Here is a 57,671-nt window from a genome sequence, read left to right as displayed (position 1 = left end):
CAGAGCAAGAATACTTCTTGGTAGATGCTCACTTTGCCCATAGTCGCCCCGATCTGCTGCTGGCTGGTAGAACCCTCTTTGGCAAACCGCCTGCCAAAGGACAACAGTTTGATGACCACTACTTTGGAGCCATTCCCGATCGCGTCCAGGTGTTCATGCAGGATGTAGAAGAGAAGATGTACAAGCTGGGCATTCCAGCCAAAACACGACACAACGAAGTAGCGCCGGGTCAGTTTGAGATTGCGCCCTTTTTTGAAGCGGCGAATGTAGCGAGCGATCACCAGCAGCTCACAATGACCATTCTCAAAAGCACTGCTAAAAAGCATGGCTTTGCTTGTCTGCTGCACGAGAAGCCGTTCGCTGGCATTAATGGTTCTGGCAAGCACGTTAATTGGTCGGTTGGCAATGCGACTCAAGGCAACTTGCTTGATCCAGGCGATACGCCTCACGCCAATATGCAGTTTTTACTCTTTTGCGGCGCGGTCATTCGGGGTCTGCACAAGTATGGTCCCTTGCTGCGGGCTGTGGTTGCTACTGCCAGTAATGATCATCGCCTGGGTGCAAATGAAGCTCCTCCAGCAATTATCTCTATGTATCTAGGGACGCAACTGGAGCAGGTGTTCAATCAAATTAGCCAGGGACAGCCCACCAGTTCTGCCCACGCTGGGGTCATGGAACTCGGCGTAGACACATTGCCGATCTTCCCTAAAGATCCGGGCGATCGCAACCGCACGTCACCCTTTGCTTTCACAGGCAATCGTTTTGAGTTCCGAGCCGTTGGTTCGGGGCAGTCGGTTTCGGGCCCGCTTGTCGCGATGAACACCATCCTGGCAGATTCCCTTACCTGGATTGGCGATGCCCTGGAGAACGAGATGGCAAAGGGTACGGAACTGAATGCTGCCGTTCATACTGTGCTGAAAGAGGTGATGGACAAGCATGGCGCTGTCGTCTTTGGTGGTAACGGCTATTGTGAAGAATGGCACAAAATGGCGGTCGAAGAACGTGGTCTACCGAATCTGCGGACGACTGCCGATGCACTACCCGTCTTAAAAGCCGATTACATTGAAGAACTGTTTGAGCGCGTTGGTGTGCTGACTCCGGTGGAACTCGAAAGCCGCTTCGATGTGTATGCTGAGCAATACATCCTGGCGATCGAGGTAGAAGCCAAGCTGGTAGTAAGTATCGCCAAAACGATGATCTATCCGGCTGCAATGCGATACCTTTCTGAACTATCTACCGCGATCGCCAACGCCAAGGCGATCGGCATCGAAATGGGCAAGGAAAGCGCCGAAAAGGTAGCAGCGCTCATTCAGCCCATGCTGGATAACGTCAGCAAACTCAGTGAGGCAATGACTAAGCATGATTTTGCTGCACCGGAAGAGCATATGCAGTATTCTGCCCAAATAATTCGTCCATTGATGGATAAAGTGCGGGAGTATGCTGATGCACTTGAAAGCGAAGTAGCCGACGATTTTTGGCCGCTACCGACCTATCAAGAAATGCTGTTTGTCAAATAAGCTGAGTTCGGGATAGTAAGCTCTTTGATTTCATCCCTGCTTCAAGGCTTCTCTAGCATTACGTTAGGGAAGCCTTGAAGTTTCAGGTCAGGATTTTCTGATAGAGTCTGGAGTTTGCCTCCCAATGGGGGGACATCGCCATCAGAGCCAATCAGCGAGCTGCAATCATCTTTACTGAGGCACTTGCTTTAGAGGAATTTCAATCAGGAACTCTGTACCTTCTCCAGTAGAGGACTGGCACTGCAACGAGCCACCATGCCGCTCTGTAATGATTTGGTAGCTGATGGATAAGCCCATGCCAGTGCCTTTGCCCACGGGCTTCGTGGTAAAGAAGGGATCAAACAGCTTTTGACGTACCGCTTCGGGGATGCCGGGTCCATTGTCTGCGATCGCAATCAGGACGCGATCGCCGTCGCAAACTTCGGTGCGAATGCGAATGACACTAGGATTTTGCTCCATCGTTGCAGCATCACGTCGGCTGTCACGCTCATCCAGGGCGTCGATCGCATTACTTAGCACGTTCATAAACACCTGATTAAGCTGCCCTGCATAGCATTCAACCAGGGGTAAATTGCCATATGCCTTCACGACTTCGATCGCGGGTCGGGCATATTCACATCCCTTTAGCCGCATCTGTTGTGCTTTGAGACGGCTTTGCAAAATCATCAGTGTGCTGTCAATGCCTTCGTGAATATTGACCGCTTTAAATTCGGCTTCATCCATGCGCGAAAAGGTTCGCAGAGACGCGACGATTTGCTGAATGCGGTCTGCACCGACTTTCATTGATGCCAGCAATTTGGGTAAATCTGTCATCACAAACTGAAGGTCGATCGCAGTAGCAACGGTCTGAATTTGTTTCGTTGGTGTTGGGTACTGCTCTTGATACAGGTTAATCAGTTGCAGCAGATCCTGAATGTATTCGTTGGCATACGTGAGGTTGCCGTAGATAAAGTTAACGGGATTGTTGATTTCATGCGCGACCCCTGCCACCAGTTGCCCCAGGCTAGACATCTTCTCGCTTTGCACCATTTGCGCCTGCGCCTCCTGAAGTTCTTGCAGCGCTTCCTCTAGCTGCTGTGTTTGCTGTTGCGCCGTGTTGGCAGCAATCACGCTCTGGTGATAAAGCTCTGCCTGGTTGATGGCGATCGCAAGTTGACTTGCTACGGCTTGCAGTAGCTCAATTTCTGATTCGCTCCACGGACGTATAGCGCTGTGATGACCGCAATGAATACCGCCCCGTCGCCCCGAAAGTATCTGTACCGGCAGCAGTAGCTCCGAGTGATAGTTGTAAAAACGCAGAATGTCGCGGGCTTCTGGCTTGAGATGTGGATCGGTCTCCACATCATCAACACGGTAAGGAGTCTGGCTTAAGAGGCTTTCGACAATGGGGTTATGGCGATCGGCTGGCTTACTCAGATCTTGTGGGTACGTGCCCAGAAAGCTGGGGAAGCCAGCACTCCGCGATTCGTGCGTAAATTCGAGGTTCGCAAGCTGCTCCGATTCGGGGTGATACCAGCAAAAGCTACAGCGATCGATTTGCAACAGGTTGCGGACTTCATGCACGGTCGTTTGCAGAATAGTATCCAAATCCAGCGAACTACGAATCTGGTTGGCAACACGATTGAGCAATTCTTCGCGCTGCGCTAACGCTCGCAGTTGTGCTCCATTTTGCTGCAAGGCAACTTCGGCTTGTTTGCGCTCGGTGATGTCTTCGGTGATCGCTAAAAGATACTGTGGGTTGCCGTCTTCATCAAAGACAGCCGTTTTTTTAGTGTGCAAGATGCGTGCCTCTCCCCCGTCGGCTGGCACCAACTCTTCGGGAAGATCCAGGATGTCTCTGGTCTGCAACACCTGGAGATCGTGAGCCATTACCACCTCAGCTTGCTCTAGAGGCAACAGGTCGTAAGCGTTCTTACCCATCACCTCTTTAGCAGTCGCACCGAGTACTGCCTCAGCCGCCGGGTTCCACAGTACGTAGCGCAGATCCTTTGCCTCTTTAGCAATTACTGCTACTGGCAGCGTCCGGAGTACAGACTCTAAAAATTTGCGGATGTATTGCAGCTTTGACTCCGCTTGATCCCGCTTGTGCAGCGCTGCTTGTCGTTCATGAACTTGTTGCTGAAGTTGCACAACGGTTTGCTGAAGTTCGACTGTGCGCGCCTCTACACGTATTTCTAGCTCTTCCTTAGACTGCTTGAGCGCGGCTTCTGCGGCTTTTAAGGCAGTAATGTCGCGCATCGTGCCAACCATAAATTTCTTGCCAGTGGCATCACGCAAGCAGGACTTTTTGGTGGAGAAGAGATGAGTCTGACCGTGCAGATTGGTCAGGCTTTCTTCGTCTTCTCGATCGCATTCCGTAGTCAGCACAATCTGATCAGTCTCACGAAAAAACTCGGCTTGTTCGCTATCAGGAAAGACCTCATGATCAGTCAACCCAATCACATCAGGGCGATGCCAACCCATAAACTGACAAAAGACATCGTTTAAGAGGATATAGCGATGCTGCTGATCTTTAACAAACAGAGGATCAGTCGTGGTGTTAATGATCGCGTTCAAAAAATCGCTGGAAAGGGGTGCGGTCGAGTGTTGTGTTGTGTCGCAAGCCTCTGTCAATACGGCTGTGGCGGGCGAGTCTACGCTTACGTGCACCAGGGAAAGCACGCCCGTCACTTGTTGCTGCCCATTCATTAGCGGTGCGTTGTGCCAGGTGTAGACAGCAGGCTTGCCATCCGGTGTCACCGTTTGATGAAGCGTGCGATCGCCGGGCGCTTGATTACGTGCGGTAGCCATCAGTCGGTGGCTCTGTTCTAGCGGCAGCAGATCGGTGACATGACGACCGATCGCGTCTTGCTTGCTGTAGCCTAAAAGCCTTTCAGCCGTAGGGTTCCAGTCAACGACCTCAAATATGGTGTTCCACTCAATGATAGCGATCGACGACTGCTGCAATGGCACTGAGAGCTTTTGATGCGACGCTTCCAGGGGCGGTTCAGCTTGCTGAAAGTGCAGCAACTGCTGACCCATCTGAGTCAGCATGAGGGCTTGTTCGGCTACACGCTGTCGTAAGTCAATTAACTCTTGGTGCAACGATTCAGACAGCATACTGTTCTAAGACCATTCTGAGGCTTCAGTGCGGAGAAGTGTTATCTATCAGTGCTATGGTTTAGGGCGGGTATAGGGGGAAGCTCTGGCTAGGAGAAATACACCCACTACTCCTTTAAGGCAAATGTTCTTAGCTCTTTTAAGATAGCGATGTAATCAGCGACGATCGCTCAACGTAGTACTGTAAAATTTCTGTCTATAGCGATTGGGGCAAGCATTCGCTAAGGTCGAGAGCAGAGATGCACGCTGCGCTCTAACGGGTGAGGTTGGTCTGGAGGTGATGTAGCACATCCTTCTCTTAAGTTATCTTAAGGCTCGTTGACTGTACCCAGCGTCAAATACCGCACTTCTGTCCAGTTAATTGATGAATTTTGGGTAAAGATTGCAGTTTTACTCTGCACATGCGCGGCTTTTTAGCTAGTCGTCCACTGGAGCTTCGCTGACTCGGTAAGTATTCTCAACATTTATCAGAGGGAGATATGAGCTGTGTTTGCAATTAGGGGGTTTCAGCCCCTTCACTGCTAAAACATCCTTGGGATTAAGCATTGAATTACCTGTAACGTTGACAACTTACAGGAGGTATAGCATTGCCATAACCCTACACAAAACCTGACTTTAGGAGATTTCTAGCAAACAAAATACCCGTAGGGGCAGGTTTGATACCAACGTGGTCGGTTATTCACAAAGCTTCTGGCAAAACCTGTCCCCTACAAGCGGTACATTCTTTCTCAGAAATCTCTTTACTTAATCTAAGCCTCACAGTTTAACTATGCCCAACAACTGAGAGGATGCTGCAATCAACGCACACTTTTACTCATGTAGTTGCCCCAAAGTTGGGCTGCTTCGCCGCTGCTGCCAGACGTAGGGGAATTGTTATCATTCCCTAACCAAACACCCGTGACCAAGCTACCGGGGATATAACCTACAAACCATAGGTCAACATTGTCATTAGTAGTGCCTGTTTTTCCGGCTTCGCCTTGCCCGATCGCCGCAGCGCGTCCCGTACCTCCACGCACGACACCTTGCATCAAACTGGTCATTGTCTCTGCAATGTCTGGGCTGAGAACGGGTTGCCTAAGCTGTGGATCTCGGTCGGCACTGTAGATAATGCGGCAGGTTTTGACATCTTTCGGAATTTTACAGTCACCACCATCTAGTATGCGTCGGATAGCGCGGGGTGGATTGCTAACGCCGCGATTGGCAAAAATGCTAAAGGCTCCTGTTAGCTCTAGCGGTGTCACTTCACTCTCGCCTAGTACCAGCCCAGGTGTGGCTTTGAGGGTAGAGCGGATACCCATGCGTTGAGCGGTGCGGATGGTGTTGTCTAGCCCTGCAGCTTGAGCTACTCGTAGCGCAATGACGTTCTCAGACTGTGCCAAGCCTGTAGATATATCGAGGCTACCGCCGCCAGTCCGACAGCCTGCAAACGATTGTCCCTGCCAGTCGAGCGGTGCGCACGAGTAGGCGGTGCCAGGTGAAATGCCTTGCTCAAATGCTGTTGTATAGGCAAAGACTTTGAACGTAGAGCCAGGTTGCCGTAGTGCCTGGGAGGCTCGATTGAACTGACTTTTTTTGTAGTCTACGCCGCCTACAAGCGCAAGTACTTCGCCGTTTTGAGAATCAATGGTGACGATCGCCCCCTGCGAGAAGCCTGCGCTAGCCCCAGCATTATTGACCGCCTCTTGTAGACTGGCTTCGGCTCGGGACTGTAGTTTGAGATCAAGCCCCGTTTCAATGATGAAGTTGCCTTCTTCGGCAAGCTCTGAACCTAAAAGCTGCTGAAGTTCAGTAAACACATAGCTGTAGTAGTAGGGCGCAAGCACGTTGTCTAGCTGCGCTTTGGCTTTGGGGTTGACATCAACGCGCGATCGCCGTGCCCGTTGGATTTCTTCGGCGCTGGCTAGATTTAGCTCTGCCATGCGCTGCAAGACCCCATCGCGGAGTTCGATCGCCTTGTTGTAGTCGCGCACAGGGTTAAAGCTATTGGGTGCAGGCAGAATGCCCACTAGAGTCGCGGCTTCTGATAACGTCAGGTCTTTGGCAGACTTACCCAGATAAAACTGCGCCGCATCTTCAAACCCATAAGCTTCGTTGCCCAGATAGACACGGTTGAGATAGGTCAGCATGAGAAAATCTTTGCTGTAAAACGTCTCCAGCTTTAGAGCAACTGCTGCTTCGCGCAGTTTGCGTCCGGCCGAATCCTGGGTGCCCACGTACTGCCGCAGCAGACTACGAGCAAGCTGTTGGGTCAGTGTACTGCCGCCCTCACGAATTTCGCCGCCTCGCACGTTGGCGACCAATGCCCGCAGCGTGCCGATCGGGTCAACGCCGAAATGCCAGTAAAAACGGGAGTCCTCAGAGGCGATCGCCGCCTTCGCAAGGTATGGCGAAAAGTCTGACAGGTTCTTAAACTCGGTATGGGTACGGTTTGTCACCGGACTAAGCGGCGTTTGCCCATCCCGCGCTAATACTACAAAGGGTCCCTGTACCGAGTCAGGCAATGGCTGTACCGAAAATTTTTGCCACTCCAGCAGCACCCCTGCCACTGCAAGGGCTGTCACGCCACCAACGCCATACATCCAGTAGCGAACGGCTTGCACATACCAGGGCGGCGGATCAATAAACTGAATGCGAACGGCAGCCGCTAGTTCTGGTGGACCGAGCGTATAAGCTGCTTTGTGTCGTAAGCGAGTCGATCGCACCCGTCGCTTGCCACGATAAATGCCGTTTGTAGAGTTTTCGTCTTTAAGAAAAAACGGCGGACGAAATAAGGTGCTTAAAAGGCTCTGCCGCTGGCTATCTCGATTAAGCGAGAGATGCACCTGGCTGACAACTGGATTCCGCACGACTATATCGCACGTTTTGGAGCTGCGCCCCAGCATATAGCGATCGCCTAGCAATGGATAGACCTCTGCCTGCTCGGCTCCTGCCTCCTGCACCCATAGTTCTGGCACCCGTGCGTTTGGCTTTAGCTTCAGCTTAGAAAAATTGATCTTTGCCTGAACAGTCTGCACTGCCTGGGTAATGGCACCGACAAGCGTTTGCGATCGACGGGGGGGCGGCGGGGTCATGAGGGTCTACGAGTAGAACTGCTGAGATCAGAATCACAACCGTATTTGCAAGTTCCGACCTACTTCAGACTCATTCTAGACAACCACCGCCATTTCTGAACTTTACTCATTGCCAGTTAAAGGGTTGGGCGATCAATTCAGTCGAGTCAGGCTAACATGCAAGGGAGAGATGTAGGGGAAATAGAGGAAGCCAGGCGAAGCCCTAATCCCCTTCACTTCTTCACTCCTTCACTCCTTCATCCCCCCACATGAATCCCCGGACGCTGCTCCGGATTAGGCTCTGCTCGACGAAGCACTTCACGGGTCACGACGGGAATATCGCCTTCACCAAAGAGGATGAAGCGCAGCAAATACTGAATGGGATTGCCCTCAATCCAGCCAAAGTAAGCGTGTGGAAGTTTGCCAGTTTGGTTGCGAAGCTCTAGCAAGATAGCGGCAATGGCATTCGGCACAGCCGCACTCTGAGCGCGTAGAATACGGTATTTACCCACTTCTACCCCTACGACCTGGATCTTATCAATAAACTCAGACGCATCAGCGACTTGAATTTCAAGAAACAAAACGGGATCAGTTGGGGGAATCAGGTTGTCCTCACGGACTTCTCGTTCTTTTAAGTAATACTCCTCTACATCGCCTGTATGGAGCCGATTGGCAATTAAGCGGATGGTGCCCTGACTTTCTTCTGCAATGAATTGACGTGCCGTGGCATCAAATTCAATGTGATCTGCTCGTAGCTCGGTCGATCGCCAAACTCGTGAGATGAGAGAGGTTGCCACGATCGCGCCGATAAAGAAGGCAGCAATTCTGATGCCCTCTGGGCGCTCGATAATATTAGTGACAGTGGTATAGAGAAACACGAGCGTAATGAGGCTAAAGGCAATCGTGCCCCGTTGCGATCGATGATGACGCGCTGCCAGAGCGACTGCAAAGGCACCAGAACTCATTAGCACCAGCACACCAGTGGCGTAGGCTCCACCCTGCGCTTCCACGTTTGCCTTAAAGAGAATCGTGACTACAAAGGCAATGAGCGTATAGACCACCACTAAGGGTCGTGCTGCCAATGTCCAATTCGGAGCCATACCATAACGAGGCAGATAGCGTGGCACAATGTTGAGCAGCCCTGCCATTGCCGATGCTCCTGCGAACCAGAGAATGGCGATCGTGCTCAGATCATAAATGGTACCGAAGGCATCACCCATATAGAAATGCGCCAGGTAGGCAAGGGCACGTCCGTTGGCTTTACCGCCTGCCTGAAATTCGGCAGTAGGAATGAGTAGTGTTGTCACCAAACTGCTGGTCAGCAGAAAGAAGCTCATGATGACTGCCGCTGCCGTGAGCAGTTTGCGGGTGTTGCGAATGCGCCCATGCGGAAACTCTTCAGTGTCCGTACTGCTTCCCTTTACTAACGGCATTACCACAACACCTGTCTCAAACCCAGACAGCCCCAGCGCTAACTTAGGAAAGAGCAGCAGCGCGACCCCCAGCATGGCAAACGGGTTTTGATGTCGGGTAAAGAGCGCAGTTTGCCAGTCTGCGATCGCCGATGGGTGTTGCCAAATCTGGTATGCACCCACACTAATGGTGATCAGGTTCAGCAGCAGATAGATACTTACCAGGAAAACAGCAAGCCCGATCGCTTCGCGGAACCCCCTCAGAAACACCGCACCCAGCAGTGCGATCAAGACCAGCGTAATGGCGATCGCCTGGTCATGTAGAAAGTCTGGCACCAGCGGATTTTCAATAACGTGTGCCGTCGCATCGGCTGCCGAAAGGGTAATAGTGATAATAAAGTCGGTCGCGACGAAGCCCAGCAAACACAGCACAAACAGCTTGCCCTGCCACCAAGGGAGCAGATGTTCGAGCATGGCGATCGATCCTTCACCATTAGGGCTTTTGGCAGCAATGCGCCGATAGATTGGCAAGGCACCAAATAACGTTAACAGCACCAAGATTAAAGTTGCTAGCGGCGAAAGTGCCCCTGCCGCCAGTGCCGCAATACCAGGCTGATAGCCCAGTGTCGAGAAATAATCGACACCCGTTAAACACATGACCTGCCACCAGGGATGCGTTGAGTGCGCTCCTCCCTTTTCGTGGCGGTTTTCTTGCAAAAACCAATTAATAAGCTGTTGGCGACGCTGTTCAATTGGATTAATCGATTGAGCCATCAACACTACTCCCATGCTGTGTCGCTACTGTTAGGTTATGGCAAGTTGCAGCAATGCTCAAAGTAAATTTCACTAAATCTATAGTCTGGTGAGCAGCGTTTCTGATAGACGGGGAAGGGGGGAAGGCAATGTGATTTTGTTCCACCCCTCTACCCTTGATGCCAGACGCATTGTTAGCCATCTTTCTCTTGATGAACCGATATGACACGGAAGAGCTTCAGAATATTGCTAGTGCTCAGTTGGCTACTTGTAATTGCCGGGGTTGTAACCTCTTTCGCAACCGAGAACTCCCTCCCCCCCGAGTTGCAAAGTTACCTCGCAAGAATAGAAAACGCTCCGCTTGCGAACGGCGAACTTGTTCTAGTCGTCGTGGATATGACATTTATTGTTTTTGCTGCCGTGCTTACCGTCGGGCTTTTCCGTTTCAGGCGATGGGCATTGACCCTCCTGCCAGTGAGCTACGTCCTCGGATTTGTTCTCATACCCGTTAATGGTCCTTATGTTGAATCAGGGTGGGTGAGCATCCTGTTCTATGTGGGTAGCTTGGTGGACGGCATCATTTTGGCTCTCGTTTACTTCACTCCCTTGAGAGAATCCTTCGAGACGAACGGTGCTGTCTAACCAACGGCAGGCGGCGGACGCGCAAATTAGCGACCACCTCAAGATGAAATTGAGCGCGCGTCGTTGAGGCCGGGTGTTAAGTGTTCATTCACCCTAAATGCCGCTTCAGGTGAAAATGAATGGATTTGCGTTCACAAGGGATAGATCATTGGCAGCTTACGCTATAAACTTTAAATGGAAAGCGATAGGTATTGTTGCTCACTCTTTTCTGATCATTTCTTTCTACCTTATCTAGTAGAGTAAGTTGAAGGTTTTGCAACGCCCTTACACCGTCTTCGCCACCCTTCTCCCTAAGGAGAGGGAGCCATATTGTAGAATTAACCATTTGAACTACGCGCTGCTTCATTGCATCACTGAACCCGATCGCTTGCCCCTGTCCGCCTGCCCACACCCACGCCGTTATTAAACTAAGAGAAGTCATGGCTGTCGCAACCACCCAAACCCTCGAACAACTTTGTATTAATTCCATTCGCTTTCTCGCGGTCGATGCCGTTGAAAAAGCCAAATCTGGTCATCCCGGCTTACCGATGGGTGCTGCGCCGATGGCATTCGTCCTTTGGGATCAGTTTCTGCGGTTTAATCCCAAGAATCCCAAATGGTTTAACCGCGATCGCTTTGTGCTGTCTGCGGGGCACGGCTGTATGTTGCAGTACGCTCTGCTGCATCTGACAGGCTACGACAGCGTGACGATCGACGACATCAAACAGTTCCGTCAGTGGGAGTCGAGAACACCCGGACATCCCGAAAACTTTGAGACGGCAGGCGTAGAAGTGACAACGGGTCCGCTAGGCCAGGGGATTGCAAACGCTGTTGGGTTAGCGATCGCCGAGGCTCATCTGGCAGCTAAGTTCAACCAGCCTGACCTGACTCTAGTTGATCACTACACCTACGTCATTTTGGGCGATGGCTGCAACATGGAAGGCGTATCGGGTGAAGCCTGCTCTCTTGCAGGGCACTTAGGGCTAGGCAAGCTGATCGCGCTCTATGACGACAACCACATTTCGATCGACGGCTCCACCGACATTGCCTTTACCGAAGATGTCTCCAAGCGCTTTGAGGCATATGGTTGGCACGTCCTGCATGTTGAAGATGGCAACACGGATTTGGAAGGATTAGCAAAGGCGATCGCGGAAGCAAAAGCCGTGACCGACAAGCCCACCATGATCAAGGTGACAACCACGATCGGCTACGGTTCTCCCAACAAGCAAGGCACCGCAGATGCGCACGGCTCGGTGCTTGGTCCCGATGAAATCCAACTCACTCGCGATAACCTGGGCTGGGAGTACGAACCCTTTGTTGTGCCCGATGATGCACTGGCACATCTTCGCAAAGCGATCGATCGTGGGGCTAGCCTCGAAGCCGAGTGGAATGAAACCTGGGCGCAGTACAAGACGAAATATGCCGAAAAAGCAGCGGCGTTCGATCGCCTTCTCAGCGGCAAGCTTCCCGACGGTTGGGAGAGCGTTTTGCCCACCTACAAGCCCGAAGACAAACAGCTTGCCACTCGCAAACACTCCGAAATCACCCTGAATGCGCTGGCGAAAGTGCTGCCGGAACTTATTGGCGGTTCCGCTGACCTCACCCACTCCAACCTCACCGAACTGAAAGGAACTGGCAACTTCCAGAAAGGGCAGTACGAAAACCGTAACGTTCACTTTGGCGTGCGCGAACACGGTATGGGAGCCATCTGTAACGGCATGGCGCTGCATGGGTCTGGGTTGATTCCCTATGGTGCGACCTTCCTTATCTTCACGGACTACATGCGGGGCGCGATTCGCCTGTCTGCACTGTCCCAAGCGGGCGTAATCTGGGTGATGACCCATGACTCGATTGCGCTGGGTGAAGATGGTCCTACCCACCAACCCGTAGAAACGATCGCCTCGCTGCGAGCCATTCCCGAACTCACGGTGCTACGTCCCGCTGATGGTACGGAAACTTCAGGAGCTTACAAAGTAGCGGTGCTAAATGCTAACCAGAACCGATCGACGTTGATTGCGTTCTCACGTCAGGCAGTGCCGAATCTAGCCGGTTCCTCGATCGATGGTGTGGCAAAAGGAGCCTACGCAGTCATCGACTCTGATGGTACACCTGATGTCATTTTGATTGGTACAGGCGCTGAAGTCGGTCTGTGCGTCAAAGCGGCTGAACAACTCACCAGCGAAGGCAAAAAGGTTCGCGTCATTTCCATGCCATCCTGGGAACTCTTTGAAGCGCAAGATGCCGCCTACAAAGAATCCGTGTTACCTAAAGCCGTAACCAAGCGCCTGGTTGTAGAAGCAGGCATCAGCATGGGCTGGCAGAAGTATGCTGGGGCTGAGGGCAATATTCTTGCAGTCGATCGCTTCGGTGTTTCGGCTCCTGGCGGCACGATTATGGAGAAGTTCGGCTTTACCGTTGAGAATGTAGTTGCGAAAGCAAAAGCATTGCTTGCGTAAGTTGTTGGTTGTCAGTGGTTGGTAAGCCAACGCTTTCGCCATGAACGATCGCCCAAAACCGCTTTAATGCCATGCCGAAGGCTCTCTGAAATTTCAGGGAGCCTTTTCGGCTTGTGCAACTAGGCGATCGATAATTGGCAAAAAGCGCTGAGTTTGAGCCGCATAAGACCAGCCCACACCGTCTGGATCGCGAGTTTGAGTCCAGTCGCTTAAGAGCGGCAAGTGCTTTTTGCGACTGATAGTTTTTGCTGCCACGCCCAACCGTTTGGCGAGTTCAGTTTGCGTTAGAGAGTTGGGCAGCGCTGCTACCCCAGTGTGGTCACCAGCGACAGTGTCAACTACTGGTATAGAGGCAGATGGTGATCGAGACAATTGCAGTGATGAGAAGACGTACACTACATCACTGTGCTCTGTCACTTCAAAGCGGGCTGCAAACTCTTTGGCACGGCTATCCAGATAATGACGAGCCGCGATCGCGGTTATCTCTGCTGTCATCGCAAAATCAAGGAGTGTAATCTGTCCGTGATGCTCTCGCAGCAGTTGGTAAAACGTTGTGTGTAAGTGCTTTTGTCGTCGTCTCTCCACTTTGCAATGGCGCTGCCAAAGCCACCAACCAACCAACCCCGGCACCAGCACTCGTAGTACTGGCAGTAGTTTATGCAGAGCAATCGAAGCTAGTCCAACTAGACACAAGGCACCCACAAAAAAGGCGACATAGTGCACCAGACCACTTCTACTCATACCGTCTGGTTTAGCCAAACGTGCCATCTTTCTCCTCCAGTAATGAGGTTCTCTGATATACGAGTTGACCCCAACCTTAAAGCGCTTAGTAAGACAGCAAAATTGGGATCAACCGCATACGCGATTGGTACTTAGCTACGGGCAAAAAGCAAATTAGTTTGACCCGCGAAAACAACCCCATTTTAGTACAAACGCACTGGAATGCAATCACTTTTGCGATCGCCAGCAGGTGCGGTTCTCCCCGAGCAACGATGCTGTTCTAAGCCTAAGTAAGAGGGCAACTGTCCTCCGTCCTTATCCCGCTAAGACTGCTGTAGCGCTGAAATGAAGCAGTGTCCGACTCATCATCCGTGCCTTTTTGCTCTTTTTGCTCTGTGCCTCTGGTCGGCTGACAGTTCTCTGGCAGCATTGCTTACACAGATCTCAAACTTTGCCCGATCGATGCCGTCCGTTCGCTGTAGTGCATGCATCCCTTAGCAAGCAATTGCAACACGCAAAAAAGCTGCGGTGAGACGCTTCTAGGCTTTAAGCCGCATAATCTATAGTTTATTTGCTTAAGGTAAGCCACAATCGATAAGCAAAACTTTACCTTTCGCATAGCAACTCTGTATAGCGGCTCTAATTGATCTTTCAAGCCTATACAGCTAAAGTATTTTCAAGATAGATTTTTAGCTATTAGCTTCTTGCTACGAATAGATTCTTATCTATGGTAAAGGCTAATAGTTTGATGCCTCTTGCCAGGTAGAAATTCATCTTTTGTTATTAACCAAGCACTGGTAGCAGGTTCACGTGAAGGACTGATGGGTTCATTCAGCATGAACCTGAAAATTTTGTAAACGATAAAACCCCGTTTGGACAGTGTGCCTTTTTGATTGCAGCCCCATCTTGGACTGTTAGGAGATTCTATGTCTGATTTTTCAAATGTTTCTCGTCGTCGGTTCATGACGATCGCCACGGCATCGGCTAGCGCAGTGTTTTTAAAAGGTTGTTTAGGTAATCCACCAGAAACAACCCAATTTACTCCAATTGCCACTCCAGTTGCCGATTTAAAGCCGGAAATGATACCGGAAGTCAAGACAATCAAACTAGGCTATATGCCTATTGTTGAAGCCGCTCCCTTAATTGTTGCAAAAGTGAAAGGGCTGTTTGCCAAGTATGGGATGCCCGATGTTTCAATTGATAAGCAAGCAAACTGGGGTTCTGCACGCGATAACGTGAAGATTGGTTCTGCTGGCGGTGGTATCGACGGTGGGCAATGGCAGATGCCGATGCCGTATCTGATTTCAGAAGGCATCATTACCGACAATACAAAAGTGCCCATGTATGTGTTGGCGCAGCTGAATACCCAAGGCAATGGGATTGCGATCGGCAACAAACACTTGGGTAAGGGACTATCCATTAAAATCACGGAACAAGTCGCCTTCTTCAACAAACTGAAGTCAGAAGGCTCGAAATTCAAAGCGGCGTATACCTTTCCTAAATCTAACCAGGAATTTTGGCTGCGCTATTGGCTGGCTGGAAATGGCATTGACCCCGATCAAGAGGTTGAGCTGTTGACAGTGCCAACCGCTCAAACGGTTGCTGATATGAAGCGGGGTGCAATGGATGCCTTTAGTACAGGCGATCCTTGGCCGCATCGGATTGTGGCAGATAAGATCGGTTTCATCCCAGTCCTCACTGCAGAACTTTGGAAGAATCATCCCGAAGAATACCTTGCCATTCGCAAAGACTGGGTAGACAAACATCCCAAGGCGACTAAAGCCATTCTCAAAGCGGTGATGGAAGCGCAGCAGTGGTGCGATAACTTCGACAACCGCAAAGAGCTAGCAAGCATTCTGGCTCAGCGCGAATACTTTGGTATGCCAGAGTCTGTGTTGCTAGAACCGCTGATGGGTAAATACAACCTGGGTGAGCGATCGATTGATGATAAATCGATGGCAGTACTGTACTGGAAAGACGAGAAAGGCAGTGTTTCTTACCCCTACCAGAGTCATGATTTGTGGTTCCTGACTGAAAGCGTGCGTTGGGGCTTTTTACCGAAGGATACGTTGGCTAAGGCAAACGATTTGATTAAACAGGTGAACCGTGAAGATCTTTGGCGGGAAGCTGCGAAGGAACTAGGAGTCGCTACGGCTGATATTCCCAAAAGTACCTCTCGTGGAGTTGAGACCTTCTTTGATGGCACTAAGTTTGACCCTGAGAACCCACAAGCGTATTTGGATAGTTTGAAAATTAAGCGAGTTTAGAAGCTGGCTTATCGCTCCATCAGCTTTAGCAATCTTCTCAACCCCATCCTACTTTCTGCCTCTACAGCTCTTGCCTGCACTGCAAACTTGTTGTGACTTCTTTGTAGGTTTCTGAGAACCGCTGCACCAGTTTTTCAAAGGTTGTTAGGTGGAAATTTGATCCACCAACAGGACGTTGATTATTCACCATTGCACTTAAAGGATAGACCTATGACGCTCGCTCGTAAGCAACCGACCCCAACCGTGTTTGACCTGCCCTTATTGGCTCGCTTTAAGGTGAAAGAACGACTAGGTGACTTAATACCACCGATCATCGCGATCGCCATTTTTCTTGCACTTTGGCAGCTTTTCTCATGGCTTCCAGGAGCCACACTCCCAGGTCCCATTCGGGTTGTCCAAGAGACGTGGACTTTGATCCTCTATCCCTTCTATGACAGAGGTGGTACTGATAAGGGCTTATTCTGGCAGATTTGGGCTAGTTTACAACGGGTTGCGATCGGCTATACCTTTGCTGCCCTGGTCGGCATCAGCGTAGGCATCTGGGTTGGATTGAACAAGACATTATCCAAAGCTCTCGACCCCCTCTTTCAACTGCTGCGAACTGTACCGCCATTAGCCTGGGTACCGATCGCACTTGCCGCATTACAACAAAACCAACCTGCTGCGTTGTTCGTCATCTTTATTACTGCTGTATGGCCCATTTTGATTAATACAGCCGTTGGTGTTAGACAAATTCCTCAGGATTACAACAACGTTGCTCGTGTATTGCGGCTATCGCGCAAAAAGTATTTCTTCAAAGTGCTTTTTCCGGCTGCCTTGCCCTATATCTTCACAGGCTTACGCATCTCGATCGGTCTAGCTTGGTTGGCTATTATTGCTGCTGAAATTGTCATGTCCGGCATCGTGGGCATCGGTTTCTTCATCTGGAATGCCTACCAAAATAGCCAAGTGAGCGAAATTATTCTGGCACTGGTGTACATCGGTTTTGTAGGACTGTTGCTGGATAAGTTCATGGCATGGTTGCAAACAAAAATTTTGCCAGAAGAACAACGGTGATATGAAAGTTTTGAGTTTTGAGTCGATTGCACGCTCAACGGTCAGCAATCAGTAGTCAGGGGCCAGAAAAAGTTTTGAGTTTTAGTCTAGGCAACGTTTATAAGACATACCCTAGACCGCTTCTCTCGCCCCTCTCTTTACAAATTAAAGCTCTCCCTCTGCCTCCTCTGCCCCTTGCTTCCTATTCCTCACTCCCCACTCCCTACTCCCATGACAACCTTTGTTGCTGTTGAAAAACTTGAGAAAACCTTTTCCCTAGCGAATGGCAATAGCTATGTAGCACTAAAAGGCATTGATTTAGAAATCCGTAAGGGTGAGTTTGTCTCACTCATTGGGCATTCGGGTTGTGGCAAATCAACCCTGCTGAATATGATTGCAGGGTTGGATTTACCGACCGACGGTATTGTTCTGCTCGATGGCGAAACCATCCAACGACCAGGACCTGACAAGATGGTGGTGTTTCAAAACTACTCACTGCTGCCCTGGCTCACCGTGCGTGAAAATATTGCACTGGCAGTGGATGAGGTTCTAGCGTATCTCTCTTCAAAAGAACGTTATGAGATTATTGAGCACCACATTGATTTAGTTGGCTTGCGTCATGCTGCTGATAAGCCTCCGGGTCAATTGTCGGGTGGTATGAAACAGCGAGTGGCGATCGCCCGTGCCCTTGCGATTCGTCCTAAACTGCTACTCCTAGATGAGCCGTTTGGCGCGTTAGACGCACTTACACGGGGCAATTTGCAGGAACGCTTAATGCAAATCTGTGAAGAGAGCCAAGTGACAGCGGTAATGGTCACTCATGACGTAGATGAGGCACTGCTGTTGAGCGATCGCATTGTCATGCTGACCAATGGACCGGAATCCAAAATTGGGCAACTGATGACGGTGGATATTCCTCGTCCCCGCAAACGACTAGAAGTGGTGAATCACCCCAGCTATTACTCAATGCGGAGTGAAATTATCTATTTTCTAAATCAGCAGAAGCGGATTAAACAATTGCGAGCGCGCAAAAAAGGAGCGGTTGCCCGTCATGGTTTGGAAAAAGTCAACCTGGAAATTGGCTTTGTCCCACTTACTGCTTGCGCTCCGCTTGCCATTGCCAAAGAGAAAGGTTTCTTCGCTCATCATGGTCTGGATGAGGTCAACCTGGTGCGTGAATCCAGTTGGCGTGGCATTCAGGATGGCATTGCGGGTAATTATCTTGATGCTGCCCAAATGCCGTCAGGAATGCCAATCTGGCTCACGCTGGGAGGTTTGGAGGGGCGCTCTTTGCCAACTGTCAGTGCCCTAACACTCACCCGTAATGGCAATGCCGTTACTCTCGACAAGCGCTTTTATGACCAGGGTGTTCATACTCTACAAGACCTGAAGCAGATGCTACTGGCTACTCAAGACAAACAGCATGTCTTTGGTGTGGTGCATCCAGCCTCTATGCATAATTTACTACTCCGCTATTGGTTAGCAGCCGTTGGCATCCATCCCGATCGTGATGTCCAACTCAACACCATCCCTCCAGCACAAATGATTGCCAACTTACAAGCTGGTAATATTGATGGCTTTTGCGTTGGTGAACCCTGGAATGTGCGGGCAGCAGTAGAAGGCATTGGTTACACGATCGCCACTGATCTAGAAGTGTGGGATGGGCATCCCGGTAAAGTTCTGGGTGTGCGAGAGGACTGGGCATTAGCCTACCCTAATACTCACATTGCTCTTGTGAAGGCTCTTTTAGAAGCGTGTCACTACTGTATGGACGAGGCAAACAGTGAAGAAATTCGTGAAATTCTGTCTCGTCATGAATACCTTGGCACTGACCTGCAATACATCTATTTGGGTGATCCCAATCCTCACGTGTGCAGTATTCACCCTTCGCCCAAGGAATACGCACATCATCAGTTCTATGGTCAGGGTGTATCGCGCCCCAGCCGGACAGAACATCTGTGGATGATGACGCAAATGGCGCGTTGGGGCGACGTTCCCTTTCCTCGCAATTGGGTGGAAATTTTAGAGCGCGTCTGTCGGGTCAGTGTGTTCAGTACAGCAGCACGGGAACTGGGGTTATCTGATATCACCTACAGTCGAGGGTCGATTCAACTGTTTGATGGCACAACCTTTAATGCCGACGACCCGATCGCCTATCTCAACAACTTAGAGGTCAAACATGACATTTACATGGCAGACGTGCCACTGAATAATGCACTCGCAATATCCTAAGCGACTAAGAAGCGCGATCAGCCGTCAGCGATCAGTTTTTCCTGGCTGCTGATCGCTGATAACCAATCCCAAACAGGTCTTAAAGGTCTTAACGAGCACATTTACCCGTTCTAACAATGCAAACTCTAACCACTCAAACTACCAGACAGGCTCATTCCAAACAGGAACCGTTTCTCGTCATTGACAATGTTTCTAAGGTCTATCCCACGCCGAAGGGCAACTATGTTGTACTTGACCAGGTCGATCTACAGGTTCAAGAAGGTGAATTTGTCTGCGTGATTGGTCATTCAGGCTGTGGCAAATCAACTTTATTGAATATGGTGTCAGGGTTCGCCACCCCAACGCATGGCTCGGTCACACTACACGGTAAACGCATTACGGAACCAGGACCCGATCGCATGGTCGTTTTTCAGGGCTATGCTCTGTTGCCCTGGCTCACTGCCTACGAAAATATTTATCTAGCAGTGGACTCTGTACATCCCAACAAATCTGAAGCCGAAAAGAAACAGATTGTACGAGAACACCTAGCGATGGTTGGGCTGTCAGAAGCTGCTCACAAGCAACCAGGGCAACTTTCGGGTGGGATGCGTCAACGAGTATCGATCGCCCGCGCCTTAGCCATTCGTCCAGAAGTCCTGATTCTTGATGAACCGTTTGGTGCACTCGATGCCATTACCAAAGAGGAACTACAGGTTGAATTGCTCAAGATTTGGAATGATCATCGCTGCACGGTGTTGATGATTACTCACGACATTGACGAGGCGCTGTTTTTAGCCGATCGTCTGGTCATGATGACCAATGGTCCCGCTGCCAAGATCGGCGAAATCTTAGAAATTCCCTTTCCAAGACCCCGCGATCGCGATCGCATCATGGAAGACCCTGAATTCTACAAAATGCGGAACTATATTCTTGACTATCTCTACAATCGTTTTGCACACGATGATGAGTAGCACGATCGCTTTTCGCGACCAAGCTCTTTTCGCGACCAAACGGAGGGGTGACTTGGTTGCCACAAACGAAAGCGATCAGAAGCAAAAGAGAGGCATTACGCCACCACTGAACTGTCTGCTTGGGGTACAGATCCGTGCCCCAGGCACTTTATTTCGCTCGGGCGAGCATCTTTACCGACAAAGCAAGCATCCCGGGGGGCTAATTAACACAACCAGGTAACGCCTCGGCTTTAGCCAAGTTAGCTTCCAGTTACCACTAAGTTTGAGCACGATCGCGCTGTTTAAGAAACGCGGTGCAACTCTTAAACAGAGTCATTGAACCACGGCGATCGCTCACGCAAGCGATCAGTAAGCTAACCTAGACCACATAACGGGTCATTGCATCGTGATATCGCAGCTCAACGCGAGAGGACGATGCTGTTTGTCGTCATCATTCTTGTACTTGCTCTAAGAATAATCCTGAGGTCATCAGAGGGTCATTGAAAAGGTGATTGATTGCTGCTAGCAATCAATCACCTGGTACTGCTATAAACGCAAAGCTACGCTTAGAATCAGTTATAAACTTAGGGAGCATCAGATCGCTTAGAAAGTTGGATTAACAACTTTGCTAACTATTATCTGAAGTGTAGTACACTCTGCCTGTCGCTTATCCTCGACCTACTCTTCCAGATGCCTGATCCTCTTTATAACCTTGTTGCTTTTCTGGCGTCCTCTTTAGTAGTTATCCTGACGACCCCGATCGTTAAGAAAATTGCCCTGAAGAGCGGACACTTTGACAAACCGGGCGGTAGAAAAATTCACAAACGTCCGATGGTTCGTCTTGGTGGCGTTTCCATTTTTCTTGGCACCCTTGCAGGGCTACTGCTTGTATGGTGGACGGGTGGCTTTGGCGTTCTGTCGCCGGAGAAAGAGTACGAGGTCTGGGGTGTCACGATCGGCGGTTTAGCCTTCTTTTTGATTGGGCTGGCGGATGATCTGTTTAACTTGTCTCCCGTTACCCGGTTGATTTTACAAGCGATCGTGGCAGGGCTTGCCTGGAAAGTCGGCGTTCAGATTGACTTTCTCACTATTCCCGCGATCGGTCTGGTGTCTTTGCCCGATTGGGTGAGCCTGCCGATTACGATCGTCTGGCTGGTGGGCATGGCAAACGCCATCAATTGGATTGATGGACTTGATGGTCTGGCTGCGGGTGTAAGCGGTATTGCTGCGGTTGTGATGTTCATCGTGTGCGTCTTTATGAAACAACCTGCCGCTGCGTTGATTGCTGCTGCATTGGCGGGTGGTGCCCTAGGGTTTCTCCGCTACAATTTCAACCCTGCCCAGATTTTTATGGGTGATGGTGGCGCTTACTTCATGGGCTTCTCACTAGCAGGCATTGGAATCATCGGTCTGGTTAAAGGTGTCACGACTGTAGCGTTGACGGTCGCCGTTGTTCTGCCTTATTTAATTCTGGCAGTCCCCATTCTCGATATGTCAGCCGTCATTTTCGATCGACTCAGGCGGGGTAAGTCGCCTTTTGTTGCAGATAAGCGTCATTTACACCATCGCTTGCTTCAGGCTGGTTTGTCTCAGCGGCTTACGGTGCTCTTTATTTACTCACTTACGCTTTGGGTGGGCACGCTAGCATTGGCAATATCTGGGATGCCGAGTGGTCTGGGTTATGCGATCGGGGCAACCGTGCTCTTAAGTTTCATTGGCTGGCAGGTGTGGAAAACAGCTCGTCAGTCGCAGGCTTAGGGAGCCGAACATTGAAACTGGCATTAAATTTAGGCTCGGCTTGAGGGTCAACCTTTTTACTCCAAAGCTTAAAACTCCCCTTGGTTCGACAATAGGGAGACCAAACCGCAAATCGTCCCCTATGCTTTAACGTGATGTCTGAGAGTGTGGAAAGCAAGAGCACGGACAAGAGTGCGGAGATTATCTGTGTTGGCACAGAACTGCTGCTAGGTGACATTCTCAACAGCAATGCCCAGTTCTTGGCACAGGCTCTGGCGCAGTTAGGGATTGCTCACTACTACCAGACTGTGGTGGGAGATAATCCGGCACGTATTAAAAGTGCGGTTAACCAGGCGGGCGATCGCTCCCAGCTTCTCATTTTTACAGGCGGTTTGGGCCCAACGCCTGATGACTTAACTCATGAGACACTGGCAGCCTGTTTCAACGTGCCCCTGATCGAGCATCCTGAAATTCTCGCAGACATTACTCATAAATTTGCTCAACGAGGGCGCGTCTTTACTGAAAACAACCGTAAGCAGGCGCTACTGCCCGAAGGTGCATTGGTGCTGACAAACGAATCAGGCAGTGCCCCCGGCATTATCTGGCAACCGCGACCTGGGCTGACTATTCTCACGTTTCCTGGGGTGCCAGCAGAGATGCAGCGAATGTGGCGCGATGTTGCCGTTCCCTATTTGCAAAGCCAGGGTTGGGGTCAAACGACAATCTACAGCCGGACGCTACGGTTTTGGGGTGTTTCTGAATCAGCACTGGCAGAGAAGGTGAATCCCTTCTTCGACCGCCAAAATCCGACTGTTGCTCCCTATGCCAATCATGGTGAGGTGAAACTGCGAATTTCTGCACGTGCTAGTTCAGAGGCAGAGGCGCAACAGTTAATTGCACCTGTAGAGCAGCAGTTGCGCGAACTTGGTGGCTTGGATTGCTATGGTGCAGACAACGATTCGCTTGCGTCGGTTGTGGGTGCACTGCTGAAGACAACCCAAACGACTCTTGCCGTTGCCGAATCCTGCACAGGTGGCGGTTTGGGCGCGATTATTACGTCAGTTCCAGGTAGCTCCAGCTATTTCTTGGGTGGTGTCATTTCCTACGACAACGCTATCAAAGTGCAGTTGCTGGATGTGAGTGAACACGACCTAAACGAGCATGGTGCCGTCAGTGATACGGTGGCAAAAAAAATGGCGGCTGGTGTGCGATCGCGCCTGGGCACTAGCTGGGGGCTTAGCATCACGGGTGTTGCTGGACCCGATGGCGGCACTGATAGCAAACCTGTTGGCCTGGTTTACATTGGTCTCGCTGGACCCACTGCGGTGCAAAGCTTTGAGTATCGGTTTGGGGCGTCGCGTGGGCGAGACTGGATTCGTCTACTGAGCACTGCTACTGCACTTGATTGTTTGCGACGGGAATTATTAATAAAATTGGATCAATAGCGCGATCGACTTGCTTATTTACAACGTTTGATTAAGACTTAGAAGATGCACTCATAATTTACAGGCTCTACACAGTTTCTTTCCGGACTGTTAACTAACTGATAAATTGGGTACAATTTGAAATAAGTGACCAGGCTACAGCCGTACTGCGATCATGTAACTGCAAGGCGTGAATGACGGCGAAGCTATAGAAAAGGAGCGATCTGTTCGATGGATTACCTTGATAAGGTGCTTGAGAAGGTGAAGGAATGGGCGCGTAGGCTCGTAGAGGCGATCTTGGGTCCCGAAGGGCAGCCAGAAGGTGAGCTGATTCCGATTCCCGTAAAAGATTCCCCACGTCGCTAATTATCAGCGCTGTCACTACTGCGTGGTAGGGTCTTTCATGTCTAGGCTGGCTGCGATGCCTGCTTGGAAACGTATGACTTGAGATAACCGCGCAAATGTATTTTTAAGAAACAATCAGCTTTGTGAGGAAAGAGGCTTCGATTGTTTAGTATTTTGGTGCTTCATGGACCAAACTTAAATTTATTGGGTCAACGAGAGCCAGGTATTTACGGTTCGTTGACGTTGGAAGCGATTGATCGACAGCTCGAAGAAGCTGCGGCAGTGCTTCAAGTAACGGTTTCATCGCTTCAGTCTAATCATGAGGGTATTTTGGTTGATGCCATTCATGATGCGCTTGAGCAATACCAGGGTATTTTAATCAACGCGGGCGCGTACACGCATACCAGCATCGCTCTGCGAGACGCGATCGCAGCAGTGGCACTCCCTACAGTTGAAGTGCATCTTAGCAACATCTATCGTCGCGAACCATTCCGTCATCACTCATATATTGCCCCTGTAGCGATCGGTCAGATTAGTGGCTTTGGTGCTGACAGTTATCGCTTGGGTTTGCACGCATTAGTGCATCATCTGAAACAGCTTGAGCTGTCAACCGGCTGAATTTAGTTCACGTATCACGGACGAAGAAGTCTTAGGTGGAGTATTAGAGTTGCATCGACCCTACGCGATGTGCAGCTAATTTACCCTCATCGCTAGACCCATCCCCTACATAGCTTAAAAAGCAGCATAGGGAGAACCAGGAACTTAGGAGCTTGCCAAAATTCTACGTGCTGGTGTTATTGATACAGCAAATATGGTTCAATCGGGGGACATTAGTTACGGCGGCTGATGCACGTATGAACCCGACTCGAATGAAAACAACAGTTGATCTTGCCGTAAACGGTACGCTCATGCGAGGGCTTGAACTAAGCGCCAATATGGCTCTTGTAGAAGCTGAGTTTGTGCGAGAAGCGTTTACAGAGTCCTCCTACCGTTTATGGTCAATTGACGATCGCCATCCTGCCATGCTGCGAGTTAGCACCGGTGGCGTAGCGATCGCGGTCGAAGTTTGGGCTGTGCCTGCCAGCAAGGTCGCCGTTTTGTTGCTGTTAGAGCCGCCCGGACTCTGCATCGGTAAAGTGCGACTGGCAGACGGCGAAGAAGTATTGGGCGTTATTGGTGAGCCAATTCTCTGTGAAGGTAAGCGGGAAATCACTGCATGGGGCGGCTGGCGTGCTTATATTGCTGATCTAGCTGGTCAAAAACAGGCGATCGCTGCGGAGGCAGTATGACTGAGCCATCACCTGACCCAGCCATGCTCGTCGACCAAATGGCAGCGTTGGTAGGATTATCGCTCCAGCCAGACCATCAACCTGGCGTGATCGAAAATTTTGTTCGCATCACGGCGATCGCGCAGCTCATTACTGAGTTTCCCTTGCCAGAGGAGATTGAAATTGCTCCCATTTTTGAACCATGAGCCAAGACTATCCAGATGCTACCAGCATTGCCGCCAGCGTGCGGAGCCAGGAAGTTTCGGCAAGGTCAGTTGTAACAGCAGCCCTAGCACGCATTGTTAACCAGAACCCTAGCCTCAATTGTTTTACCAGCATCCTTGCGGAGCAGGCATTGGCGGATGCGGAGGTGGTGGATCAGGCGATCACTCAGGGCAAAGACCCCGGACCATTGGCAGGTGTGCCCTTTGGGGTCAAAGATTTATTTGATATTGCAGGGTTAACGACTCTGGCTGGCTCCAAGATCAACGCTGAACGCCCGCCTGCAACACGGGATGCCACCCTGGTGACACGTTTGAAGCAAGCAGGCGCAATTTTGGTTGGCGCACAGAACATGGACGAGTATGCGTATGGCTTTGTCACCGAAAACAGCCACTATGGTGCCAGCCGCAATCCCCACGACTTGCAGCGTATGACGGGCGGCTCCTCTGGTGGCTCAGTGGCTTCCGTTGCAGCCGGATTGGTGCCCCTTAGCCTTGGGTCGGATACAAATGGTTCGATTCGCGTACCTGCCTCGCTATGTGGCATTTTTGGGCTAAAGCCAACTTATGGGCGGCTCTCTCGTGCAGGGACGTATCCGTTTGTCCACAGTCTGGATCATTTGGGTCCCTTCGCTCGATCGACCCGCGATCTAGCCCTTACGTTCGACCTGCTTCAGGGCACGGATGCGGATGACCCAGCCTGCACCAATCGCCCTCCCGTTGCAACATTACCTGAACTCACTAAAGGTATTGATGGACTGAGGATTGCAATTGCGGATGGCTACTTCACTAAAGGGGCAGAACCCCATGTGCTGGCTGCTGTAGAAGCCATCGCTACTGTGCTTGGTGCAACACGACAGATCACAATCCCCGAAGCCCATCGCGCCCGTGCCGCTGCCTTCATCATCACTGGTTCTGAGGGCAGCAACTTACATCTAAACGACTTGCGCCAGCGTCCCCAGGATTTTGATCCTGCTACCCGCGATCGCTTTCTTGCTGGTGCGCTCATTCCAGCAAGCTGGTATTTGCAGGCACAGCGGTTTCGCAGTTGGTATCGCGATCAAGTCCGTGCGCTCTTCAATACGGTCGACATCATTCTTGCGCCTGCCACTCCATGCTCTGCACCATTAATTGGTCAAGCAACACTGGTGCTCGATGGAGAAGAAATGCCTCTACGACCGAATATAGGGCTTTATGCCCAGCCGCTCTCTTTCATTGGCGTACCGATCGTTGCTGTACCAGTTCAGTGTCCAGGCGGTTTGCCGATCGGCGTTCAAATTATTGCTGCTCCTTACAACGAAGGACTGGCGTTACGGGTTGCCGCGTTCCTAGAGTCAAAAGGCGCTGCTGCAGCTCCTGTACCAACATGGAAGCCTCTTAAATAAGGTAAGCGCTCTTACCCCTGAACATTAGAGAGGCTATTCCAAGCAGACGCCTTTTGACCCTCCGCAGCAAAGTTGTTCAACTTGCTAGCTTTAAGGCATCAATCTGTGTTGCTTCAATTTCGACTTTAGGCTGCCTGGGCACTTCAACAGTAGCCCTTTGCATCTGAACGTAGGCAGCAAATTCGTCAGCATCAGCAAGTATGGTAACGACCTGGTCTAAGCCAGTTAGCTCAAACAACATTCTGATTTGCTGACTCAGAGAACAAAGAAATAACTTGCAACCCGATGATCGCACTAACTTCAGCGCCTTTACAACTGTAAGAAAATTAGCGCTGCTCATTGATGGAATGCGTTCAAAATCGACTAAAACGATCGCTGCATTTGATGCAATAGCTTTTTTGATTTCTGTAAGAAACAGATTGGTTGCAGCAACGCTCAAAAAGCTTGATGGTTTGATCACTCGAATTGCAAAGCTCATAAACACCAGTCCACTATAGGTAGTAAAAGTTGTAACTCAAATTCACTCTAGGAAGGCATTAGCAAAGTTTTCAAATGAGTTTACCTTTGCCAAATTGAGTGAACTAACTATCATTAACCCCAAGCGCTAGTAGTGCCCTAAAGCGGTGCCATTAGTTGGTTAATTCTAATGAAATTCTATGCTGCTTTCGTTTTGTAAATATCCATCTGAAGAAAGAACCTAGACTCTTTGATACTATGTAACCTTGTAGCGGAGCGTACCAGCCGTTGCCTTCATAACAACTTCACAATGTTAGGAAGCTCCTTGGTTGGAAGCCACTTTAGCGCTGATTTAAACAGCAGTAATTGGAACGATAGACTTTTAGTTATGCTTTGTATCTAGAAGCTAATGTAAGGCTACTTCAAGTCTGATGTTGGAATTGTATTGAAAGTAGCAGTGCGATCACGTGTGGTTTTGAACAAGTGATAAACAGTCAAAGAAACCGTTTTTGAGCAAGAAGATTCTAAGCAAAAAGGTTGCTTTGGTTTCAAGACAAGCCGATTGGCGTACCTCTATACTGCTCTTCTGTACTGCTCTTTAGAGATCAGGAGAAATTAGACAGCGCTTTAAGATTTAGCTGGGAAGATCGCCGGTTTAAGTTGAAGCGTGCGGGTTTGTCCATCGCGACTAATTTCAACTGGCAAAGCCTTGCCGATCGCGCTGGACTCGACTTGTTCCTGAACGGCTGCGGCTGTTTTGACCGGCTTTCCATTCACCTTCTGGATAATGTCGCCCTGGCGTATGCCTGCTTGTGCGGCTGGAGAATTGTCAAAAACACGCACAATGAGGACACCTTGATCCTGTTTAACCTTCAGTTTGGTCTCACCATCCTGGTTGATTTCTTTGCGTAAAGCAGGCGTGAGATCCACCATTTGAATCCCCAGGTACGGATGCTCCACTTTACCTTTGGCAAACAGCTGGTCAGCCACTCGTTGTGCTGTTTCGATCGGAATGGCAAAGCCCAGCCCCTGAGCATCGGCACGAATTGCTGTATTGACACCGATCACTTCGCCCCGATCATTAAGCAGTGGTCCACCCGAATTACCAGGATTGATGGCAGCATCGGTTTGAATGAAGCTAACACGCTTATCTGGCACCCCTACTTGAGAACTGGAACGCCCTGTTGCACTGATAATGCCTGCGGTGACAGTATTATCCAGCCCTAGCGGATTGCCAATTGCGATCGCCCACTCGCCAGGAGTCAAGTTGTCAGAGCGTCCAATCCGCACGGTTGGCAGTCCAGTTGTATTGATCTTGACTACTGCCACATCCGTCACGGCATCTGAGCCAATAACACGACCCTCGAAGGTGCGACCGTCTTTCAGCGTTACCTCAACGGTGTCTGCCCCAGCTACCACATGGGCATTTGTCAGCAGGCGACCATCACCACTCAAAATGAAGCCTGAACCAGTGCCACGCTCAACGCGCTCTCTAGGCACTGGCACATCATCGCCAAAGAAGCGCTTGAAAAAGGGGTTTTGAAGCGCTTCAGGAAGATTGTTGACCACTTTACGAGACGCATCAATACGGACGACAGCTGGACCCACTCGTTCCACTGCTGTGGCAATGAAATTAGCGCTGCTTGACTTGTTGTTCGGTTCATACGGGGCTAAAGCGGCTGTTTGACTAGCTTGCTTGGGGCTTGGCTGCAACACGGCTGGTACATCCGCCGGACTAAGTTCAACTTGCTTATGAGGCAAGAAATATTGGCTCCCTAAAACCCCTACACCGCTCCCGATCGCCAAGAGCGAAACGTAGGTTGCTAACTGCTTCAGCGAGAGATTCATAGTTTTATCAGCTAACAACGGCAGTACTTAGCGCGAATGCTCAAAGCATGAGCAATCAGCGCAGGCAATTAATATGGGCTTATTGTAACCATGTTCTCTCTTCAAGCCTCTCGTCGTCCCCGCCCTTCTCCTTCTGGTACCGCCATCCGGATTGCGATCGCGCTACCAGAAAAGCCATAAAAGTGACGCGATACAGTAGAAGAGCAGCAGGCACTTTTGCACGTCCTTTTGCACGTAAACGTTGGGAACCTGGCAGTATGAAATGCTCTCGCTGGTTAGCAATACTTTTCGTCTGTAGTGGCATTACATTGGCAGGAGCAGCAGATGCGCGATTGCGCCTTCTTGCACAGACTGCTTCACCAGAGGTATCTGCGCCTACTTGCGCGCCGCCTGTCCTCTCACGGCTGGTGCGTCACAAAGTTGCTGCGGGTGAAACATTAGACAGTATTGCACAGCAATATAATCTGATTCCATCGACACTGATGGGGTTTAACCCTGCGCTTCGTAGTGGCAAGGCTCCGCTTGGTGCTCAAATTTTGGTACCACCCTATAACGGCATCCGTGTCGAGCTGAAGCCAAATCAGACTTGGCGCGATGTCGCAAAAACTTACAATGTACGACCGGATGTCTTGTTTGAGGTTAATGGCTGTCAGGCATCGCCACGTGCAGTTTTTGTACCAGGAGTCAACTGGTCGCCTGTGGCGACTGCCGCTGCCAAACCTACCAGCAGCCCGCCCGGAAGTATTCTGAACAATTACCCTCTGGCAACAAAACCGTCGCGATCGGCGCTCTTGCTGAACTACGGTTGGGGTATTCAGCCTCTTACTGGCAAGGTTGGCTTTCATAGCGGCATTGACCTAGCTGCTACCGTTGGCTCGCCAGTGCTGGCAGTCGCAGATGGTACGGTTGCTTTTGCGGGTAGCCAGAGTGCTTATGGCACTCTAGTTGTCATCAACCATGCAGAGGCACTGCAAACCCGCTACGCCCAACTCGCTACCCTCAAGGTCAAAGTAGGGCAGGTTGTGAAGCGGGGGCAAACGATCGCCACTGTTGGTAGAACCGGAAACCCCAGCACAACAGAACCACATTTGCACTTTGAAGTCCGATCGCGCTCCGCATTAGGTTGGGTTGCCGAAAACCCTGAGCCATATGTTTTAAGGGCAGTGTCGCGATCAAATCAGGCACAAAAGTGAGTCGATCAACATGAAAAAGAGTTGTTGAAAAATGAAGAGTTAAAGAAGCGGCATTAAGCGGCTTGTGGAGTGCGTTTTCGGCTAACGATTGGGTCGCTTGCAGCCTGCCTGTTTTCTACAAAGCTTGGCAAACGCCTCGCCAAGCGCGAGAATAGAAATAGTTCTGCTCTATTTCAACTTGCTGTGAATAACGTCCGCACCGTCTCAGACACTAAGAGAGCCTTCTACAACACTCATACTCGTCCGATTAATTCAATCTACCGTCGTGTGGTAGAAGAACTAATGGTCGAGATGCATTTGCTGACGGTCAACGTAGACTTCCACTACGATCCTTTCTATGCACTGGGCATTTTTACCGCGTTTCATCGGTTTATGCAGGCATATCGTCCTGAACAGGACATAGCCTCTATTTTTGATAGTCTTTGTAAAGCGTTAGAAGACGACCCTCAACGCTATAGGCATGACGCAGCGCGGTTAGAAGCACTGGCAAGTCGATCGTCCGCCGAAGAAATCTTGGCATGGCTAGAGCAAAAACACCAAATTGCAGAGTTTGATGATTTGCAGGAGCAGGTACGTGCGATCGCACACAATCCGACATTTAAGTACAGTCGGCTCTTTGCGATCGGGCTGTTTACCCTGCTGGAAATTGCCGATGCCGCTTTAGTTAAAGATGAGACTCAACGTGTCGCGGCGCTCAAGCGTGTGTGCGCTGCCTTAAACGTTTCGGAAGATAAGCTGCAAAAAGACCTGGAACTGTATCGCAGCAACCTTGAGAAAATGGCACAGGCGCAGATTGTGTTGGAAGATGTGCTGAAAGCAGACCGTAAAAAGCGAGAAGAGCGTGAGCAAGCGAAACTTGCTGCCAAGACTGCCAGCCCTGCCGATTCAACTGAGGCTAAAGGCGAAGCAACTCCAGGCTCTTAGGCTGAACTATTGCCCACTGAATCCTCTAGCTTGCTGCAAGTGCTTCAAATCTAGGAGACAGAGCTAGAGGATGAGGGTTAACCATTTGGTATTTCAAATATGTAGCCTTTAAGCCTGCCTGTAATCATCGCTAAAGTGATGTGCCAATCTGGTTTAGAATGCCCTTATGAGCAATGTAGCGACGACCCCTAGGGATTAACCATTATTTCTTGTGTTACTTGCGATCGTTGCCTAGAAAATGTCATTACAAAGGAAGAGCGAGACTAATGAGTGAGATCTTAAGTACTACTTTACTGCTCCCTGTCTTAGTGCTGGTCGGTCTTAGCGCTGGCTTTTTACTGCTGAAGCTTCAGGGTGGCGAAGAATAGTAATAATGAGCAAATAGCTAAAATTCTGCGTTTGCCTACGGTTGACTGATGGTTTGATGGGTCTCTGGCAAAGTACCAAAGACCTGTTCAACAATTTGTTGGGTTTTGCGATCGAGGCGGTTCCAGTCTACCGCCCCCGTTTCCTCAAAGAGGTCAGTATCAATGCTGACTGTTTGACTGCTGCTAGTTTCCCCTAGAGCGTGAGTTATTCCGCTTGCAGCGTCGTAGTCTTTAAAGCAGATTTGGTAGCAAAGATTCCAGAGGTCAACAGTGACCCGCTGATCAGCTTTTTCAAGGTGTAGATGATAACCCGTATGAGCTGAAGGCAGTTGTGCTAAAGCGGCTTCGATTGCAATTACATCCTTGGCTGAGGCGCTCTGAAGCTTTGCCTGAAGCTGCGTGACTTGAAGCTTTACGTCATCACTTACATCTTCAGCCCAAAGCGGCACATCTTCATATGTCCCTTTCCATGAAGACTGTTCAAGCCGCTTGCGAAGGTTGTCAATCAGTCGGATAAACGACGGCTGCATCAGTTGCTCTGCTTGCTGCCAGGTTGCTACATCTGGGAACTTTGGCATAGTCAAATCGCTCAAGCGTCAGTTCGCTAAATTGTATCTTCCGTAACGACACAAGACACCCGGAATAGAGAAACTGCTCAAAGTTTTGTAACGAAATCGCAACAATTGGCACAATCAAAAACGATCGCCCAACAAAGAGCTGTAGTGCTACAACGCCCTAGATAAGAGCGTCACGTCGCTTTTGTAGAAGGCAAGCGTACCATGGAGCAGAAAGATTTCTCCAAAAAGCGTCACATAACAGCTGACAAAGTTTAATTAACTTAATAAAGTGGGGTAACATGACCAATAGGTACAAATTCTTATCAATTGTCTGTTTAACACGTCTGCTTAGTCTGTCACGGAGACATCCGGTGAGCGCTATCGAAGGTTCCAGCTTCATGACCTTAAGCGAATCGCTTCGCATCTGGCGTTCACTGCTCAATTATCAACTGCAAGCGCGTCTGGTACTATCCAGTCCTCCACTTGGATAAGTGGGCTTCTCTGCGGATTAAGTTTGGGTCGCTGCCGTTATTCAGCAACTCTAAGGCTCTTTAATTCCCGCAACATCGAGTAAGTTCTCAAGATGGATACTCAATTCCCTTGGCTCACGATCGCTACCCTGCTGCCTCTTGCTGCCTCTCTCTTTATCCCAGTGCTGCCAGACAAGTACGGTAAGACAATCCGATGGTATGCCCTTTCCGTTGCTTTGATTGATTTTGCACTGATTGTCTACGCATTCTGGCAAAACTACGATTTTCAGAACCCTGATTTTCAACTGGTTGAAACGATCAACTGGATTCCGCAAATTGGCTTGCATTGGTCTTTAGCCGTTGATGGCATCTCAATGCCGCTGGTGTTGCTATCCGCTCTCGTAACAACGCTGGCAATCCTTGCCTCCTGGAAAGTAACAGAAAAGCCACGCTTGTTTTACTTTCTGATGTTGGCAATGTTTAGCGCTCAGATTGGGGTGTTTTGCGCCCAAGATATTCTGCTCTTCTTCCTGATGTGGGAGCTAGAGCTAGTGCCTGTCTATATTTTGATTTCGATTTGGGGCGGTCCAAAGCGCCTCTATGCAGCGACTAAGTTCATTATTTATACGGCAGTCGGCTCTATCTTTATTCTGGTGGCTGCCCTAGCAATGGCGTTTTACGGTGGCAATGTCACCTTTGATATGCGCGAGTTGGGTCTAAAAGACTATTCGCTCACCTTTGAACTGTGTGTTTACGCCGCTTTACTCATTGCTTACGGGGTAAAGCTGCCTATCTTCCCGCTTCATACGTGGTTGCCCGATGCTCATGGCGAAGCTTCAGCGCCTGTTTCAATGATTCTGGCTGGCGTACTCTTAAAGATGGGTGGCTACGCGCTGATTCGCATGAATATGGAAATGCTGCCGAATGCTCACCTTTACTTCGCTCCACTGCTAGCGGTTTTGGGTGTTGTCAATATTGTTTATGGCGCGATCATCTCATTCGCACAGCAAAACTTGAAGCGTCGGATGGCGTATTCCTCGATATCTCACATGGGCTTTGTACTGTTGGGCATCGCCTCCTACACAGAGATTGGTCTTAGTGGTGCAGTGTTGCAAATGGTGTCACATGGGTTGATTGCCGCTGCACTGTTTTATCTCTCTGGTGTTACCTACGATCGCACCCATACACTAGCTTTGGACAAGATGGGTGGCTTGGCAAAATCAATGCCAACTGTCTTTGCTCTCTTTACGATTGGCTCAATGGCATCGTTGGCGCTCCCTGGCATGAGTGGGTTTGTCGGCGAACTCGGTGTCTTCCTGGGCTTTGCTACTAGCGATTCTTACACTGATACATTCAAGACAGTTGTTGTATTGCTCTCGGCAGTCGGGCTGATTATTACGCCTATTTACCTGCTCTCAATGCTACGGGAGATGTTCTACGGCACGGAAAGCGAAGACTATAAGGGTGAAGCGTTGCGGGATGCCAAGCCCCGTGAAGTCTTTATTACAGTCTGCTTGCTGTTGCCTGTGATTGGGATTGGGCTTTACCCCAAGGTACTTACTCAGATGTATGACGTGAAGACGGTTGAGATTGCCAGCCATGTGCGATCGGCAGTATCGACAGTAGCGCATCAGCCGCTAGAGATTTTGACACAGGTGTCTGCAACGCCACAGTTCAAGCCGTCGGCAACATCTGAATTGCTTGGCATCGTGAAGTAACAACCCATCGAAATCTCTTCTTCTGGTACGTTACAGCATCGTTTAACGTACCCTACAACTGAAATTTTGCAGCCCGGGCGATTGAAGGCAATTGTCCGGGTTTTTACGAGCAATGTTAGAGTCGTAGTGGTAAGCGTAAGGCGCAGAGTGTCAAATATTCCCACGCCAGAGCAGAAAACGCAGTGTTTCAATCTCTGCGTTTGGTTCAGTAAGCTGTATTTACCTGTCAATGTCGTTCGTATTGATGAACGAACCGGTAATATCTTTTTTCTTGCGGGCGAAGAGAATATTCTTGAGATCTATCCTAACGGCAAGTGGAGGTACGTAGGATGAGTGAACCTAATTTCCAGGCAATGAGCTGCAAAGAACTTCATGCTTATGTGCTGGCTCACCGAGATGATCAAAAAGCATTCTATGCTTATGTCGATAAGCTATACGCGGAGGCTACCTGGGTAGAAATGCCACCGTTGCAATCGGTAGAAGAGTTAGAGCACTACCCCGAGTTTCTTGAGCATCTTCGCAAAAGTGCCTAACTACATAATCAAGCTGTGTAGCACCGCCTTGCAGTAGTGGCATGAGTATGGCTGGCAGTGAGCGAAGAGTACCTGTTGCTGCTAAACACGAACATTATTGAGTTGGCTTATGACTGAGATGCGGGCAATTCAGATACAGCAGGGTGCTGTTTTTGAAGATGGCAGTACGAAGGAAAGTACGGTGCCGTTGAGTTTTGGTAACGACACAGCAGCCGTACAAGCAGCTCGATCAGGTGTAGCAATGTGCGATCGCTCCCATTGGGGACGTATTCAGCTTGGGGGTAGCGATCGCCTCAGCTTTTTGCACAACCAGAGTACAAACGACTTTAAACGTCTAAAACCAGGAGAGGGCTGCGACACCGTTTTTGTGACGTCTACCGCTCGCACGATTGATCTGGCAACTGTCTACATTCTGGACGAAACAGTTTTAGTGCTGCTTTCTCCCAATCGCCGCGAAGCGTTGCTCAAATGGTTAGATCGCTACATTTTCTTTGGAGATAAGGTCACGCTGAACGATCTGACAGAACAAACGGTTACGTTTAGCCTGATTGGTTCAGAAAGCACCGCCCTTTTACAACGCTTAGGGGTGGACGATCGCTCCAAGCAGCCTTACGGTAGTCACTGGCTTGCGACCTTGTCGGGACAGACTGTACGGATTGCCCTTGGCAGTGGTTTAGCGCTGGAAGGATACACTTTAACGGCTGATCGTGCGAGCGCGGCAACGGTGTGGCAGCATTTAACAGATGCCAGTGCCCTACCGCTTGGCGATCGTGCCTGGGAGCGTCTGCGTATTGAGCAGGGAAGACCTGCCCCCGACCATGAACTGACAGACGACTATAACCCTCTAGAAGCAGGGCTGTGGCAAACCATTTCTTTCAATAAGGGCTGCTACATTGGGCAAGAGACGATCGCCCGTCTGGATACCTATAAAGGCGTAAAGCAGCAGCTTTGGGGCATTCGTCTAAGCAATGCTGATGCAGGCACTATTGCAACAGGTACTATCATCACGGCTGAAGGCGAAAAAGTTGGGACACTCACCAGCCTGGCTAAAACAGAACAGGGCATCGTTGGACTTGCCTATATCCGTACAAAAGCAGGCGGCGCTGGCTTACACGTACAGGTTGGTGAGGCAGAAGGCGATCTCGTAGACGTACCGTTTGTAACGCACGCTCGGTTGGAGGATCGTCCGTAGCTAGCAAGCCATAATAATTCTGTGGCATTCTATTCACCCTACACCACCCGTCTAGGTCTTTAGGTCTTTGGGTCTTTAGGTGAATTTTCATGGAAATGCGGTGACAGCATTGCCCTGATTGGTTGACCACCTCGCAAGTGACGCTCTACAACCGCAGGCACCTCTTCTGGCTGCACCCGACAATACCAAACGTTATCAGGTAAGACCAGCACCATTGGTCCATTACCGCATTGTCCCAGGCAACCCGTTTGTTTGGCTGTGTAGTCGGGTACTGGATGCGTTTGAAAGGCAGTCAATACCTTAGCGGCACCCTGGCTAAGGCAAGTGCGATTCTGGCAGATCAGCACGCACTTCTGGTTGGCTGACGATTTCGTAAGAGGCGATGAGGGCAGCATCGGCTTGCATAAAGATGAAACAAATGGGGTAACGAGAATGGTCAGCACGATCGTCTAATCTTGACTGAGTAATTAAACTCTTGCGCTTTCAAAAGCCTCAAGTATAATCACAGCAAACATTGTGAGGCTTTTAGGACATGAATAAGGGTGAACTCATTGATCAAATTGCGGCAAAAGCTGATGTCACCAAGAAAGATGCTGACTCTGTACTAACAGCCATTCTAGAAGTAATCCTTGATGCAGTGGCAGCTGGTGATAAAGTGACGCTGGTTGGCTTTGGCACTTTTGAAGCCCGCGATCGACAAGCACGGGAAGGTCGTAACCCTTCGACTGGCAAGCCAATTCAGATTCCGGCAACCAGAGTACCGGCGTTCAGCGCTGGTAAGGTCTTCAAAGAGAAGGTGCTTGAGAAGGTTTAAAGAACAACGTGCATTGAAGGTAGAAGGCTCTGCTGCTCATACGATAGCAGAGCCGCTTTTGCGGATATGTTCGATTGCATCTGGTTTGACTCATCGCTTTCAGTCGTTTTTCCCAACTTGAGCTTAACCAGCATTCGTTGCCAGCCGTTCAACCGCAGACAATTTAATTGGTTGAGGCTGATTTTGCTGGAACCTTCGGAGGAAACTCCGCATCTTTCACATCACCAAGCGCTCCCATAACTTTTGGCTCACCCTGATTATAGGAAACCAACACTGCCCCAGCATTACCTGATTGCAGCACTAACGTCTTTTTGGCTTGCCAGTTTTTTTGTTCCCCTTTCTTAAGAATGCCTTCAAACTCTACTTTGCCGTCTGCGATCACCTGAAGCCACGATTCTTCGCCAATAAGCTTAACTGCCACTTGCACTGGTTTAGTCGTTCCATCTGCTGCAAGATTAGGGGCTGCTAACGTCTGGCTGGCTGACGTGATTGGGGTAGGCGATGGATTGGCAGACCCCTGAGAAGACAGTGCAGGAGCGGACGACACTTTTACATCAGGCTGCGGTACAGCGCTTACAGACTTAGGCTCGACTGCCACCGGCTGCGAATTTTGAAGTCTTGTTTCAGCTTGAGGGCGACTTAATACAGCGGCTAGACCAACCCCCAGTAAGAGTACAGCCCCTGTGCCTAGCAACACGAAGGGAAGGTTTGAACGTTCTGCTCGATCGCGCCCCTCATGGGGCTCAGGGAGCGATTCCACTCTAGGTTTTTCAATGCTATCGAGACGTTCTGGCTCTGGTGCTTTCCGTTCGACTACAAATGATGGCTGCGGTGTAAAGTTTTTTGCTAATGCCGTACCATCTAGCCCAATCGCGTCTGCATAACGGCGAATAAATCCCTGCACAAAAACTGGTTCTGGTAGCCGCTCAACGTTTCCCAGCTCCAGGGCTTGCAGAAGGCGCAATGGAATGTAGGTTTTGACTGCGATCTCATCTAAAGAAATAGCTTGTTCCTGACGCTCTCGCTGGAGATAGTCACCAATAGTTTTGAGTTGCTCCACCTGAGCGGTATCGAACTCCTTCATGGCTCTTTCCTACAATCCTTTAAAACTCACGTTAGCTCTGATGTTAATACAGTCTATTAGCACTGCGTAAACCGCAGTCATGGTGAGATAGATGCAGACTTTAGCACTGGCAGTATGATACGGAAAGACATGAAGAAATGCAAAGAGGACGCAAGGAAACGTAAACCTTACTGCTCAGGGTGCGAGTGGCATTGCAACTAAAGAAAGACCTGAAAAGGCTGATAACCAGAGAGAATTGACACTCGGAAGCGTACTTGCCTGAATGCCAAGCTTTATGAAGATTGACTACGTCTGCTTTAGTGTCAAAAATGCGATCGCGACTCGTGACTGGTTCATACAAAACTTAGGCTTTCGCTCTGTAGGCAGCGGTATGAGTGACGATCAGGCGATCGAGATTGTTAATGCTGGTAGCATTTACTTCGTCTTTTGTACGGCTCGTAATGAAGCTAGTGCGGTTGCTACATTCTTACAACACCATCCACCCGGTGTCTCTGAACTGGCATTTTGCGTGCCATCGATCGAGACAACGCTCAACCATGCCCTGCAGCAGGGAGCAAAACTGCTCCAACCACTGCAAACTGAGGTGCAGACACATGGCAGCTTGCGATGGGCAACGCTGGCTGGCTGGGGTGACTTGACCCATACCTTTGTAGAGCGTGTTGGTAGAACGTCACTCCTGCCTCAGGCTGTGATGCGTCATGATGTGCTCCTGCCTCAGCCGTTTGCAAGAGACGAGGTGTGTGCGCTTGCTGAAACAGCCGATGCACACTACGGTTTCTTTTCCAGCATGGATCATGTTGTGCTCAATGTGGCAAGGGGCGATTTGGAACAGGCAGTTGCCTGGTATGAGCGGGTTTTAGGCTTTCAACCCCAGCAGGGCTTTGAAATTCAAACTGCTTATTCTGCCCTTTGTAGTCGCGTCCTGCGCCATCCGTCAGGCGGGGTTCAGTTGCCAATTAACGAACCAGCCTCCTCCAACTCACAGATTCAAGAATTTCTAGATCTGAATCGCGGCTCTGGCGTACAGCATATTGCGTTGGAAACCACTGATCTGCTGGGAACGATCGCTCACCTGAGACAGAAGGGCTTGCCGCTGCTTCATGTGCCTGCAACCTACTATGCTCAGTTACGACAGCGACCTGGCTTGACACTGACGCCCACGATCGTCCATCAGCTTGAGGAGCAGCAAATTTTAGCCGATTGGCAGGACAAAGCAGAGTCAGCAGTGTTGCTTCAGACCTTTACGCAACCCATTTTTGATGAACCAACGTTCTTCTTTGAGTTGATTCAACGACAGGCGATTCGGTTAGCTGATAGCACTGACGATCGCTCTCAGCGGGCACAAGGGTTTGGTGAAGGTAATTTTCGTGCTTTGTTTGAGGCGATCGAGCGCGAACAGATGAAACGAGGCAGTTTAAAGCGTTAGCCCTAGCGTAGAAAACTGCTGACCAGCCAAAGGACAAAAAACGTGACTACGCTCACAAACGCATTCAACGTCAGACGAAAGCTACCAAGAAGGCTAGCAATTTGCGTTGGCAAGAGTGCGTTGAGCGCGCCTCCCACCAAAAAGCCAACGAATAGCCCCGTTAAGCCCAGTAAGACCGTTCTGCCCAGCTTACGCTCTTTGCGATAGAGAAAATAAAAGGTGGCACCCATCCCTAAAATTAATGCTAACTGCACTACATTGGCAGTCGGCGTTAGGACAACCCAGGCGCTGAGTGCTGTCAACACCCCAGCGGGTATCAGCACGTCAGTTCGGCTGGGCGTATCAATTAATCGCTGAAGCCATGCGGAACCCTGGCTTGCAGGTGCGGATGGTGGGGTTGATGGTGGTGGCACCACTTTTTCGGGAAAGCGAATGCGGTCAGGCACCTTAATCTTGCCTTCCTGCCGTAAGCGCAACCGATCCATTAAAACGGCATCATAGGCAGCTTCGATGCTTTCTAGCTGCTTGCGATCGCCCTGATGTTGAGCAAACAACCGATTACGAGCATCTTGAATTTCCTCAAAGCTAGAAGCCTCTGTCACCCCAAGCTGTTCGTACGAATTTTGGCTACTCATTGTCTGCGTCTCCACCTCTGTTCCAAGCTAACTCAGTCTGATACCTGTTCACAAGCCTTTTAAGAATCGATCGTAAAACCTTGGTGCTGTTTAGCCTGGATGTCGATCGTCCGACTGTTTTCCCTGTTTTTCAGCAAAATGCCGATTGCCCAAGACATACCAGCAAGGTTGAGCCATACTATTGCTGGTAAAAGTACTGATCAGACGATGTATGCTCTGTAATAGCAACTATAGAAAAAATAATAGCTATAGGGAGAAAGCTACATAACAGCTTTATCGAAAACCGCATCCAGGGGCATCCTTAACCATCAAGCAGTTTACTAACTATTGTCTAGAATTGTGGCTACACGCTTGATTTAGCATAATTGTTTGTTAGCGTTGTGTCGCGATCGTTTTGAGATACGTCACGGCTGCTTTTCCGATCCAGTTTCATTTCTCCTCCAAACGCAAGGTTATGGCTATGGCTCCAGCCAAGATTCTCGTAGTTGATGACGATCCTGCAATCCGGAACCTCATTCATCGCTTCTTAACTAAGCAAAACTATCAGATGGAATCAGCCGAGGATGGCAAAACAGCGCTGGCATCCTTTGAGCAATTTCATCCGGATCTTGTGATTTTGGATGTGAACTTGCCCGATGCCAATGGTTACAACCTCTGCCAGGAGATGCAAAGCCGCACTAATGTCTTCATCCTCATGCTAACAAGTCGTACAGATGAGGCGGATAAAATTAAGGGCTTCTCGCAAGGTGCTGATGATTATATTACCAAGCCGTTTAGCCTGGGAGAACTAGGTGTGCGGGTGGGGGCAATCCTGAAGCGCCAACGTCCTGTTACGTCAGCGGAACAGCAGTGCCTCCTGTTTGACAAGCTGTTGATCGATCCAGTGCGGCGTGAAGTAAAGTTTAACGACGATGTGATTCCGCTAACGGCGCTGGAATTTGATTTGCTTCATTTCCTTGCAAGCCATCCCGGTCGGGTGTGGCGGCGAGCAGAGCTAATTCAAGAAGTCTGGGATTATGAGTATGTGGGCGACCAACGGGTTGTTGATGTGCACATTGGTCAGATTCGGAAAAAAATTGAGATTGATACTAGCCAGCCAGCTTTAATTCAGACTGTACGAGGTGTTGGCTACAAGTTTGAGGCACCCGGAGAAGGGAAGCCAGAAGTCAGCACATCGTAAAGGATTACAGGTAGGGTTATGACTAATGTGGCGATAACGGCTGCTAAGAAGATTTTAATAGTTGAGGATGACCAAGCGATCCGCACGTTGATTCAGCGCTTTCTCAGTAGTAAGCAGGGCTATCAAGTGGAATCGGTTGGTGATAGCAAGGGCGCGATCGCGAGCTTCAAGGCGTTTGACCCTGATTTAGTCATTCTAGATATCAACCTGCCAGATGGTAATGGCTATCAACTCTGCCGTGATATGCAAGCCGCTACCAATGTTTGTGTGCTGATGCTTACCAGCTCGACGGATCAGGCTGCCAAGCTCAAGCTGCTGTCTGGGGGCGCAGACGACTATATGACCAAGCCGTTTGATTTGGAAGAACTAGCGGTGCGGGTGGAGGTAGTACTGCGACGAGTGCGGGATCGGACATCGTTACAGGAGAAGCCGTTGCTCTTTGGCAACTTGACGATCGACCCACTCAGACGTGAAGTAAAGCTCAACAATGAATTCGTGCGCTTAACAGCCTTAGAATTTAATTTGCTTCACTTTTTGGCAAGTAACCCTGGTCGTGTGTGGACACGCATTCAGCTAATTCGTGAAGTTTGGGGACATGAATTTGTTGGTGATCCGCGTGTGGTGGATGTACACATTGGGCAAATTCGTAGCCATCTCGAAGCAGATACGAGCCAACCAACACTGATTCATACTGTACGAGGCGTTGGTTACAAGTTTGAGTCAACTGACATTGCCATATCAGCTGCTAGCGATTAATTCTCTGCTAGCAGCTAACCCTGCTAATGCTATCTTTTACCATGTCGGATCGGCATAAAGGTTCACTGTGAGACGCGATCGCTCAAGCGGTACGGAACTGATGCAGCTACAGACTGATTCTCCATCATCAAGCTCTACCTCACAAGCGTGGCAAGAACCCATTAAACAGCCTGTAGGAATAAAGACTCCAGCACGAGCTGCTACTTTCAGCAAGGGTTCACCCGGCTCGGCATCAATGGTTACATCGTCAGGCAGAAAGTGAATACAAACGCTCATCAGTGAAGACCCTCGAAAACAAAAACGTTTGAGCAAGGCTTAAGGCAGCGAATCACGATAATCCTTCTGGATTCTAACGCTCGACTCTACTAGCGCGATCACCGACTGCTTCATTCATGCTGCAGCTTCTAGCTTCAAGCAAACGAGAGTCCCTTTTTCTTACTCATCTTTTATGGAGTAGATGCTTCCACACGATCGATGTGTCAAAGGCTTTGTCTCCAGGCATTGCTCATGCTATACTCATTTACCGTACCTGGACGCATAGCTCAGTTGGTTAGAGCACCACGTTGACATCGTGGGGGTCACTGGTTCGAGTCCAGTTGTGTCCATATGTTGTTGTACAGTGACTAATTGTTTGTCATTGGTCTGCCTGACTAATGGTAGTCAAGTGCACAAGCTGCTTTACAGCTTGTGCACTTGTGATGATGTGATGAGGGCGGCTGCCTACTGAGCCTCACTGCCGTTGCCTTGTTCAGCTTCTGGCTTTTTGCCGAGTAGTAGATAGGTTTTCATCGTACCCTTCCCTTTCACCGCAATCAGCCCACGCTCCTCAAAGCGATACTGACCTTGGAGCTGTTGATAGATCGCTTCGGTGACTTGAATACTGTCTGCTGGCGTATGCGACTGCATCCGGCTTGCCACATTGACTGTATCGCCCCAGAGGTCATAGGAAAACTTTTTGGTGCCTATGACTCCTGCAACCACAGGTCCCGTGTTGATGCCGATGCATAAACGGAGTGGTTCTCCCTGCGGTGTGCGGAATTGCTTAATCGCTTGCTGCATCTCGAGCGCGATGTTCGCGATCGCTTCAGCATGATCAGGGCGGGGACTGGGCACACCTCCCACAATTAAATAAGCATCGCCAATGGTTTTAATTTTTTCTAAACCGTACTTCTCGGTCAATTGATCGAAGGTTGAGAAGATGCGGTTTAACAACGACACCAACTCCGGAGCTGATATTTGGCTTGCCAGGGCGGTAAAGCCAACTAAGTCGGCAAATAGAACTGTTGCGGCAGCAAAACTGTCAGCAATGATGCCATTCTCTAGCTTCAGTCGCGCCAGTATTGGTTGCGGTAGAACATTCAACAGCAGGCGTTGAGTTTGCTCTTGCTGATAGTGGAGGGCATCTTCAATCGTTTTGCGCTGGGTAATGTCATGAATAAAAACCGAGAGACCACCATAGACGGGAAAGGTTCGCACCTCCAGCCACACTGCCAGCGGTTCCGAAAACTTTTCAAAGCTGATGCTGCTTTGCTGCTTGAGTGCTTGATGATACTCCTCCCCAAAGGCTGGCCCCAACACTGTCGTTAAAGTTTCCCCAATCGGGTTGCCCAGCAGTGCTTCGGGTTGTTGCTGCAAGATCTCTCCTGCTCTGCGATTAACAAAAGTGCATCGCCCCTGCTGATCCAGCGCGAGAAAACCATCTGTTATACCCTCCAGCAAGTCCACGACCTGCTGATCAGATGCCCGCAGTTTGGCTTCTGCTTGCTGGTAGCGCTGCTGTTGGCGTTCTAACTTAGTGATGGTCAGCCGTAACTCCATTTGAGCGATTGCCTGGCGACCCAGTGCTTGCAACGCTTGCTGCTGCTCTGGTGTCAGCTCGCGGGGTGTTCGATCAAGCACGCAGAGGGTGCCTAAGGGATAACCATCGGGGGTCACTAAAGGCGTACCCGCATAAAAGCGAATGTTGGGATCGGACTTAACTAAAGGGTTCGTTGCAAAGCGAGTGTCCTCTAGCATATCCGGTACAATCATCAGCTTCTCGGGCTGAAGGATGGCATGAGCGCAGAAGGCAATCTCTCTGGGTGCTTCTGTGACAGGTAACCCGACTGTTGACTTAAACCACTGCCGATGGGCATCCGTAAGACTTAACAAAGAAATCGGGCTACCACAAATGTATGCTGCCAACGCTGTTAAATCATCGAACGCCTTCTCAGGTAACGTATCGAGAATATCGTATTGCTGTAGTGCGTTAAGTCGGGCTGCTTCATTCGCTGGCATAGCGGGAGCAGTCGAAACGGGTTGAGCTGAAGGTGTCTCCAGTGAGGGGTTCGCTGTCTGAGGACGTAAGCTGAACCTGCTAGCTAGCAGCTTAACGCGCTCAACCATCCGTTTAGTCATCCGATCGTTCCGCTCCATTTTAGGTTCAGTAGTCGTCTTGAGGCGTTGAAGACTTCTTTAGTATGCCCAGTGCTTTAAGCCGGATCACTGCACGGTGGAAATACTGGCAAAATGTGGTTCTCTATAATGTAGTTCTTTATACAGGTATGAATTGCCTCTTCAACCACTGCTTTGACTTGCATCTTAATCACTCGATCACTTTTTAGCCAGGGACAAGAAAGCGACCAGAGCGATCGTGTACAGGCTGACACTGAAAAAACTTGAATGTCAGCTCAGTGTTCTAGCATTGCTCAATGGTATCCATGGCAATGCTGCATGGATGGCTACGATCGAAAACTTAGCCACGACTCAACCGCATTAGCTATTCTGTGCTGCTGGTTTAGGTTTGTGCGTAGAAGCAACATTGAGTTCCTTAAGTTGCTTGCCATCCACACTGGAGGGTGCGCCTGTAAGCAAACAACGCGCCTGCTGGGTTTTGGGGAAGGCGATCGCATCACGAATCGATTCTTCACCTGTGAGCAGCATTGCCCAGCGATCGAGTCCGTAGGCGATACCACCGTGGGGCGGGGCACCGTATTCAAAGGCTTCGAGCAAAAAGCCAAACTTATTGTGTGCTTCTTCTTCAGAGAGACCAATCAGTTCAAACACTTGTGCTTGAATGTCCGGTTGGTGAATCCGCACACTGCCGCCGCCGACCTCAAAGCCGTTGTAGACCAGATCGTATGCCTGAGAGCGAGCCGTTTTCAGGTCATCGAGATCATCGAGGTTGGGTGCGGTAAAGGGATGGTGAAGTGCTTCCAGGCGCTTTTCGTCAGCGTTCCACTCAAACATGGGGAAGTCTGTCACCCACAGCAAATTGATTTTGTTCGGGTCAATCAGATTCAGTTCGCGACCCAGCACCTGACGCAGGCGATCGAGGGTTTTGTTTACTGTAGCGGTGTCTCCGGCACCAAATAGCAGCAGATGTCCTGCTTTTGCGCCTGTACGAGTCAGAATTTCTTGCTTTTGGGCATCGGTAAGGTTGTCTTTGATGGCACCGATCGTATCAATTTCGCCATCATCCCGCACGCGAATGTACGCCAAGCCTCGTGCACCAGCTTCAGCGGCTTCCTTAAACAAATCGCCACCAGGCTTGATTCGCACGTTGGAAATCAAGTCGTTGCCGCCGGGGATCGGTAGAATTTTGACGATGCCACCTTTTGACACGGCATCGGCAAAGACTTTGAAGCCAGAGTCTTTCACAATGTCTGAGACGTTGACCAATTCCAGCCCATAGCGCGTGTCAGGCTTGTCGGAACCGTAGCGATCCATTGCCTCAGCGTAGGTGAGCCGGGGGAACGGACGAGGGATTTCAATGTCTTTAAGCGTCTTGAGCAGATGGGAAACCAAGCCTTCGTTCAGGTTGAGAATTTCTTCTTGCGACATGAAGCTCATTTCCATGTCAAGTTGGGTGAATTCGGGCTGACGATCGGCTCTTAAGTCTTCATCACGAAAGCAGCGGGCAATTTGATAATAGCGATCGCACCCCGACACCATCAATAGTTGCTTAAATAGCTGTGGCGATTGCGGCAGTGCGTACCATTCACCTGCGTTAACTCGTGAGGGGACGAGGTAATCGCGGGCACCTTCGGGGGTCGATCGCGTCAAGATGGGCGTTTCAACTTCGATGAAGCCTTCTGCATCTTCCAGGTAGCGACGAATGGTTTTGTTCAAAGCATGGCGCAGTTGCAGGTTTTGGCTCATCCGTTCACGTCGCAAATCGAGGTAGCGATACTTGAGACGCAACTCTTCGCGCACCGTTTCGTTTTCAGCCGTAGATACCTGAAAAGGCAATTGCTTGCGAACCGCATTCAGAATTTCAATGCGATCGGCATAAATTTCGACTTCGCCTGTCCCTAACCGTGGATTGAGAGAGTCATCAGGGCGCTTGGTGACTCGACCCGAAATTTGCACCACGTACTCGTTTCGTAGATCGCCTGCTTGCTGATAAGAGCTGGGAGTACGTTCGGGATCACTGACGATTTGGATGATGCCGCTACGATCGCGCAGATCCACAAAGATGACGCCGCCATGATCACGACGGCGATCGACCCAGCCACAGAGAGAAACTGTCGCTCCAATGTGCTCGGCTCGGAGTTGACCACAGTAATGGGTTCGCATGGCGGGTGAAAGTCTGCTGAAGTGGGGAAGATGAGTTTAGTTTAACGACTGGCGGAGACGGTCAATGACTCTTCGCGATCGTTCTTCGATATTAAAAACCTCATCATTATGCCCCATCTAGGCGGCACTATGAGTGAGCACGATCGAGTGCCTTCGTCCGGCTGACGGCTTATGGTTGCATCAAGCCTACGTGAAGCCTACGAAAATGGCTGAGTGCAAGCAGTAGTCAAGCAAACCCGTAGAGCGTTGAAACCCTATGAGACTGCAATCATGCAAAGTATCACGACTGGGCTGGAGGCTTTTGGCAGCGCTTTATGCCAGCCTTTTGCTGCTTATTCTACTGTTGGCATACACAGGCAATCTACCGCCGCAGCTTAACCGCATCCCGTTTTACGACAAAGTGGGACATCTGGTGTTGTATGGCATCGCCACCTACTTAGGGCATCGTGTGTTGCAGTATCGTTGCATCCGGCTGGGAACGATCGCACTGCCGCTGTTTCCTTTCCTCTTTGCGATCGGGGCGCTGACCGAAGAGTTGCTACAGGTGTTCTCACCGAACCGCACGTTGGATGCCATAGATCTGATCGCCAGTTTTTTGGGCATCATTTTGGGCTACTGGTTGGCAGAAAAAGGACGCTGAAACCGGCTAGGTCAACCTGGACAGATCGTCATACTTCTATAACAGAAGGAGTATAGGGTGGAGGAAAGGCAAGTGAGCACCACTACAATTCTCTTCCCGCAGGATGGCGCAAAAACCAAGATCCTCCCCTTTAATAAGATGTGTTCAACGATGGGATGGTTGGGACGTTATTCAGTAACGTTCTCACTAACGGCAGGGCTGCCCATCGACGTATCGAGGAAACATGGATGTTGCTACAAGACAAACGCACTGGTTCGCTGATTGAAGTGGTTGAGATTGTTGATTTGGTCAATCCAGCGAAGGACAAGATTTCAGGGCGTGTGCAGTCGGGTCAAGAAGAGCAAGACCAGGAACCGATCGCCAAAGATACACTGATTTTTCCATCGGGAGAAGATCTGCCACGTTGCTGGGTAGAGGCTGACTATCGGGAACATGAGACACCGGGAAGCGTTCCTCATTAAATGAGTAAGGCATCACTGAAACGATTGCGGGATTGAGGCGATTGTAGTGTGTTTACTCAGACCCATGCTTTTGACTGATTGCTTGTGGCTCAGAGGGCATTAACTGAACTGACTGCTTCCAGCGATCGTTTCTTTCGATGCTTCTAAGAAGTAAGCAATAGTCTAGAGCTAGGAGTCTTACCCCAACTGCATTCTTAAACTTTGCATGTTTAAACGTTCTCGCTGGCACCGTTCTGTCAGGTTAGCAATTGTCTTTTTTCTAACGATAAGCATCGCGAGTTGGGCAGTTCGTGCGCCTGCTCAGAATAATTTGATGGTGCCGACCAACCTGCCGCGATCGCTCGATCGCACGGTTAACTGTGAACTACTGGTGGCTGGTGGTGGCGTTGCAGGCGTTGCAACGGCGTACGAAGCACTGCAAGCTGGGCGCACCGTTTGTCTGACGGAACTGACGGATTGGGTTGGTGGGCAACTGACATCGCAAGGTACCTCTGCCCTGGATGAGGCAAAGAAGCAGCGAGCGCTGTTGTTTTACTCACGAGGCTACAACGAGCTGCGTCAGCGGATTGAACGTAAGTATGGCAAGCTCAATCCGGGTGAATGCTGGGTTAGCGTCTCGTGCTTTTTACCAAATGACGCAGAGCAAATTTTGACCGAGATGCTGCAAGACGCAGCGAAAAAAGGTAAAGGCACGCTGCAATGGTTTCCCTCTACAGTGATCAAAAGCCTGGATGTAAGCGCTGATGGCAAGCTGATTCAAGCAGCGATCGCCATTCAGCACCGTCCGGCACCGGGTACACCACCACTGAATACAGAGCCACTCTCGCAGACGATCGAAGATGCCTATCGCTACGAAGATTCGCCACGTCTAACTAAGCAAATCATTCGCTTTGTGCCTCGTGGAGAACGCTGGATTGTGGTCGATGCCACTGAAACAGGTGAACTCATCGCGCTAGCAGATGTACCGTATCAGGTTGGGCTTGATCCCCGTACCTACCTGAATCCTTCATCGCCTACAGAAACAGGTGATCCTTACTGCCTGCAAGGCTTCACCTACACCTTTGCGATGGAGCAAACGGCAACGGAGCAGCCTCAGCAAAAGCCCCCCTTTTACGAGCAGTACGAGCCTTACTACGGCTACGATGCCGACTATCGCAAAGCTGACTTCAACTTTGTCTTCACCTACCGTCGCATTTGGAGCCCTAAACCGGGGCCTCGCATCAAGGCTGGACCGTTAACGGTGACAGCGCCTACCCCTGGTGATATCTCGATGCAGAATTGGGTGTGGGGCAACGATTACCGTCCAGGTACGGCAGCAGATAATCTGATTTACAGCCGGGATCAACTTCAGCAAACGGGACAGCTTTCTCCCGGTAACTGGATAGGCGGTTTGCGAACTGATGCCCTCCGCAAAGGCGAAGAACTGGCGTTGGGCTACTACTACTGGTTGGCTGCAGGTACTACTGATTCGCAACTGGGTGCAGGCTTTAAGAAACCCGCGCTCAATCACCGGTTGCTGACTAGCTTTGACGCACCAATGGGCACGGCACACGGTTTATCTAAATATCCTTATATGCGAGAAGGGCGACGCCTGATCGGTCGGTCATCCACGGGCTATCCCAACGGTTTTAGCGTGAACGAGATTGATGTCTCGCGTGCAGACTATCGGCAGGAGTATTACCGGAACTTGCCTGCATCGCTGTATCGATCGCTCTGGATTGCTCTTGCTGGGCTGGAAACAGGGAAAGTGATTGTAAACGATATTTCACCAGAGCAGGTTACTCGTCGATCGCGGTCTACCATCTACCCTGATTCGGTTGGTATCTCCCAGTATGCGATCGACTTCCATCCCTGTATGCAAGATTCGCCGCCCGAAAAACCAGGTAATATCGAGCGTCCGGGTGTGCGGCAGGCGCATGGACAGTCCTATCCGGGACAGATTCCACTACGAGCGATGATTCCGCAACGGCTTGACAATCTCTTAGTTGCTAGCAAAAGCATCGCCACCAGTTTCGTTGCTGCTGCCGCTTATCGGGTCCATTCGTTTGAATGGTCTGTTGGTGCTGCCGCCGGAACCACCGCAGACTTTGTGCTTTCGCAAGGCATTTATCCCTACCAGCTTGTGGACGATCGCTCTGGCACTACGCCAAAGCTCCAAACGTTGCAAAAGCGGCTCAACCAAAACGGTAATCCGACTGCGTTTCCGAGTACGTCTATCTTTAACGAAAAGTGGGAAGACTGGAGGGTTTGGTAGCGATCGTACTTGGTTAATGCTCGATCACAGCGTGTTACTCAAACGTTTCATTAAAATTCAAAGCGATCAGCCAAACTAGCTGTCTGCACAGGCGATCGATCCCCCGCCATCAGTAGCCCTAGCTGAGCGATCGTAGTCGTTCGAGCATCCAGAATCGCGAGAAATTGACCCTCGTACAGCACCGCAATGCGATCGCTCATTGCCATCACTTCTTCTAATTCAGTGGAGATATAAAGGATTGCCGCACCACGATCGCACTCTGCCAATAGCGCTTTCTGCACATACTCAGTTGCACCGACATCTAAGCCACGGGTGGGCTGCATGGCAATAATCAAGGCTGGTTGGTCTGCCAGTTCTCGCGCCAGCACCACTTTTTGCTGGTTGCCGCCCGAAAGCTGGTTTACCCGTAAGTTGCCGCTCGTTGCCCGAATATCGAAGGCCTGGATGGCAGTGTTAGCGTGGGTGTCGATCGTCGCTCGTTGCAACAGCCAGTGACGACAGAAGGGCAACCGCTGAAAGGCTTTGAGGATCAAATTACGCGCAATGCTAAAGCGCATGACCAGCCCCATTTGCTGGCGATCTTCGGGAATGTAGCCGAGCTTAAGTTGCTTCACCCGCTGTGGCGCTGTCCAGTGAGTGATGTCAACGCCGTTAAGTGTGATGCTGCCTTGAGTGGCAGAGCGCAAACCCGCGATCGCATCCGCCAGTTCGCGCTGACCATTGCCATCCACACCTGCCACACCCAGAATTTCCCCTGCCCTCAATTGCAACGAAACACCTTTTAAGGCTGCCAGGGCGCGATCGTCACTGACGTGTAAATTTTGAATCTCTAACATAGGGCGATCGTCTGCCGTTGATTGAACGGTTCCAGCAGTTCTGTCTACCTGTAACAGCACCTCGCGACCCATCATCAACCGTGCTAAATCCTGACGGGTTGCACCGTCTGTAGTTGTAGTAGCAATGACCTGCCCACGCCGTAAGACTGTCACAGCATCACACAAACTCAGCACTTCTTCGAGCTTGTGGCTGATGAAAATAATTGTGTGCCCCTTCGCAGATAGCTGACGCAACACAGTAAAAAACGTTTTGATTTCTGGTGGCGTTAAGACTGCTGTTGGCTCATCTAAAATCAGCAGCTTTGCTTGACGGTACAATGCTTTCAGAATTTCGACCCGCTGCTGTGCGCCAACTGGCAGATCGCTCACTTTAGCAAAGGGATCGATCGCTAGACCATAGGCTTCTGCCATTGCCGCGATCGTCTGCGCTTTCTGCCGCAGGTTTAGACGTAATGCTGTTCCTGTACCCAGAATGATATTTTCAGCCACTGACAACTGTGGTACCAGCATAAAGTGCTGGTGAATCATGCCAATCCCCTGCTGAATCGCCACTGTAGGCGATGTGATACTGACGGGCTGCCCACTGAGATAAATCTGCCCTGCATCTGGACGATACAGCCCGCTCAGAATATTCATCAGAGTCGTCTTGCCTGCACCATTTTCGCCCAGCAGGGCATGAATGCCACCCGTTTGAATTTCTAGATTGATGCCATCATTCGCCGTAAAGTTGCCAAAGCGTTTGGTGATGTTTTCGAGGCGGAGGTAGGGCGATAGGGGGCTAGGGGTGAGGGGTGAGGAATGCATAGGGTTAAGAGCAAACGGTAAAAGGTCGAAGGCAAACTAAACTCAAAACTTCCTCTGCTTCTCCTGCATCGCCATTTCCCCCAACCCTCTTCTCGCTCCTCTTTATGCTCCTTTAACACACCGAGTATCTTTACCAGCTTCCGAGCAGCTTTCAAAGGTGATCTTTTTCGCCAGGATTGCCTCTTGGGTTGCCTTCACTTTATCTTGTAGCGCTTGAGGAACAGAAGCGCCATATTTGCCAAGGTACAAAATATCTGGTTCTTCTAAACCTAACGAATAAAGCTGACCTTTAAGTTCGTTTTTAGATGAGAGAGCCGCAAGTTTGCCGATCGCCAGATCAATCCGCTTGACGGCACTGGTAAGAATCGTTTTGGGTGTAACGTCAAATTGATCAACGGTGTTGCCGATCGTGTAGGCTCCCTTCTCTTCAGCCGTCTTCAGTGCCGTTGGTGCTGCGTTGTCCAGCCACGGGTAAACCACATCGGCTCCTGCAGAAACGAGCGCATTCACAGCTTCTTTGGCTTTTGCGGCATCGTTCCAGTCACCTGTAAAGGTAGAGGCAATCTGAATCGCTGGATTCACTGATTTTGCGCCTAGCGTATAGCCACGTAGCTCTTCTTGAGTCGCCAAAAATTCCTGTCCAGCAATGTAAGCGAGCTTGCCCGACTTGCTGACCGAAGCAGCGAGGATGCCGCAGAGATAGCTAACTTGCAGGTTGTCGAGCCGTAGGGAAGCCACATTGGTGCCAGTAGCAGCACCATTGACAACGACAAAAAATGTTTTTGGAAACTGAGCAGCAACCTGCTTGGCAGCAGCATCAAACTGTCCACCATGCGCGTAGACGAGATTGAAACCACGCCGTGCAAAATCAGACAATGCCTCTGCCTGGTCTGCTTGCCCGACTTTTTCAACGTAGGCAGTTTCGGCTCCCAATTTAGACTTGATTTCTTCTAGTCCGGTATAGCCTGCCTGGTTCCAGGCTTTGTCAGTGATGATGCCTGGTAAAACCATGGCTGCCTTAAACCCAGTCGCAGCCGTGTTAAGAGATGCTGCCGTAGAGGGTGATGCAGGGTTGCTAGTGGTGCTGGGAGGACTGGCACAGGCATTGAATAACACGCTGCTGCCCAGTGCGGCTGAACCATAAATCAGAAACTGACGGCGATCGAACCGAGTCATGTCTACACTCCTCTTAAACGGTTGTTAGGTTATGGATGCTGAATGGAAAACGGGAGCGGCTTGTCTCAGCAGAGCAATTTGCGCTGGCTTGAAACCACCGTTTTGAAAATACCGTTTTTGGAGCTATCTGAAGTCCTAACGCTACTTCATAGCCTGCGCGATCGCGCCCTAACCAGTCATTAAACGGCTTTTACACCAACAAATTGTACTCCCTGGCACATTTGGATGGCTTGAAAACGGGAAAGCTCTGCCAGGAAACGGTTTAGCTTAGAAAGCATTGCACTGATAAGCTGTCCTCCAAACACAACAAAGGGGTTGGCGATCGCCAACCCCTCTACTTCAAAGCTCAATTAAGCATGCATAGCAGACTTATGCGCCAGGTTTGCCTTTCTCCAGTGCCTTTTGATATAGCTCATCCGTGGTTGCACCTGTGGAGCCAGATACCGAGGAACCCACATCCTTTGCCATGTCCTTATATGCATCAGGATTGCCTGTGGAGTCAAGCGTGGAAGCTGTTTCGTCAGGCTTTGGGATAGCAAAGTTGGGTGCGGTTGCTGCCTCAGCCGCCGCGGCGCCTGCTTCAGTACTATCAATCGGGCTAGTGCTGAACTGCTTCGACGCTTCGTAGTCAGCCTCTACATTTGCAGTAGGGGCTTTGCGATCGCCCTCTTGAATCTCCTCAACTGTTTGTTGAGCATCATAATTTTCAGATGTAGAGGCATTATTAACAGCTTCAGACATATAAGACTCCTTGTTAGAACCATTTAAGTAATGTGGCTACAGTAACAAAGCGATCCCTCTTTAGCTGAACCCCTTTGGGTAGATTCTGCTTCTCACTCCCACGAGAGACTTAGATTTACCCTTCTAAAGGTTGAACCTCAGCCTTTGGAAGGGCGATAGAAATTGTAAAGTTCGATACACCATTAGGAGAAACCATGCACATGGAGTATTTTTATGTCTCAATCTGCCAGTCAAAATGTGTCATCATCCGCCTATCTTCCTGAGCATGCTCAGGGTGCTCTTAACGCTTACAACAAGTTAGATGTTGATGCCAAGCTAGCGTTGCTGTACCTGGTGTACAAAAAGATGGGAGACTCGGTGACTCCTGCTGCTCCTGCTGCAACAGAGCCAGAGTTAGCCCCCCTACTAATGGATGATTTCTATCGCTTGTCGCACGATCAACAGCTCGACGTGATGCGAGAGATTGTCAATGGCGCAGATACAGATTACTCCCATGCGTATGGTGCGTTGAAAGAAAATAATCAGCTTATGGTTTGGTATGCCTGGGCACAAGCAATGGGGCAAAGCGTCATTGGTATGCCAGGTAACTATCAGGCTGAGCAGTCCGTTACTGCTGCTCTTGGACAAATTGAAGGGCTGGATTTCGAAGATCAAATTTCGCTCCTGCGTGAGATCGCTAGCGGCATGGGCTACAGTAATATTCAAGCGATTCCGACCCAGGCAGAAACAGGTAAAACTGCTAGTCTCTAAAGCCGCTGTAGTGTACGCCACCAATTAACGTGTGGGCTGGGGCACAGCAATGCTATGCCCTAAAAGAGCGTATTAGCTGCGCTTAAAGCAAATTTAGTACAAGGCTAGCTGTTAGCCTACGTGAAAATCGTTGAAATTCCTTGCCTGCTAATTGGCACTGTCTCCATCCCTTGCCGATGCAGCAAAGGCGATCGCGGCATTTTGCCCACCGAAACCAAAGCTGAGGCAGAGAACGGCATTCACAAAATAGGGCTGCGGCTGCATCACAAAATTGAGCGAAAACTCCGGTTGCTTTAAGCCCACGCAAGGCGGCAATAATTGGTGCTTTAATGCCATTAGGCAAAAGGCAGCGCCGATCGCCCCTGACGCGCCAAGCGTGTGACCAGTGGCTCCCTTCGTAGAACTGACTGGCACCTCTGGGAAAAGAGTCTGGATCAGATGCGCCTCATTACGATCGTTAAGCGTGGTTGCTGTACCGTGGGCATGAATATAGCCAATCGTCGCTGCATCAAGGTTGGCTCGTTGTAAGCATTGTTGAATGGCAGCGATCGCCATGCGACCTCCTGGCTCGGGTGTACTGACATGATAGCCATCTGCCGTTAACCCGGCGCCCAAAATATGACCATAGATAGGAGCATTGCGCTGCGTTGCCCGATCAGCTGCTTCTAACACCAGGATGGCTCCGCCTTCAGCCAGTACCAGTCCTTCTCGCCTGCGATCGAAGGGATGTGCTCCAGTCCGTGCGGATGCTCCCATTTGCGCGAAACCTGCCAGCGTAAGGGGCGTAATCGGCGTTTCGATCGCACCTGCAAGCACACATTCATACCGTCCGGTACGAACTAGCTCAAAGCCTTGGGCAATCGCCCAGAGTCCGGTTGCACAGGCTGCCATCGGCGCTTGCACACTAGCTGTTGTCTGCACATATTGGGCAGTAGCGATCGCAGCGGCATGAGGCAGCGTCTCATGCCAGTTTAAGGGGTTAAAAGATGGGTAGCTGGCATCAGTCACCCTAGCCGTTTCTTGCTCCCATCGTGCTCTTATTAGGCGTTCCCACTCTGCTTGGTTGCCTCGGCTCGAACCAACCACGATCGCACAATCATTCAATGGCGGCAGCAAGCCAGCATCCTTGAGTGCTGCTGCCGCTACCCGCTGTGTTAACTCAACTAAAGCGGTGGGTTGGTTTCCAATAAGCGCCAGCGGGCAGGGTGCAAACGTGGGGAAGGGTTGCTGTTGCTGAATACCCGACTCGCCTGCAAGTAAACGCTTCCAGGTTTCGTCTAGCGACCCCAACGCCGAAGCTAGACCGATGCCAGTCACCACAACGTCCATAGTTTTGGGAAGGCTAAGGGCTGAAGGATAAAATTGCTTCCCTCACTTCAGCCTTTACCTTTCCGCCATTATCCTTTTCTAACCTAAGACTTTGCGTCAGTCTTCAGGTTCTCCAGCCCTTTGACTACCTTCGCAGATTCAATGCGATCGCCCTGCTGAATCTTATCTACCGTCTCCATGCCCTGCGTCACATAACCAAACACAGCATAGTTGCCATCCAAAAAGTTGATATCAGCCAGGGTGATGTAAAACTGTGAGGAAGCAGAATCGGGGGGCTGCGATCGTGCCATTGCCAGGGCACCCCGCTTATGAGTTAGCTTTGGCTTCGCAGTGATGCCAGCCTCTGCAAACGTTTTGCTATACACCGGAGCTTTTGCTCCTACAGGTAAAATCTCTAGCGGCACATAACGCGGTTGACTGGTCGCTGGATCGATAAAGCTACCAGTACCCAATTGTTCGGGTGGAAAGTTTGGGTTTTTACTCTGCGGATCGCCACCTTGCACAACAAAGGGCTGCGGTTCACGCACGACTCGGTGAAAGACTAACCCGTTGTAAACACCACGCTGCACTAGGTCTACAAAGTTCCCTGCCGTGACCGGCGCATTAGTACCGTCAATTTCAGCCGTAATGGTACTGCCCTTAACGACGAGTGCCACTGTTGCTGTTCCATTCAGCCGGGGAAGCCCTACAGTCTGAGGGCTGCTTGCCGGAGTTACTGGGGTCGATGCTGTTTGTGTTGGCGAAGGGCTAGCAGCAGACGATTGCGCTCCTCCCTGAGGTGAACATCCACCTAAGACGATCGCGCTGGTGACGACCATCAAAACAAGCCACTGTCGCAAAGTCCTGAGCATATCAATTCACCTAATCTGAACCAAAACAACCAATTATGACATGAGCTATCGAAGCCTTTCCCTACAATCCTTCGAGGGGCACACTTAAAAAGCGAGCGAGTTCGGCTCCCTCATTTTCTAGTTGTGAAAGTGATAACGGCTGACCGACCCTTGTAAGCGGTACATCACGCTTGCCCTTTACTCGCAAAGACAGCGTGCGCTTGGGGTTTAAGCCTTCTCGCAAATCTACCCTTACTGCCTGCACATCAGCAATCTTGCAGATCAGCTCAATTTTGCGATTCTTGCCAGGGAAGCCCCAGCGAAAAATCTTGACTTCCCCTTTTTGCTTGTCAAATTCGTTGTAGCCGCCGCCAACATCCCAAACGATCGTTAGCCATAGGTAGAGGCTAAAAAGGGTACCAGCTAGCCCGTAAAACCCCATGGCAATACCTTGTGGGATAAAGACTAGCTGGGTCGGATCAGAAAACGGCAGCAGATTGACATGGAAATAACTTGAAATGCCAGACAGTAGAAAGCCTAGTGCTCCGGCAGAAACAATCACCGCCCACCAGTAATTGCTGAATCGGCGTGAACCAATTACCGGTTGACGCAAGACACTTGTTTCAGAAGCAGTGGTTTGTGCAGTCATATTTAGCCACAACGATCGCAGATCCCTATCTTAACGGATGTGGGTTACTGTCTCCGCTTACAGTAGCTTTCAGTGCTGCAACACATTCCTTAAGACACTTGACAGTAGAGAATAGGGCAAAAATTAACTTTTATTTAATTTTGTGTCAAACTTCTACAGTTTCTTTGTATCAAAATGCGACAAAACGAACGCGATCGCTCATAACCGAGCTTGTAACAAGTATAATTGCCTACTGATTTACCAGTATTGATGACGTTAAGCGAGTCTTTGGAGCGATCGGGTAACAACTTCAAGCCACTAAACGCTCGATTGTCAAGGGTGTGCAGAGATAATCAGGTCGAGTTAATTTATCTGAGATTGTACGTGTCGCTTTGTTAAATTTCTGATTTCTCCTATTATGTATAGACATATGAATTCACTCCCTCTCTGGAAACATTGTGATGGAGAGTCTGCAATTTTAGTAAAGCTAGAGGATTTGACCCTATGACTATAGCTGTCGGGCGCGCGCCAGCGAATCGAGGGGCGTTTGACGTTCTCGACGATTGGCTGAAACGCGATCGCTTCGTCTTTGTCGGTTGGTCTGGGTTACTGCTGTTCCCCTGCGCTTACCTAGCGTTAGGCGGCTGGTTGACCGGCACCACCTTTGTCACCTCGTGGTACACCCACGGGTTAGCCTCGTCTTATCTCGAAGGCTGCAACTTTCTGACCGTCGCCGTCTCCACCCCTGCAGACAGCTTTGGTCACTCCCTCCTATTCTTGTGGGGACCCGAAGCGCAAGGTGACTTGACCCGCTGGTTCCAGATTGGTGGCTTGTGGAGCTTCGTCGCTCTACATGGCGCCTTTGCCCTCATTGGCTTCTGCCTGCGTCAGATTGAGATTGCTCGCCTCGTTGGCATTCGTCCTTACAACGCGATCGCCTTCACCGGTCCGATCGCCGTCTTCGTCTCCGTCTTCTTAATGTATCCGTTGGGTCAGTCGAGCTGGTTCTTTGCACCGAGCTTTGGCGTGGCGGCGATCTT

Annotated in this window: 49 protein-coding genes, 1 tRNA gene and 1 pseudogene (1 of these 51 running past the window's edge); 31 read left to right on the top strand and 20 right to left on the bottom strand. The window is 50.2% G+C overall.

Features of this window, described 5'->3' with window-relative positions; genetic code table 11:
• A protein-coding gene (locus tag H6F86_RS07485; protein ID WP_190447666.1) for a glutamine synthetase III crosses the window boundary here: on the top strand, positions 1–1,517 show its 3' portion. 655 nt of this gene lie to the left of the window's left edge; 1,517 of the gene's 2,172 nt are visible here — the last part of the coding sequence; its start codon lies off the left edge, out of view; it ends in the stop codon at positions 1,515–1,517.
• A gap of 171 nt (positions 1,518–1,688) precedes the next feature.
• Here the strand turns inward: H6F86_RS07485 and H6F86_RS07480 are convergent, their stop codons facing one another.
• From H6F86_RS07480 to H6F86_RS07470, 3 genes are all read right to left on the bottom strand, one after another.
• Positions 1,689–4,616: a PAS domain-containing protein gene (locus tag H6F86_RS07480; protein WP_190447664.1), complete on the bottom strand. Its 2,928-nt coding sequence runs from the start codon at positions 4,614–4,616 to the stop codon at positions 1,689–1,691.
• A gap of 797 nt (positions 4,617–5,413) precedes the next feature.
• Entirely contained in the window at positions 5,414–7,687 is a 2,274-nt protein-coding gene (locus tag H6F86_RS07475; protein WP_190447662.1) for a transglycosylase domain-containing protein, read from the bottom strand.
• Positions 7,688–7,923: 236 nt separating this feature from the next.
• Positions 7,924–9,852 (bottom strand): amino acid transporter, encoded by a 1,929-nt coding sequence (locus H6F86_RS07470; RefSeq protein ID WP_190447660.1) that lies wholly within the window; start codon positions 9,850–9,852, stop codon positions 7,924–7,926.
• A 201-nt stretch (positions 9,853–10,053) separates the two neighbouring features.
• Here H6F86_RS07470 and H6F86_RS07465 point away from each other — a divergent pair, with 201 nt between their 5' ends.
• Together H6F86_RS07465 and tkt are read left to right on the top strand one after the other, a co-directional pair.
• A complete protein-coding gene (locus H6F86_RS07465; protein WP_190447658.1) occupies positions 10,054–10,473 on the top strand; it encodes a hypothetical protein in 420 nt (139 codons plus the stop codon).
• A gap of 419 nt (positions 10,474–10,892) precedes the next feature.
• Positions 10,893–12,908: a transketolase gene (tkt, locus tag H6F86_RS07460; RefSeq protein WP_190447656.1), complete on the top strand. Its 2,016-nt coding sequence runs from the start codon at positions 10,893–10,895 to the stop codon at positions 12,906–12,908.
• Positions 12,909–13,001: 93 nt separating this feature from the next.
• On the opposite strand, the gene H6F86_RS07455 is transcribed toward tkt, so the two are convergent.
• The gene (locus H6F86_RS07455) at positions 13,002–13,676 is read right to left on the bottom strand and encodes a hypothetical protein (protein WP_190447655.1); all 675 of its coding nucleotides are present in this window, start codon (positions 13,674–13,676) and stop codon (positions 13,002–13,004) included.
• An 878-nt stretch (positions 13,677–14,554) separates the two neighbouring features.
• Here H6F86_RS07455 and H6F86_RS07450 point away from each other — a divergent pair.
• The 11 genes from H6F86_RS07450 (at position 14,555) to H6F86_RS07405 (ending at position 26,471) form a co-directional block, all read left to right on the top strand.
• Positions 14,555–15,895 (top strand): CmpA/NrtA family ABC transporter substrate-binding protein, encoded by a 1,341-nt coding sequence (locus tag H6F86_RS07450; protein WP_190447652.1) that lies wholly within the window; start codon positions 14,555–14,557, stop codon positions 15,893–15,895.
• Between the two features lie 210 nt (positions 15,896–16,105).
• On the top strand, positions 16,106–16,951 hold the full coding sequence (gene ntrB, locus H6F86_RS07445; RefSeq protein WP_190447650.1) for a nitrate ABC transporter permease: 846 nt from the start codon (positions 16,106–16,108) through the stop codon (positions 16,949–16,951).
• A 210-nt stretch (positions 16,952–17,161) separates the two neighbouring features.
• Positions 17,162–19,162 (top strand): nitrate ABC transporter ATP-binding protein, encoded by a 2,001-nt coding sequence (locus tag H6F86_RS07440; protein WP_190447648.1) that lies wholly within the window; start codon positions 17,162–17,164, stop codon positions 19,160–19,162.
• A gap of 116 nt (positions 19,163–19,278) precedes the next feature.
• Positions 19,279–20,112, top strand: a complete 834-nt coding sequence (locus tag H6F86_RS07435; RefSeq protein WP_190447646.1) for a nitrate ABC transporter ATP-binding protein — start codon at positions 19,279–19,281, stop codon at positions 20,110–20,112.
• 669 nt (positions 20,113–20,781) lie between these two features.
• The gene (locus tag H6F86_RS07430; RefSeq protein WP_190447644.1) at positions 20,782–21,849 is read left to right on the top strand and encodes an MraY family glycosyltransferase; all 1,068 of its coding nucleotides are present in this window, start codon (positions 20,782–20,784) and stop codon (positions 21,847–21,849) included.
• A 134-nt stretch (positions 21,850–21,983) separates the two neighbouring features.
• A complete protein-coding gene (locus H6F86_RS07425) occupies positions 21,984–23,273 on the top strand; it encodes a competence/damage-inducible protein A (protein ID WP_190447642.1) in 1,290 nt (429 codons plus the stop codon).
• A gap of 210 nt (positions 23,274–23,483) precedes the next feature.
• Positions 23,484–23,618: a hypothetical protein gene (locus tag H6F86_RS32755; RefSeq protein ID WP_277881262.1), complete on the top strand. Its 135-nt coding sequence runs from the start codon at positions 23,484–23,486 to the stop codon at positions 23,616–23,618.
• Between the two features lie 141 nt (positions 23,619–23,759).
• On the top strand, positions 23,760–24,215 hold the full coding sequence (aroQ, locus tag H6F86_RS07420) for a type II 3-dehydroquinate dehydratase (protein WP_190447640.1): 456 nt from the start codon (positions 23,760–23,762) through the stop codon (positions 24,213–24,215).
• A gap of 152 nt (positions 24,216–24,367) precedes the next feature.
• Positions 24,368–24,886, top strand: a complete 519-nt coding sequence (locus H6F86_RS07415; protein ID WP_242033413.1) for a glutamyl-tRNA amidotransferase — start codon at positions 24,368–24,370, stop codon at positions 24,884–24,886.
• Complete coding sequence (locus tag H6F86_RS07410; RefSeq protein ID WP_190447638.1) at positions 24,883–25,071, top strand: DUF4089 domain-containing protein; 189 nt, start codon at positions 24,883–24,885, stop codon at positions 25,069–25,071. Before H6F86_RS07415 ends, H6F86_RS07410 begins: the two co-directional genes overlap by 4 nt.
• Positions 25,068–26,471 (top strand): AtzE family amidohydrolase, encoded by a 1,404-nt coding sequence (locus H6F86_RS07405; protein WP_190447636.1) that lies wholly within the window; start codon positions 25,068–25,070, stop codon positions 26,469–26,471. The genes H6F86_RS07410 and H6F86_RS07405 overlap by 4 nt, the downstream gene beginning before the upstream one ends.
• A 76-nt stretch (positions 26,472–26,547) precedes the next feature.
• Here H6F86_RS07405 and H6F86_RS07400 read toward each other — a convergent pair whose 3' ends face one another.
• Together H6F86_RS07400 and H6F86_RS07395 are read right to left on the bottom strand one after the other, a co-directional pair.
• Positions 26,548–26,949 carry an STAS domain-containing protein gene (locus H6F86_RS07400; RefSeq protein WP_190447634.1) on the bottom strand — a complete coding sequence of 134 codons (402 nt, stop codon included), beginning with the start codon at positions 26,947–26,949 and terminating at the stop codon, positions 26,548–26,550.
• 605 nt (positions 26,950–27,554) lie between these two features.
• Entirely contained in the window at positions 27,555–28,775 is a 1,221-nt protein-coding gene (locus H6F86_RS07395; protein ID WP_190447632.1) for an HhoA/HhoB/HtrA family serine endopeptidase, read from the bottom strand.
• A gap of 257 nt (positions 28,776–29,032) precedes the next feature.
• On the opposite strand from H6F86_RS07395, the gene H6F86_RS07390 reads away from it, so the two are divergent.
• The 3 genes from H6F86_RS07390 to H6F86_RS07380 all read left to right on the top strand — a co-directional run bounded on the left by H6F86_RS07390 (position 29,033) and on the right by H6F86_RS07380 (position 31,260).
• Entirely contained in the window at positions 29,033–29,968 is a 936-nt protein-coding gene (locus tag H6F86_RS07390; protein ID WP_190447629.1) for a M23 family metallopeptidase, read from the top strand.
• Positions 29,969–30,151: 183 nt separating this feature from the next.
• Positions 30,152–30,892, top strand: a complete 741-nt coding sequence (psb29, locus tag H6F86_RS07385) for a photosystem II biogenesis protein Psp29 (RefSeq protein WP_190447627.1) — start codon at positions 30,152–30,154, stop codon at positions 30,890–30,892.
• 266 nt (positions 30,893–31,158) lie between these two features.
• Complete coding sequence (locus H6F86_RS07380) at positions 31,159–31,260, top strand: PetM family cytochrome b6-f complex subunit 7 (protein ID WP_190447625.1); 102 nt, start codon at positions 31,159–31,161, stop codon at positions 31,258–31,260.
• Between the two features lie 35 nt (positions 31,261–31,295).
• Here H6F86_RS07380 and H6F86_RS07375 read toward each other — a convergent pair whose 3' ends face one another.
• A complete protein-coding gene (locus H6F86_RS07375; RefSeq protein WP_190447623.1) occupies positions 31,296–31,838 on the bottom strand; it encodes a hypothetical protein in 543 nt (180 codons plus the stop codon).
• 562 nt (positions 31,839–32,400) lie between these two features.
• Between H6F86_RS07375 and H6F86_RS07370 the strand changes: the two genes are divergently transcribed.
• The 3 genes from H6F86_RS07370 (at position 32,401) to H6F86_RS07360 (ending at position 35,730) form a co-directional block, all read left to right on the top strand.
• Positions 32,401–34,005, top strand: coding sequence for an NAD(P)H-quinone oxidoreductase subunit 4 (locus H6F86_RS07370; RefSeq protein WP_190447621.1), 1,605 nt, complete (start codon positions 32,401–32,403; stop codon positions 34,003–34,005).
• 329 nt (positions 34,006–34,334) lie between these two features.
• Positions 34,335–34,538, top strand: coding sequence for a hypothetical protein (locus H6F86_RS07365; RefSeq protein WP_190447620.1), 204 nt, complete (start codon positions 34,335–34,337; stop codon positions 34,536–34,538).
• A 109-nt stretch (positions 34,539–34,647) separates the two neighbouring features.
• Entirely contained in the window at positions 34,648–35,730 is a 1,083-nt protein-coding gene (locus H6F86_RS07360) for a folate-binding protein YgfZ (RefSeq protein WP_190447617.1), read from the top strand.
• Between the two features lie 59 nt (positions 35,731–35,789).
• Here H6F86_RS07360 and H6F86_RS07355 read toward each other — a convergent pair whose 3' ends face one another.
• Positions 35,790–36,077 carry a (2Fe-2S) ferredoxin domain-containing protein gene (locus H6F86_RS07355; protein WP_347240099.1) on the bottom strand — a complete coding sequence of 96 codons (288 nt, stop codon included), beginning with the start codon at positions 36,075–36,077 and terminating at the stop codon, positions 35,790–35,792.
• Positions 36,078–36,262: 185 nt separating this feature from the next.
• Between H6F86_RS07355 and H6F86_RS07350 the strand changes: the two genes are divergently transcribed.
• On the top strand, positions 36,263–36,544 hold the full coding sequence (locus tag H6F86_RS07350) for an HU family DNA-binding protein (RefSeq protein ID WP_190447613.1): 282 nt from the start codon (positions 36,263–36,265) through the stop codon (positions 36,542–36,544).
• Positions 36,545–36,707: 163 nt separating this feature from the next.
• On the opposite strand, the gene H6F86_RS07345 is transcribed toward H6F86_RS07350, so the two are convergent.
• Positions 36,708–37,628 carry a RodZ domain-containing protein gene (locus H6F86_RS07345; RefSeq protein WP_190447611.1) on the bottom strand — a complete coding sequence of 307 codons (921 nt, stop codon included), beginning with the start codon at positions 37,626–37,628 and terminating at the stop codon, positions 36,708–36,710.
• A 274-nt stretch (positions 37,629–37,902) separates the two neighbouring features.
• On the opposite strand from H6F86_RS07345, the gene hppD reads away from it, so the two are divergent.
• Complete coding sequence (gene hppD / locus H6F86_RS07340) at positions 37,903–39,054, top strand: 4-hydroxyphenylpyruvate dioxygenase (protein ID WP_190447609.1); 1,152 nt, start codon at positions 37,903–37,905, stop codon at positions 39,052–39,054.
• A gap of 2 nt (positions 39,055–39,056) precedes the next feature.
• Here hppD and H6F86_RS07335 read toward each other — a convergent pair whose 3' ends face one another.
• Complete coding sequence (locus tag H6F86_RS07335; protein WP_190447607.1) at positions 39,057–39,689, bottom strand: CPP1-like family protein; 633 nt, start codon at positions 39,687–39,689, stop codon at positions 39,057–39,059.
• A 460-nt stretch (positions 39,690–40,149) separates the two neighbouring features.
• Here H6F86_RS07335 and H6F86_RS07330 point away from each other — a divergent pair, with 460 nt between their 5' ends.
• On the top strand, positions 40,150–40,869 hold the full coding sequence (locus H6F86_RS07330; protein WP_199305141.1) for a response regulator transcription factor: 720 nt from the start codon (positions 40,150–40,152) through the stop codon (positions 40,867–40,869).
• A gap of 18 nt (positions 40,870–40,887) precedes the next feature.
• The gene (locus H6F86_RS07325) at positions 40,888–41,625 is read left to right on the top strand and encodes a response regulator transcription factor (protein WP_190447602.1); all 738 of its coding nucleotides are present in this window, start codon (positions 40,888–40,890) and stop codon (positions 41,623–41,625) included.
• Between the two features lie 36 nt (positions 41,626–41,661).
• Here the strand turns inward: H6F86_RS07325 and H6F86_RS07320 are convergent, their stop codons facing one another.
• Positions 41,662–41,901, bottom strand: a complete 240-nt coding sequence (locus H6F86_RS07320; RefSeq protein WP_190447600.1) for a 2Fe-2S iron-sulfur cluster-binding protein — start codon at positions 41,899–41,901, stop codon at positions 41,662–41,664.
• Positions 41,902–42,156: 255 nt separating this feature from the next.
• On the opposite strand from H6F86_RS07320, the gene H6F86_RS07315 reads away from it, so the two are divergent.
• Positions 42,157–42,230 (top strand) — tRNA-Val (locus H6F86_RS07315).
• A 115-nt stretch (positions 42,231–42,345) separates the two neighbouring features.
• Here H6F86_RS07315 and H6F86_RS07310 read toward each other — a convergent pair.
• Both H6F86_RS07310 and aspS read right to left on the bottom strand, forming a co-directional pair.
• A complete protein-coding gene (locus H6F86_RS07310) occupies positions 42,346–44,022 on the bottom strand; it encodes an adenylate/guanylate cyclase domain-containing protein (RefSeq protein WP_242033412.1) in 1,677 nt (558 codons plus the stop codon).
• 357 nt (positions 44,023–44,379) lie between these two features.
• The gene (aspS, locus tag H6F86_RS07305; protein ID WP_190447598.1) at positions 44,380–46,182 is read right to left on the bottom strand and encodes an aspartate--tRNA ligase; all 1,803 of its coding nucleotides are present in this window, start codon (positions 46,180–46,182) and stop codon (positions 44,380–44,382) included.
• A 256-nt stretch (positions 46,183–46,438) separates the two neighbouring features.
• Between aspS and H6F86_RS07300 the strand changes: the two genes are divergently transcribed.
• The 3 genes from H6F86_RS07300 to H6F86_RS07290 all read left to right on the top strand — a co-directional run bounded on the left by H6F86_RS07300 (position 46,439) and on the right by H6F86_RS07290 (position 49,537).
• Positions 46,439–46,822 (top strand): VanZ family protein, encoded by a 384-nt coding sequence (locus H6F86_RS07300; RefSeq protein WP_190447596.1) that lies wholly within the window; start codon positions 46,439–46,441, stop codon positions 46,820–46,822.
• A gap of 227 nt (positions 46,823–47,049) precedes the next feature.
• Positions 47,050–47,283, top strand: coding sequence for an acetyltransferase (locus H6F86_RS07295; protein ID WP_190447594.1), 234 nt, complete (start codon positions 47,050–47,052; stop codon positions 47,281–47,283).
• Between the two features lie 205 nt (positions 47,284–47,488).
• Positions 47,489–49,537, top strand: a complete 2,049-nt coding sequence (locus H6F86_RS07290) for an FAD-dependent oxidoreductase (protein ID WP_347240098.1) — start codon at positions 47,489–47,491, stop codon at positions 49,535–49,537.
• A 50-nt stretch (positions 49,538–49,587) separates the two neighbouring features.
• On the opposite strand, the gene H6F86_RS07285 is transcribed toward H6F86_RS07290, so the two are convergent.
• Both H6F86_RS07285 and H6F86_RS07280 read right to left on the bottom strand, forming a co-directional pair.
• Positions 49,588–51,177 (bottom strand): ABC transporter ATP-binding protein, encoded by a 1,590-nt coding sequence (locus tag H6F86_RS07285; RefSeq protein WP_190447592.1) that lies wholly within the window; start codon positions 51,175–51,177, stop codon positions 49,588–49,590.
• A 102-nt stretch (positions 51,178–51,279) separates the two neighbouring features.
• Positions 51,280–52,353, bottom strand: coding sequence for a BMP family protein (locus H6F86_RS07280; protein ID WP_190447590.1), 1,074 nt, complete (start codon positions 52,351–52,353; stop codon positions 51,280–51,282).
• A 42-nt stretch (positions 52,354–52,395) separates the two neighbouring features.
• Here H6F86_RS07280 and H6F86_RS07275 point away from each other — a divergent pair, with 42 nt between their 5' ends.
• A complete protein-coding gene (locus H6F86_RS07275) occupies positions 52,396–52,536 on the top strand; it encodes a hypothetical protein (RefSeq protein WP_190447588.1) in 141 nt (46 codons plus the stop codon).
• Here the strand turns inward: H6F86_RS07275 and H6F86_RS07270 are convergent.
• Both H6F86_RS07270 and H6F86_RS07265 read right to left on the bottom strand, forming a co-directional pair.
• On the bottom strand, positions 52,533–52,703 hold the full coding sequence (locus H6F86_RS07270; protein WP_190447586.1) for a hypothetical protein: 171 nt from the start codon (positions 52,701–52,703) through the stop codon (positions 52,533–52,535). The two genes, H6F86_RS07275 and H6F86_RS07270, sit on opposite strands and share 4 nt — an antisense overlap.
• Before the next feature lie 19 nt (positions 52,704–52,722).
• Positions 52,723–53,094, bottom strand: a complete 372-nt coding sequence (locus H6F86_RS07265; protein WP_190447584.1) for a hypothetical protein — start codon at positions 53,092–53,094, stop codon at positions 52,723–52,725.
• Positions 53,095–53,307: 213 nt separating this feature from the next.
• Between H6F86_RS07265 and H6F86_RS07260 the strand changes: the two genes are divergently transcribed.
• Positions 53,308–53,844, top strand: a complete 537-nt coding sequence (locus H6F86_RS07260; RefSeq protein ID WP_190447582.1) for an orange carotenoid protein N-terminal domain-containing protein — start codon at positions 53,308–53,310, stop codon at positions 53,842–53,844.
• 147 nt (positions 53,845–53,991) lie between these two features.
• Here H6F86_RS07260 and H6F86_RS07255 read toward each other — a convergent pair whose 3' ends face one another.
• The 3 genes from H6F86_RS07255 to H6F86_RS07245 form a co-directional block, all read right to left on the bottom strand.
• The gene (locus tag H6F86_RS07255) at positions 53,992–55,173 is read right to left on the bottom strand and encodes a beta-ketoacyl-ACP synthase (RefSeq protein ID WP_190447581.1); all 1,182 of its coding nucleotides are present in this window, start codon (positions 55,171–55,173) and stop codon (positions 53,992–53,994) included.
• Between the two features lie 83 nt (positions 55,174–55,256).
• Positions 55,257–56,024 (bottom strand): peptidylprolyl isomerase, encoded by a 768-nt coding sequence (locus tag H6F86_RS07250; RefSeq protein WP_190447579.1) that lies wholly within the window; start codon positions 56,022–56,024, stop codon positions 55,257–55,259.
• Positions 56,025–56,085: 61 nt separating this feature from the next.
• Entirely contained in the window at positions 56,086–56,652 is a 567-nt protein-coding gene (locus tag H6F86_RS07245; protein ID WP_190447577.1) for a photosystem I assembly protein Ycf4, read from the bottom strand.
• A 483-nt stretch (positions 56,653–57,135) separates the two neighbouring features.
• Here H6F86_RS07245 and H6F86_RS07240 point away from each other — a divergent pair.
• A pseudogene (locus tag H6F86_RS07240) lies at positions 57,136–57,671 on the top strand (photosystem II D2 protein (photosystem q(a) protein)); the annotation flags it as partial.

Source organism: Phormidium sp. FACHB-592 (assembly GCF_014695795.1).
Taxonomy (GTDB): Bacteria; Cyanobacteriota; Cyanobacteriia; order Leptolyngbyales; family Leptolyngbyaceae; genus Stenomitos.
Note: the sequence above shows the minus strand (reverse complement) of the source record. Positions and strands in the feature narration are given on the sequence as shown.

Bases quoted from the DNA above. Each gene is read 5' to 3' on its own strand.
- H6F86_RS07255 (WP_190447581.1), bottom strand. From the start codon at position 55,173: ATGGACGTTGTGGTGACTGGCATCGGTCTAGCTTCGGCGTTGGGGTCG.
- H6F86_RS07320 (WP_190447600.1), bottom strand. From the start codon at position 41,901: ATGAGCGTTTGTATTCACTTTCTGCCTGACGATGTAACCATTGATGCC.
- H6F86_RS07335 (WP_190447607.1), bottom strand. From the start codon at position 39,689: ATGAGTAGCCAAAATTCGTACGAACAGCTTGGGGTGACAGAGGCTTCT.
- aspS (WP_190447598.1), bottom strand. From the start codon at position 46,182: ATGCGAACCCATTACTGTGGTCAACTCCGAGCCGAGCACATTGGAGCG.
- H6F86_RS07465 (WP_190447658.1), top strand. From the start codon at position 10,054: ATGACACGGAAGAGCTTCAGAATATTGCTAGTGCTCAGTTGGCTACTT.
- H6F86_RS07470 (WP_190447660.1), bottom strand. From the start codon at position 9,852: ATGGCTCAATCGATTAATCCAATTGAACAGCGTCGCCAACAGCTTATT.
- H6F86_RS07260 (WP_190447582.1), top strand. From the start codon at position 53,308: ATGTCTCAATCTGCCAGTCAAAATGTGTCATCATCCGCCTATCTTCCT.
- H6F86_RS07425 (WP_190447642.1), top strand. From the start codon at position 21,984: ATGTCTGAGAGTGTGGAAAGCAAGAGCACGGACAAGAGTGCGGAGATT.
- H6F86_RS07375 (WP_190447623.1), bottom strand. From the start codon at position 31,838: ATGCCAAAGTTCCCAGATGTAGCAACCTGGCAGCAAGCAGAGCAACTG.
- hppD (WP_190447609.1), top strand. From the start codon at position 37,903: ATGAAGATTGACTACGTCTGCTTTAGTGTCAAAAATGCGATCGCGACT.
- H6F86_RS07360 (WP_190447617.1), top strand. From the start codon at position 34,648: ATGACTGAGATGCGGGCAATTCAGATACAGCAGGGTGCTGTTTTTGAA.
- H6F86_RS07275 (WP_190447588.1), top strand. From the start codon at position 52,396: ATGGAAAACGGGAGCGGCTTGTCTCAGCAGAGCAATTTGCGCTGGCTT.
- H6F86_RS07245 (WP_190447577.1), bottom strand. From the start codon at position 56,652: ATGACTGCACAAACCACTGCTTCTGAAACAAGTGTCTTGCGTCAACCG.
- H6F86_RS07405 (WP_190447636.1), top strand. From the start codon at position 25,068: ATGAGCCAAGACTATCCAGATGCTACCAGCATTGCCGCCAGCGTGCGG.
- H6F86_RS07395 (WP_190447632.1), bottom strand. From the start codon at position 28,775: ATGAATCTCTCGCTGAAGCAGTTAGCAACCTACGTTTCGCTCTTGGCG.
- H6F86_RS07380 (WP_190447625.1), top strand. From the start codon at position 31,159: ATGAGTGAGATCTTAAGTACTACTTTACTGCTCCCTGTCTTAGTGCTG.
- H6F86_RS07295 (WP_190447594.1), top strand. From the start codon at position 47,050: ATGTTGCTACAAGACAAACGCACTGGTTCGCTGATTGAAGTGGTTGAG.
- H6F86_RS07400 (WP_190447634.1), bottom strand. From the start codon at position 26,949: ATGAGCTTTGCAATTCGAGTGATCAAACCATCAAGCTTTTTGAGCGTT.
- H6F86_RS07350 (WP_190447613.1), top strand. From the start codon at position 36,263: ATGAATAAGGGTGAACTCATTGATCAAATTGCGGCAAAAGCTGATGTC.
- H6F86_RS07345 (WP_190447611.1), bottom strand. From the start codon at position 37,628: ATGAAGGAGTTCGATACCGCTCAGGTGGAGCAACTCAAAACTATTGGT.
- H6F86_RS07480 (WP_190447664.1), bottom strand. From the start codon at position 4,616: ATGCTGTCTGAATCGTTGCACCAAGAGTTAATTGACTTACGACAGCGT.
- H6F86_RS07390 (WP_190447629.1), top strand. From the start codon at position 29,033: ATGAAATGCTCTCGCTGGTTAGCAATACTTTTCGTCTGTAGTGGCATT.
- H6F86_RS07370 (WP_190447621.1), top strand. From the start codon at position 32,401: ATGGATACTCAATTCCCTTGGCTCACGATCGCTACCCTGCTGCCTCTT.
- H6F86_RS07290 (WP_347240098.1), top strand. From the start codon at position 47,489: ATGTTTAAACGTTCTCGCTGGCACCGTTCTGTCAGGTTAGCAATTGTC.
- H6F86_RS07455 (WP_190447655.1), bottom strand. From the start codon at position 13,676: ATGGCACGTTTGGCTAAACCAGACGGTATGAGTAGAAGTGGTCTGGTG.
- H6F86_RS07410 (WP_190447638.1), top strand. From the start codon at position 24,883: ATGACTGAGCCATCACCTGACCCAGCCATGCTCGTCGACCAAATGGCA.
- tkt (WP_190447656.1), top strand. From the start codon at position 10,893: ATGGCTGTCGCAACCACCCAAACCCTCGAACAACTTTGTATTAATTCC.
- H6F86_RS07285 (WP_190447592.1), bottom strand. From the start codon at position 51,177: ATGCATTCCTCACCCCTCACCCCTAGCCCCCTATCGCCCTACCTCCGC.
- H6F86_RS07300 (WP_190447596.1), top strand. From the start codon at position 46,439: ATGAGACTGCAATCATGCAAAGTATCACGACTGGGCTGGAGGCTTTTG.
- H6F86_RS07430 (WP_190447644.1), top strand. From the start codon at position 20,782: ATGCCTGATCCTCTTTATAACCTTGTTGCTTTTCTGGCGTCCTCTTTA.
- H6F86_RS07250 (WP_190447579.1), bottom strand. From the start codon at position 56,024: ATGCTCAGGACTTTGCGACAGTGGCTTGTTTTGATGGTCGTCACCAGC.
- H6F86_RS07280 (WP_190447590.1), bottom strand. From the start codon at position 52,353: ATGACTCGGTTCGATCGCCGTCAGTTTCTGATTTATGGTTCAGCCGCA.
- H6F86_RS07330 (WP_199305141.1), top strand. From the start codon at position 40,150: ATGGCTCCAGCCAAGATTCTCGTAGTTGATGACGATCCTGCAATCCGG.
- H6F86_RS07440 (WP_190447648.1), top strand. From the start codon at position 17,162: ATGACAACCTTTGTTGCTGTTGAAAAACTTGAGAAAACCTTTTCCCTA.
- H6F86_RS07325 (WP_190447602.1), top strand. From the start codon at position 40,888: ATGACTAATGTGGCGATAACGGCTGCTAAGAAGATTTTAATAGTTGAG.
- H6F86_RS07450 (WP_190447652.1), top strand. From the start codon at position 14,555: ATGTCTGATTTTTCAAATGTTTCTCGTCGTCGGTTCATGACGATCGCC.
- H6F86_RS07475 (WP_190447662.1), bottom strand. From the start codon at position 7,687: ATGACCCCGCCGCCCCCCCGTCGATCGCAAACGCTTGTCGGTGCCATT.
- ntrB (WP_190447650.1), top strand. From the start codon at position 16,106: ATGACGCTCGCTCGTAAGCAACCGACCCCAACCGTGTTTGACCTGCCC.
- H6F86_RS07365 (WP_190447620.1), top strand. From the start codon at position 34,335: ATGAGTGAACCTAATTTCCAGGCAATGAGCTGCAAAGAACTTCATGCT.
- H6F86_RS07265 (WP_190447584.1), bottom strand. From the start codon at position 53,094: ATGTCTGAAGCTGTTAATAATGCCTCTACATCTGAAAATTATGATGCT.
- H6F86_RS32755 (WP_277881262.1), top strand. From the start codon at position 23,484: ATGGATTACCTTGATAAGGTGCTTGAGAAGGTGAAGGAATGGGCGCGT.
- H6F86_RS07310 (WP_242033412.1), bottom strand. From the start codon at position 44,022: ATGACTAAACGGATGGTTGAGCGCGTTAAGCTGCTAGCTAGCAGGTTC.
- H6F86_RS07435 (WP_190447646.1), top strand. From the start codon at position 19,279: ATGCAAACTCTAACCACTCAAACTACCAGACAGGCTCATTCCAAACAG.